Annotated in this window: 37 protein-coding genes (2 of these 37 cut by a window edge); 23 read left to right on the top strand and 14 right to left on the bottom strand. The window is 68.8% G+C overall.

Annotated elements, in window-relative coordinates; translation table 11 throughout:
• Both ACS5PM_RS18290 and ACS5PM_RS18285 read right to left on the bottom strand, forming a co-directional pair.
• Window positions 1-1,839, bottom strand: the beginning of a protein-coding gene (locus tag ACS5PM_RS18290) for an NACHT domain-containing protein (RefSeq protein ID WP_439389107.1). It extends 3,264 nt beyond the left edge of the window; the window shows 1,839 of its 5,103 coding nt (coding positions 1-1,839); its start codon is at window positions 1,837-1,839; the stop codon falls past the left edge of the window.
• A gap of 427 nt (window positions 1,840-2,266) precedes the next feature.
• Window positions 2,267-2,815, bottom strand: coding sequence for a site-specific integrase (locus ACS5PM_RS18285; RefSeq protein ID WP_439389106.1), 549 nt, complete (start codon window positions 2,813-2,815; stop codon window positions 2,267-2,269).
• Here ACS5PM_RS18285 and ACS5PM_RS18280 point away from each other — a divergent pair.
• From ACS5PM_RS18280 to ACS5PM_RS18230, 11 genes are all read left to right on the top strand, one after another.
• Window positions 2,814-3,368, top strand: coding sequence for a hypothetical protein (locus tag ACS5PM_RS18280; protein ID WP_439389105.1), 555 nt, complete (start codon window positions 2,814-2,816; stop codon window positions 3,366-3,368). The genes ACS5PM_RS18285 and ACS5PM_RS18280 overlap by 2 nt on opposite strands.
• 531 nt (window positions 3,369-3,899) lie before the next feature.
• Complete coding sequence (locus ACS5PM_RS18275) at window positions 3,900-5,675, top strand: phosphodiester glycosidase family protein (protein WP_439389104.1); 1,776 nt, start codon at window positions 3,900-3,902, stop codon at window positions 5,673-5,675.
• A gap of 423 nt (window positions 5,676-6,098) precedes the next feature.
• Window positions 6,099-6,932 carry an alpha/beta hydrolase gene (locus ACS5PM_RS18270; RefSeq protein WP_439389103.1) on the top strand — a complete coding sequence of 278 codons (834 nt, stop codon included), beginning with the start codon at window positions 6,099-6,101 and terminating at the stop codon, window positions 6,930-6,932.
• A 151-nt stretch (window positions 6,933-7,083) separates the two neighbouring features.
• Window positions 7,084-8,019 (top strand): RNA polymerase sigma factor, encoded by a 936-nt coding sequence (locus tag ACS5PM_RS18265; RefSeq protein WP_439389102.1) that lies wholly within the window; start codon window positions 7,084-7,086, stop codon window positions 8,017-8,019.
• 35 nt (window positions 8,020-8,054) lie between these two features.
• On the top strand, window positions 8,055-8,948 hold the full coding sequence (locus tag ACS5PM_RS18260) for a cupin domain-containing protein (protein WP_439389101.1): 894 nt from the start codon (window positions 8,055-8,057) through the stop codon (window positions 8,946-8,948).
• A 142-nt stretch (window positions 8,949-9,090) separates the two neighbouring features.
• Window positions 9,091-10,101: a zinc-binding alcohol dehydrogenase family protein gene (locus tag ACS5PM_RS18255; protein WP_439389100.1), complete on the top strand. Its 1,011-nt coding sequence runs from the start codon at window positions 9,091-9,093 to the stop codon at window positions 10,099-10,101.
• Between the two features lie 8 nt (window positions 10,102-10,109).
• A complete protein-coding gene (locus ACS5PM_RS18250) occupies window positions 10,110-11,243 on the top strand; it encodes a mannitol dehydrogenase family protein (protein WP_439389368.1) in 1,134 nt (377 codons plus the stop codon).
• A gap of 14 nt (window positions 11,244-11,257) precedes the next feature.
• A complete protein-coding gene (locus tag ACS5PM_RS18245; protein ID WP_439389099.1) occupies window positions 11,258-11,587 on the top strand; it encodes an L-rhamnose mutarotase in 330 nt (109 codons plus the stop codon).
• A complete protein-coding gene (locus tag ACS5PM_RS18240; RefSeq protein ID WP_439389098.1) occupies window positions 11,577-13,112 on the top strand; it encodes a UxaA family hydrolase in 1,536 nt (511 codons plus the stop codon). Before ACS5PM_RS18245 ends, ACS5PM_RS18240 begins: the two co-directional genes overlap by 11 nt.
• Window positions 13,112-14,062 carry a sugar kinase gene (locus ACS5PM_RS18235; RefSeq protein ID WP_439389097.1) on the top strand — a complete coding sequence of 317 codons (951 nt, stop codon included), beginning with the start codon at window positions 13,112-13,114 and terminating at the stop codon, window positions 14,060-14,062. The genes ACS5PM_RS18240 and ACS5PM_RS18235 overlap by 1 nt, the downstream gene beginning before the upstream one ends.
• 372 nt (window positions 14,063-14,434) lie before the next feature.
• Entirely contained in the window at window positions 14,435-16,018 is a 1,584-nt protein-coding gene (locus tag ACS5PM_RS18230) for an RICIN domain-containing protein (RefSeq protein WP_439389096.1), read from the top strand.
• Window positions 16,019-16,216: 198 nt separating this feature from the next.
• Here the strand turns inward: ACS5PM_RS18230 and ACS5PM_RS18225 are convergent, their stop codons facing one another.
• Together ACS5PM_RS18225 and ACS5PM_RS18220 are read right to left on the bottom strand one after the other, a co-directional pair.
• Window positions 16,217-16,711, bottom strand: coding sequence for a hypothetical protein (locus tag ACS5PM_RS18225; RefSeq protein ID WP_439389095.1), 495 nt, complete (start codon window positions 16,709-16,711; stop codon window positions 16,217-16,219).
• 88 nt (window positions 16,712-16,799) lie between these two features.
• A complete protein-coding gene (locus ACS5PM_RS18220; protein WP_439389094.1) occupies window positions 16,800-17,639 on the bottom strand; it encodes a hypothetical protein in 840 nt (279 codons plus the stop codon).
• Between the two features lie 201 nt (window positions 17,640-17,840).
• Here ACS5PM_RS18220 and ACS5PM_RS18215 point away from each other — a divergent pair, with 201 nt between their 5' ends.
• From ACS5PM_RS18215 to ACS5PM_RS18205, 3 genes are all read left to right on the top strand, one after another.
• Complete coding sequence (locus tag ACS5PM_RS18215) at window positions 17,841-20,045, top strand: winged helix-turn-helix domain-containing protein (RefSeq protein ID WP_439389093.1); 2,205 nt, start codon at window positions 17,841-17,843, stop codon at window positions 20,043-20,045.
• Between the two features lie 226 nt (window positions 20,046-20,271).
• Complete coding sequence (locus ACS5PM_RS18210) at window positions 20,272-22,416, top strand: winged helix-turn-helix domain-containing protein (RefSeq protein WP_439389092.1); 2,145 nt, start codon at window positions 20,272-20,274, stop codon at window positions 22,414-22,416.
• Window positions 22,417-22,424: 8 nt separating this feature from the next.
• Window positions 22,425-24,167, top strand: a complete 1,743-nt coding sequence (locus ACS5PM_RS18205; RefSeq protein WP_439389091.1) for a winged helix-turn-helix domain-containing protein — start codon at window positions 22,425-22,427, stop codon at window positions 24,165-24,167.
• A gap of 13 nt (window positions 24,168-24,180) precedes the next feature.
• Here the strand turns inward: ACS5PM_RS18205 and ACS5PM_RS18200 are convergent, their stop codons facing one another.
• Window positions 24,181-25,614, bottom strand: coding sequence for a putative bifunctional diguanylate cyclase/phosphodiesterase (locus ACS5PM_RS18200; RefSeq protein ID WP_439389090.1), 1,434 nt, complete (start codon window positions 25,612-25,614; stop codon window positions 24,181-24,183).
• A 211-nt stretch (window positions 25,615-25,825) separates the two neighbouring features.
• Here ACS5PM_RS18200 and ACS5PM_RS18195 point away from each other — a divergent pair, with 211 nt between their 5' ends.
• On the top strand, window positions 25,826-28,696 hold the full coding sequence (locus ACS5PM_RS18195) for a TonB-dependent receptor plug domain-containing protein (RefSeq protein WP_439389089.1): 2,871 nt from the start codon (window positions 25,826-25,828) through the stop codon (window positions 28,694-28,696).
• A gap of 53 nt (window positions 28,697-28,749) precedes the next feature.
• The gene (locus ACS5PM_RS18190; RefSeq protein WP_439389088.1) at window positions 28,750-29,478 is read left to right on the top strand and encodes an energy transducer TonB; all 729 of its coding nucleotides are present in this window, start codon (window positions 28,750-28,752) and stop codon (window positions 29,476-29,478) included.
• Between the two features lie 327 nt (window positions 29,479-29,805).
• Here ACS5PM_RS18190 and ACS5PM_RS18185 read toward each other — a convergent pair whose 3' ends face one another.
• The 4 genes from ACS5PM_RS18185 to ACS5PM_RS18170 all read right to left on the bottom strand — a co-directional run bounded on the left by ACS5PM_RS18185 (window position 29,806) and on the right by ACS5PM_RS18170 (window position 37,605).
• Entirely contained in the window at window positions 29,806-32,025 is a 2,220-nt protein-coding gene (locus tag ACS5PM_RS18185) for a LamG-like jellyroll fold domain-containing protein (RefSeq protein WP_439389087.1), read from the bottom strand.
• A gap of 257 nt (window positions 32,026-32,282) precedes the next feature.
• Window positions 32,283-34,658 carry a response regulator gene (locus ACS5PM_RS18180; RefSeq protein ID WP_439389086.1) on the bottom strand — a complete coding sequence of 792 codons (2,376 nt, stop codon included), beginning with the start codon at window positions 34,656-34,658 and terminating at the stop codon, window positions 32,283-32,285.
• Complete coding sequence (locus tag ACS5PM_RS18175) at window positions 34,655-35,194, bottom strand: YfiR family protein (RefSeq protein ID WP_439389085.1); 540 nt, start codon at window positions 35,192-35,194, stop codon at window positions 34,655-34,657. Before ACS5PM_RS18175 ends, ACS5PM_RS18180 begins: the two co-directional genes overlap by 4 nt.
• A 62-nt stretch (window positions 35,195-35,256) precedes the next feature.
• Window positions 35,257-37,605 (bottom strand): TonB-dependent siderophore receptor, encoded by a 2,349-nt coding sequence (locus ACS5PM_RS18170; RefSeq protein ID WP_439389084.1) that lies wholly within the window; start codon window positions 37,603-37,605, stop codon window positions 35,257-35,259.
• Between the two features lie 356 nt (window positions 37,606-37,961).
• On the opposite strand from ACS5PM_RS18170, the gene ACS5PM_RS18165 reads away from it, so the two are divergent.
• Window positions 37,962-40,943, top strand: coding sequence for a response regulator (locus ACS5PM_RS18165; RefSeq protein ID WP_439389083.1), 2,982 nt, complete (start codon window positions 37,962-37,964; stop codon window positions 40,941-40,943).
• Between the two features lie 93 nt (window positions 40,944-41,036).
• On the opposite strand, the gene ACS5PM_RS18160 is transcribed toward ACS5PM_RS18165, so the two are convergent.
• From ACS5PM_RS18160 to ACS5PM_RS18145, 4 genes are all read right to left on the bottom strand, one after another.
• A complete protein-coding gene (locus ACS5PM_RS18160) occupies window positions 41,037-42,959 on the bottom strand; it encodes a glycoside hydrolase family 97 protein (RefSeq protein WP_439389082.1) in 1,923 nt (640 codons plus the stop codon).
• 14 nt (window positions 42,960-42,973) lie between these two features.
• Window positions 42,974-44,536, bottom strand: coding sequence for an alpha-L-fucosidase (locus ACS5PM_RS18155; RefSeq protein ID WP_439389081.1), 1,563 nt, complete (start codon window positions 44,534-44,536; stop codon window positions 42,974-42,976).
• A 193-nt stretch (window positions 44,537-44,729) separates the two neighbouring features.
• Window positions 44,730-46,055 (bottom strand): GDSL-type esterase/lipase family protein, encoded by a 1,326-nt coding sequence (locus ACS5PM_RS18150; protein ID WP_439389080.1) that lies wholly within the window; start codon window positions 46,053-46,055, stop codon window positions 44,730-44,732.
• On the bottom strand, window positions 46,055-47,701 hold the full coding sequence (locus tag ACS5PM_RS18145) for a GH35 family beta-galactosidase (RefSeq protein ID WP_439389079.1): 1,647 nt from the start codon (window positions 47,699-47,701) through the stop codon (window positions 46,055-46,057). The genes ACS5PM_RS18150 and ACS5PM_RS18145 overlap by 1 nt, the downstream gene beginning before the upstream one ends.
• Before the next feature lie 389 nt (window positions 47,702-48,090).
• Here ACS5PM_RS18145 and galA (ACS5PM_RS18140) point away from each other — a divergent pair, with 389 nt between their 5' ends.
• The gene (gene galA / locus ACS5PM_RS18140) at window positions 48,091-50,913 is read left to right on the top strand and encodes a beta-galactosidase GalA (RefSeq protein WP_439389078.1); all 2,823 of its coding nucleotides are present in this window, start codon (window positions 48,091-48,093) and stop codon (window positions 50,911-50,913) included.
• Window positions 50,910-51,815: a hypothetical protein gene (locus ACS5PM_RS18135; RefSeq protein ID WP_439389077.1), complete on the top strand. Its 906-nt coding sequence runs from the start codon at window positions 50,910-50,912 to the stop codon at window positions 51,813-51,815. Before galA (ACS5PM_RS18140) ends, ACS5PM_RS18135 begins: the two co-directional genes overlap by 4 nt.
• A gap of 51 nt (window positions 51,816-51,866) precedes the next feature.
• Here ACS5PM_RS18135 and ACS5PM_RS18130 read toward each other — a convergent pair whose 3' ends face one another.
• The gene (locus ACS5PM_RS18130; protein ID WP_439389076.1) at window positions 51,867-53,300 is read right to left on the bottom strand and encodes an aldehyde dehydrogenase family protein; all 1,434 of its coding nucleotides are present in this window, start codon (window positions 53,298-53,300) and stop codon (window positions 51,867-51,869) included.
• A 113-nt stretch (window positions 53,301-53,413) separates the two neighbouring features.
• Here ACS5PM_RS18130 and ACS5PM_RS18125 point away from each other — a divergent pair, with 113 nt between their 5' ends.
• From ACS5PM_RS18125 to galA (ACS5PM_RS18110), 4 genes are all read left to right on the top strand, one after another.
• A complete protein-coding gene (locus ACS5PM_RS18125; RefSeq protein WP_439389075.1) occupies window positions 53,414-54,376 on the top strand; it encodes a LysR family transcriptional regulator in 963 nt (320 codons plus the stop codon).
• A gap of 192 nt (window positions 54,377-54,568) precedes the next feature.
• A complete protein-coding gene (locus ACS5PM_RS18120; protein WP_439389074.1) occupies window positions 54,569-55,471 on the top strand; it encodes an SMP-30/gluconolactonase/LRE family protein in 903 nt (300 codons plus the stop codon).
• Window positions 55,472-55,506: 35 nt separating this feature from the next.
• Entirely contained in the window at window positions 55,507-56,298 is a 792-nt protein-coding gene (locus ACS5PM_RS18115; RefSeq protein WP_439389073.1) for a ThuA domain-containing protein, read from the top strand.
• A 387-nt stretch (window positions 56,299-56,685) separates the two neighbouring features.
• Window positions 56,686-57,671 carry the 5' portion of a beta-galactosidase GalA gene (galA, locus tag ACS5PM_RS18110; protein WP_439389072.1) on the top strand. The gene runs 1,876 nt beyond the window's last position, so only the first 986 of its 2,862 coding nucleotides appear in the window; the start codon lies at window positions 56,686-56,688; its stop codon lies beyond the right edge, outside the window.

Here is a 57,671-nt window from a genome sequence, read left to right as displayed (position 1 = left end):
GAACAACGCTGACCAGTCGCGCTCCGCGGAGCGGACCTCGCGCTCTACCCTGAAGAACAGTGACCAGTCTTCCAGAACGTCGTGCGCCGGGGACACACGAGCAGCATCGTCTTGGGCAAGCACGCCTTCTTGCAGCAGCAACGCAACCGCTTCAGCGTCTGCAGGCGCCTCAACGAACTGCGCGAAGCGTTCGGTGCGCAGGTAGCAAACTTCGTCGAAGGCGGCTTTCCGCCTTGTGCGCATGGCGGCCGAAACGCCCTTGCTGGGTGCAATCCGCTCTGTCCACAGTATCCGCCTAAGGTCATTGCCCGAAGCACTTGGTAGTGCAGTTCCCGCGGAGGCGCACTTGAAAGCAAGCTGCAGGTAGTAGGGTGTTCGCAGAACCTCCTTGACTCCCGCGTCTTTGGCAACAACTTCCTCGAGCGCACTTCCAGCCACTGCCGCGGCGATCTCCACGTCCGTCAGGACCGGTACGTCAACCACTTGGCTGGGGAAACTGTAGAGGAAGTTTGTGTACAGGCCGTTGAGAGCATATGAGCGTGTCGTGATGCATAGCCTCGAAGACTTGTTCTTGCGAACGAGTGCGAGCAGCTCTTCGAGTGCACCCGGGTTCTGTGCCTCGAGAGCCTTCTCCAACGAGTCGATGATGACGGTGGGTACTCCTGTACTCAGCAGTGTCTCGAGGCCAAGTACCGGGTCTTGAAGCCCGTTGAGGGACTGAACTGCTGCCAGGGTCGGCACGTCAAGTTCATCGCCTCGGAAGAAGAACAGTGGGCCGGACTCACGCAGCAGAGGAGCAAGCTCTGAGACAACAGCCGACTTGCCCGCGCCAGGGCCGCCAGTGACGATGAGAAGCTGGCGTTCGTCGAGAGCCGCCAACACACGGCCGACACACTCCCCGCGGGGGATATGGGCGCCATTGGGTAGAGCGTTCGCGATAAGGGAGAGCTGAAGCAGAGCTCGCTGAGTGAAGCGCTCGGCGACGTTGCCAAGTCCGCGTGATGAGGACAGGCGGCTCACTGCCGCTTGCAACCCTTCCTTTGCCGTCTGAGCCCAGGTCGACGGAGTTACGGTACCCACGGCGATGCCCTGCTCCTGGACATAAGAGAACAGGCCATCCCACACCAGCTGCCCAGAGTCTCCCGGCTGTCCTGAATACAAAAGTGCTTGGACGAGACTTAGCTCCTGCGAGGAATCGGTGCCCAGGTCGTGAATGTCGACCCGAAGACGCCGGAGCAGATGGAAGACGAGCTCCTCCGTGTACTTGTCGGCCAAGGTCTCCTTCGAGACCGCCTTGAATGCTTCCCAGGTGTCCTTGTGCTTCTTGTTGAAGAGCTTGGAGTCAACCTTCTGCAGGTAGTCAGCAAGGTCTACCGATGCACGAGCAAGTTCGCACAGGCGCTTTGCCGCCTGGTTGGCGGCCGACGCCGAGGTGATGGTTGCAAGCACCAGCACATCACAGGCGCGGCCAAAGGGGCTGCCCTCGATACCAAGGAAGTCGCGCCAGGCACCCTGCAGACCGTCGATGAAGTCCGTGTTGCCCGCCGTGGCGTTCAAGCCCCGCTTGCACTGGATGAGTTGCAGCCAGGTGCCCTTCGCGTCCGTGAGTCGGCAGTAGACGTCATCGGTGTGGACGCTTTTGTAGCGCGCCTCGAAGCGCAGCTCTTCGACCCGAGCGCCGTGCAAGCAAAGGGCCGTCGGTAACCCTGTGAGCATATTTGCCAGGTAGAGGGCCCCAACCCGAGCCTGAAAGATGCCGCCACCGCCGCCCGTGGCAACAGTGCTCATCACTTGGGTGCCCTGGAGCGGGTCGCGTGGAGTGGCTTCGGTCTCGTTCATCTGCTTAGGATCTCGCCGCTGACCGGCGGCAGCTACAGACAAGCATAAAGGGTCGGCGGCCTGCTTCGCGGAATCTGGACCGATACAGGCCGCGCCGCGACGACGAGGACGATACTGGTCCAGCCAATCTGGTGAAGGCGATCAAGGGTGCCGGAATTAGCGCACCGTTTAGGCAAAACACCGGGCCGACCGCAACGCTATGCGGACGGTGCAACTCAAGTGAGCGCGCGAAGTACCGATTGGCTGACCGCATTCGGACGTCAAGTTTGCAGATCGCGACGACCGCTTTGGGTCGGAAGCGAACGTTCATCGCTGTTGAATGTCTCAGCCTTCTCTGCTGAGCTTGCCTGCGGCCTGCATGCGCGTGTCTCATACTTTCGCCGCGAAACCTTCGGCGTCGCTCCCCCTCGGCCAGCTGTCTCAGATTTCATTGGCCGGGAACAGCTACTTGACTGCGCCGACCCGCCGGGCGCTCGTGCGCCGCACGTAGTCCTGGGGTCTGCGCCTCCGTGGAGTGAGCGCCCATCGCGTTCGCCGCGCGGATGCCTTCACGGGCCTCTTTGTCCGTCAATGCCTTTGCGCGAATGTCCCGGAACATCGTGGGCGGGACCTTGTAGAGGGCCTCGGCGCGCTTGATGCCGCGCTGCCAAGCATTCGAAGCAGCCTCGTAGTTGAGGGGGGTGCCAGCCTGCTTCGTGAAGAGGTGATTGGTCTCCACGCGCTGGCTGGCTCGCTTACGCAAGGCGCGCTCCGCCTGGAGCGCAAGCAAGCGGCTCACTGCTGCACGAAGGCGGGGTGTCCACTCCACCATCACGGCGGCCCCGGTCGAATGCTTGACCTTGTCGCGTCGGAAGAAGATGCCTTCGTCGCACACGTGGGGCTCGTCCGGTTGCTCGGGGTCGACCTTCTTGAGGATGCGAACCAGCACGCCAATGTCCTGGCCGGTCAGGTACGCGATCTCGATGAGGCAAGCCATGGCTCATGCCCGAGCGCGTGCGCTGGGGCCGACCTCTCTTGGTTTTTGCTTCGCCGTACAGATGAGCAATCTTGATGCGCCGCAGCTGACTGTCGGTGATGTACCTGGTGCGCGGCACTTCGAGCTTCGTCTTGATGATCCCGTCGATTGGATTGGTTCCGGCCTTTCTCCGGCCCTTCTCGATGGCGAAGCGGAACAGCTCGCGCAGAAGCGAGCGATAGGCGTTGAACGATCGCGCTTTCGCCGACCAGGGCTTCAGGAACTCAACGCAATCGGGCGGCTCGACCTGGTCGGGCTCGAACTCGGCAAGCGCGTTGGCGATGCGTTCCAACCGGATGTGCTCGATCGCAAGGTGTTCGAGCTCCATTACCTCGCGCGGCCAAAGAACATCAAGGCCGCGGCGCCACTGGTCAGCGTGTCGCGCCGGCACTGGTATACGTTGGTGCGCGGCTGCAGGCGTCGAGCCTACGCAGCTTCGCGGGAGATCCTCGCTGAAAACATGACAGGGACCGCAAACTTGCCCGTCGCGATGGAGATGAAACAACCGGCATGATCCAGCGCGCTGCGCAAGTTGACCAACGCTTCCCGAGCCAGTCCGCTAAGTCGGTGTGGAGGCGGCGTAGCCGCGTGCACCGATCAACGAATCGGCGCGCCGCGTGGGATGCGACGAAGCAAGCTGGGCGAAGTGGGGAGACGGGTGCCGGGAGCCCGACAACACGAGTGAAGCAGCTCTGTGGAGAAATGTCGTCGCCTTCTTCCTGGGAGAGCAGCACAGTGGGACGCACCCAACGAATCACCGACTCCCGCCGCTGGCCGCCCTTCCGATCATCCGGCAGTCGAGCGGTTATAGTGAAAGTGACGCGCAGGTAGAAAGTTAGAAGGGTGGCACACCCGCAGCGCGTTGCTCAGCCGGGCCTCGAAGGGTGGCTCGGTTCGTCGTCACGGATACATGCGCACAACTGCAGCCGCCTCTACGGTTGTGTGGCGGTCCGTGCCAACGTTGTGGCCCACCCACCTCAGCATCCTTTCATCCTGGAGCCAGCCGGATGCTGGTTCCCCAATTACAACCTCAAGGAGAGTGTTCATGAAGCCATATATATGGGTGGCCGCGTTCGCGGGCCTGCTCGCTTCGACGGTGTTCGCCGGGCCTGCGTTTCCGCCTCAGCGCGTGGAACAGCTTGCAGCGGGTCAAGCCGTTCCTGCGGGAATGACACGTGTGCGGGTGAGCCTGGCCATCGAAGATGCCACGCCTGATAGTCAGGTGCAACTCGGCGACCTGACGGTCTGCTCGGACAAGGCTTGCTATCAATCGACTACGCCGCCCTTTGTCGGATTGGCCGACACAAGCAAAGGGACGAGCACGGTGATTGCCACCTTCTCGGTTCCCTACGGTCGGTTTCGAAGCGTACATCTGGCTCCTGTGGCCGGCCCGAAGACAGCAAGTGGCGAGATTTCTTTGACCACTCCGCTGAAGATCGCCGAAGGGTTTTACGGAGGCGATATCTTCGTGCTGCTGGAGAAGAAGATTGCGCAGGGCACAACCACCTATGTGCCCACTTCGGCTGCAACGGGTCTATATCACGACGAGGGCGTCTCCGTATATTACAACCCCAAGGTTGCGCTCCAAAAGAAGTTGAAGTTCGGGACGATACTGACGCTGCCCGCAGGCGCGACAGAGTTGCCGCAAGTATTCAATGTGGCGGCACATGACATCGGCGATGACTTCCCTTTGGTCGACATTTATCCAGCAATCCCCCTGCTGAAGCCAGGGTCGCTCCAAGTTTCGGCGATTTCACGCAAGGCGGCGCCCCTGTTGGCCGATGAACCGCCTAAGTCTCCGCGGCCGCAGAGTGCAAGTCCGCAAGGAGTGGCTGCCAGAGACGCGGCGGTCCAGTCGAGGACGCGAACGATAGAACTGCACAAGACTGGTCCAGTGCATTCGGCAACGGCACCGTCTTCTCTTGCGGAGCCGGATGCCGCAGTTGCATTGGTCACTCCAGCCGGCGTTCCTACGAATGCGCAGGGATGGACCGATTGTGCCGCCGCCCTGAATTACCCAGCCAATCAGACGATTATTGCGAATGGACTCCTGCCGACCGGCACGGAATACCTCGATTGGTGCACCACGATCCCGCCATATATTCACATCGGCATCTCAACGCTCGCGGACCCGCGCGAAGTCTTCTCAATTCGATACTCGCCTGAGCAGTTTGTCAACAACGCAACACGTCTGCCCCTGACCCGCATCACAGATTGGTCTCCAAACACTCAAATGATGGTCAATGGGTTTTATTGGGAGGGTGATTACGGTTTGGTATCCGGGCAATTCGGGCTCGCCAAGGGATACCTCACGGACAACAAGCATGTTCTTGGTGACAATCGCACGACCGGCGGCTCGGCCAGCAAGTTTCCTGGTTCCCCAAACGGAATCGCGGACAACCAGAAACGGGTGATCTTCCAAGGCCCTAGCATGGGTCGCGACTATTATATGGACACGTCCACGCCGGTGGGCCCCTACAACTACTGGGCAATCAGTTCTTCGACGTCAATCGTAAGGGACGGCGTGTGCTCCACGGACGGCTTTCTGAGTAGGTGGTCGGCGGTAGCTATCACAAGCTATATGCCGCCCAGGATCGTGTTCGTATCCTCAACGTCAGACGGCGCGACGACGGCAGCCGAACTTTGCCCGGTACTGAAAGCGCTGGGAGCCTATAACGCACTTCGACTGGATGGCGGACCAAGCGCGGCATTCACTATGGATGGGACTCTCAGGAATCCGCTGACGAACCTCGATTTTTTGAAGTTCGGCCGCGCGCGCTATATTGCCTACGGCTTGAAGATCTCCTATCCAGGATGGTGATTCAAGGCGTTCGAGCGAAAGGGACGATCTGGCCGCTGGCGGCCGAATGGTCCCCGAGGGGTCTCCCTCGTCAACGCTTGACTTTGCCAGCCCCTGCCATGCCTGCAACTTTCGACTACGCGTGAGAAAAGCCCTTCTCAGTCGAAGAGGTGAGGAAGTTGCGCCGCGGGGAGCCCGCTGACTGAGGGGTGCCGAAATTGGTAACGGGAGACCTGCCACCCCGGGAAGGCAAGTGCCGGATGGGGGGACCTACGTTACCAAAATCGGCCGCTGCCCCGCATGTATGCTAGATTCCTCCTGTGCTTTGGGAGCAGTGAGTCGGACGTTCGAATCGTCTCACCCCGACATCCACCATCCTCTCCATTCGCATCCGCCACCCGTCGTGGCGCGTATCGTGGGCATCCCGGCCCGACGATGATGCCGATGAACCCGCGAATCTCCAGAGTCATGCGCTGGCTGCTCTTCCTGGCCGCCGTCCCGTTGCTGCTGTACGTGATGGCCCTGGCGTGGCTCTGGTGGCGCCAGGAGCGGCTGCTGTTCCAGCCCGATCCGTGGCCCCCCGAAAAGCCGGCCGCCCTGGCCGAGCCCGACATCCATGAGGTCTGGGTCGACGTTCCCGGCGCGAGGCTGCACGCCATGCACCTGCAGCGGCCCGAGGCCCGGGGACTCGTCTTCTTCCTGCATGGCAACGGTGGCAACCTGGCGAGCTGGTTCGTCAACGCCGACTTCTACCGCCGTGCGGGCTTCGACCTGTTCATGCTGGACTATCGCGGCTATGGCCTCAGCAGCGGCAGCATCACCAGCGAGGCGCAGCTCATGGACGACGTCCGCGCGGCGTGGGCGGCGGTGGCGCCGCAGTACGCCGGCCGGCCGGTGGTGGTCTATGGGCGCTCGCTGGGCAGCAGCCTCGCGGCCCATCTCGCGGTGGAGGTGCGGCCGGCCCTGACCGTGCTCGTCTCCCCCTACCGCAGCATGGCGGCCCTGGCGGCCGAGCAGTACCCGTGGGTGCCGCTGGCGCTCCTGCGCTACCCGCTGCGCACGGACGCCATCATCCATCGCATCGAAGGGCCGGTGTGGCTCGTCCATGGCGAGTCGGACACGCTGATCGCCCCGGCCCACAGCGAGGCGCTGCGCCAGGCCGCCGGCGCGCGCGCCCGCCTGCTTCGCCTGCGCGACGTGGGCCACGGCGACGTGCAGGACTCTGCCGCCTACCTCCAGGCCTTGCGCGCGGAACTGGATCGCCTCCCCGCTCCTTGACCCTGCTGGCCTCGGGGCGGGCATCCGGCCGTCGCCCGCCGTCGTAATCCAGGGGACCAACAAGGAGCGAACCGCCGTGATCGCGACCGACCTGGCCCGTCCGCTGGCCGCCCTGCAGTGCCGTGCCCTGGCCGCCCTGGGCCCTGCGTGCGTGGGCCTGCGGCCGTTCGATGAGGGCGCATCGCATCCGCTGCGCGCCCAGTGGCGTAAACCCGCTTTTGCCTCCCGCGCCGCCATGGCGCAATGGAGAGGCTCGAATGCGAGGAGAAGCCATGCCGATGCCACGCCGCCGCCGCACGCCGCGTCGGAAACGGGCCCCGAGATCACTGAGCGGGGCCAGGCGATGAGGCCCGAAGACTCATCCATCGCCAGCGCCCCGGAAGGTGTTGCGCAAGTCGCCGTCGCGCATCTCTTGATGGAAGGCGATGCGCTGGCCGAGGACGGCGAGCCGCTCGCCGAGGAACCCGTAGCCGAAGAGGCGCAGCTCGCCTCCGGCACCCTCCATGTGCGGCTCGACGACGCCGCGCTCGGCGAGCTGATCGCCCTCATCGGCCAGCGTGACGACAAGGCGCTGGCGGCCCTGTACGACGCGACGGCGTCGCGCGTCTTCGGGCTCGTCAGCCGCGTGGTCCACGACCCCAGCCTGGCCGAGGAGGTGGTGGAGGACACCTTCTGGCAGGTCTGGCGCCAGTCCGAGCGCTTCGACGCCGGCCGGGGCCGTCCGCTGACGTGGTTGCTGGCGATGGCCCGGTCGCGGGCGATCGATGCGATTCGGCGCCGCGAACGCCAGTCGCATCTGCCGCTGGACGACGACGAGCAGGCGGCGCTGTGCGACGAGGACGGTGCCGGACCGGACGACCTGCTCGCGGCGACGCGCGGCCAGCACCTTCTGCACCGGGCACTCGCCTCGCTGGAGGCGCAACCGCGCCAGTTGATCGCCCTGGCGTTCTTCCGCGGCCTCACCCACGAGGAGATCGCCGCCCGCACCCGCTCGCCGCTGGGAACGGTGAAGTCGCAGATCCGCCGATCCTTGCAGGCCCTCAGGGAACATCTGGCGCAGGCCGGCTGCCAGGAGATGCCGCTGTGACGATTCGGGACGAAGACCAGGAAGGAAGGCTTGCCATGAGTGCCCCGAACGACCTCCAGGAGGCAGGCGGCGCGATCCGCCCGGCCCCGGACCCGTTGGCCGACGAAGCCGTGGCGCTGTTGCACGGCTCGCTGGCCGAAGCGTGGGAAGAAGGCGTGCCCGCTGTCGGCCTGCGCGAGCGCCTCGCAAGCCGCGCCGCCCGCAGCGCTGGCCTGAACCGCACGATGGTGAACGTCCGCCGTCGCGAGCGGGTCCTGCTGGAGCAGACGCCGCAGCGCGTGGTGCATGAGCTGTACCGCCAGGCGCCAGGCGAGGGGGCACAGCGGCCGGGCGAGCCGCTCAGGGTCCGCATGGTCCAGCTGTCGCCCGAGGGGGCGTGGCTGTTGCCGGCGGGCGATCCCGGCGTGGGCCGTGAGTGGCTGCTGGTTCGCGGCCGGGCCCTGCTGCAAACCGAGGCGGCCGTGCCCCTGTCTCTCGGGCCGCTGGACTACCACGTGCAGAGCGCGGCGGCGAGCCGCACCGGCGCCTGCATTTGCGCCGGCGCCGAAGGTGCGCTGGTGCTCCTGCGCGAACGGGTCCTGCGGCCCGGCGATCCGGCGCACGCCGGCGAATCGCGCACCGTGCGCGAATCGCCCGACCAGTGGGAGGACTACGCCCCGCTGATCAGGCGGCGCTTGCTGTGGCAGGACGGGCCGGTGGCCGCCATGCTGTGGCTGGCCGAGCCGGGCGCCAGCGTGCCGCACCATAGTCACGGCCATGACGAGGAATGCCTCATGCTGCAGGGCGACCTGTTCCAGGACGACTACCTGCTGTGCGAGGGTGACTACCAGCTCGCCCCCAGCGGCAGCGCCCACGAGAGCGTGTCGACCGACACCGGTGCGCTGATCTACGCGCACGGCGACCTGCAGATGCAGATCGTCGGTCTCTGACGGCTGCTGCGTTCCCCGGCAAAAGGAGTCGCCAGGACGTCTGAAGGGCGAGGGGCCACCCTCGCCGGCCCTTGAATTGGCTAGACCACAAAAGCTTGCGTGCTATAGTGGTCTGACCAATTTAGTGCCGCCCTCAGACGCCATGCTGACTGTCATCTGCGAATCCCCGAGAAACCTCCTGGCGCTTCGGCGGCCGCAGCCGGAGAGGGGACCCGGGGAGGTCCTGCTGCGGGTGAAGAGGGTGGGCGTGTGCGGGACCGACCTGCACATCTTCACCGGCAACCAGCCCTACCTCGAGTACCCGCGCGTGATGGGCCACGAGCTGTCGGGCGTGGTGGAAGAGGCCGATGCGGACAGCGGCCTGGTGCCCGGCGATCCGGTCTACGTCATGCCGTACCTGTCCTGCGGCCACTGCGCCGCCTGCCGCCAGGGCAAGCCCAACTGCTGCGTGCAGATCCAGGTGCTCGGCGTGCACCGCGACGGCGCCTTCTCCGAATACATCACCGTGCCCCAGCGCTACGTCGGCAAGGCCGACGGCATCTCGCTGGACCAGGCCGCGATGATCGAGTTCCTGGCGATCGGTGCGCATGCGGTGCGCCGCGGCCAGGTGACTGCGGGCCAGCGGGTGCTGGTCGTCGGCGCCGGGCCCATCGGCCTGGCGGCGATGATCTTCGCCAGGCTCCGCGGCGCGCTGGTGACCGCCCTGGACGGCCGCCAGGACCGGCTCGACGTCGCCCTGAAGCACGTGGGCGTGGCCGGCGCCGTGAAGCTCGGCGATGGCGACGAGGCCGAGCTGGAGCGGATTTCCAGCGGCGAGTTCTTCGACGTCGTGTTCGACGCCACCGGCAATGCGCAGGCGATGGAGCGGGGCTTCAAGTTCATCGCGCACGGCGGCAGCTACGTGCTGGTGTCCATCGTGCGGGGCGAGATCCGCTTCTCCGATCCGGAGTTCCACCGCCGGGAGACCACGCTGCTCAGCAGCCGCAACGCCACTGTCGAGGACTTCGAGACGGTGATGCAGGCCATGCGCGACGGCCTGGTGCCGGATGCGGCGCTGGCCACGCACAGGCTCGCGCTGGCCGAGGTGCCGGAGAGCTTCCATCGCCTGCTGGATCCGGCCGAAGGCGTGATCAAGGCCATCATCGAGTGCTGACCCGGGCGATGGGCACCGGGGAGCATCCCATCCTGCAGTTCGGCACCAGCCGCTTCCTGCAGGCGCACGTCGATCTGTTCGTCAGCGAGGCGGCGCAGAGCGGCGAGGCGCTCGGGGGGATCACGGTGGTGCAGACCACCGCCAGCGCCGCCAGCACGAAGCGAACCGAGGCGCTCGCGCGCGCCGAAGGCTTCGACGTGATCGTCCGCGGCCTGGCGGCCGGCAAGGCGGTGGAGATGCGGACCAACTGCCGCTCGGTACGCGAAGCCTTCCACGCCGCCAGCGACTGGCCCGCCGTGCGCGATCGAGTCCGCGGACCGGTGCAGGTGATCGTCTCCAACACCGGCGACAACGGCTGGGCACTGCTGCCGCAGGATGGCCCCCATCTGCTGGCCGACCCGGCAGAGGCGCCGGCCTCTTTCCCGGCCAAGCTGCTGGTGCTTCTGCATGACCGCTGGCAAGCACGGCCCGGGGCCTGGCTGACGCTGCTGCCGTGCGAGCTCGTGTCGCGCAACGGCTCGCGCTTGCGCGAGATCGTCGTACGTCTGGCGCGCGAGTGGCACTGCGCCGAGGGCTTCATCGACTGGCTTCAGGCGCAGCTCGTGTGGGCCAACTCGCTCGTGGACCGCATCGTCTCCGAGGCGCTGGAGCCGGTGGGTGCGGTGGCCGAGCCTTACGCGCTGTGGGCCATCGAATCCCAGCCGCGCCTGCAACTGCCTTGCCGACATCCGGCGATCGTCGTCACCGATGGGCTGGCCCGCTTCGAACGGCTCAAGCTCTTCCTGCTCAACCTGGGCCATACGGTGCTGGCCGACCTGTGGGCCAAGGGCCGATGCGCGAGCGACATGACGGTCCTGCAGGCCATGCAGGAGCCGGGCTTGCGCGAGCCGCTCGAGGCGATCTGGGAGCACGAGGTGCTGCCGGTGTTCGATGCGCTGGAGCAAGGCGAGGAGGCGCGGGCCTACCTGGTGGGGCTGCGCGAGCGGCTGCTCAATCCCTTCCTGGCGCATCGCCTGGCCGATATCGCGCAGAACCACGAGCAGAAGAAGGCGCGGCGCCTGCAGCCGCTGGTCGAACTGGCCCGGCTGCACACTCCGGGCCTGCAGCAGCCGCGCCTGCAAGCGGTGCTGGCCGGCGATTGAACAAGGAGCAAGCAATGCAACGCATGGGCATGGTGATCGGGATAGCACCTGAACACATCGCCGAATACAAGCGCCTGCACGCCGCCGTGTGGCCGGCCGTGCTGGCCCGCCTGGCGGCCTCCAACGTCCGCAACTACAGCATCTTCCTGCGCGAGCCGGAGAACCTGCTGTTCGGCTACTGGGAGTACCTCGGCAGCGACTTCGAGGCCGACATGGCCGCCATCGCCGCGGATCCCGAAACGCAGCGCTGGTGGACGTTCTGCAGCCCTTGCCAACGCCCGCTGCCCACCCGGGCCGCCGGCGAGCACTGGGCGTCGATGGAGTGCGTGTTCCATGTCGACTGAAGGCGTGCCGGCGCACGAGCTGATCGTGCTGCACGCCGCCGACAACGTCGCGGTGGCGCGCGTGGAGCTGGCCGCGAACACGGGCATAGCAGGGCCCGACGGATCGACGCTGGGCGTGCGCGCGGCCATCCCTGCGGGCCACAAGATCGCGCTGAGGTTCATTGCACAGGGCGAGGTGGTGCTGAAGTACGGCCAACCGATCGGCGTGGCCAGCGTGCCCATCGAGCCTGGCGAACACGTGCATGGGCACAACGTGGAGATGGGCCAGACGCAGCCGGGGCAGGGCGCGGGTGTCCGGCATGACGCCATCCTCTCCGCGCAAGAGTCCGCCACGTTCGAAGGTTATGTGCGGGCCGACGGCCGCGTCGGCACCCGGAACTACATCGGCGTGCTGTCCACGGTGAACTGCTCGGCCACCGCCTGCAAGGCGATCGCTCAGGCTTTCAGCGGGCCGGCGGCGCTGCCCGGGGTGGACGGCGTGGTGGCCATCACCCACGGCAGCGGCTGCGGCATGAGCGCCGAAGGGGAAGGCCTCGAGCTCCTGCGCCGCACGCTGCGCGGGTACGCGGCCCATCCGAACTTCGCTGCGGTGCTTCTCGTCGGGCTGGGTTGCGAGGTGAACCAGGTCGCGCCGCTGGTCGAAGGCCTGGACGCGCCCACGCGCGAGCGTATCCGCACGATGACCATCCAGGATGCCGGCGGCACCCGCGAGGCGATCGCGCACGGGCAGGCGCTGGTGCGGGAGCTGGCCGCGCAGGCCGCCGAGGCCAGGCGAAGCACGGTGCCCGTGTCCCGACTCGTGGTCGGGCTGCAGTGCGGCGGCTCCGACGGCTATTCCGGCATCAGTGCCAACCCCGCGCTCGGAGCCGCGGTGGACCTGCTGGTGCGCCATGGCGGCACGGCCATCCTGTCGGAGACGCCGGAGATCCACGGTGCCGAGCACCTGCTGACCGCGCGCGCCGCTTCGCCGCAGGTGGCCGAGGCGCTGCTGGCCCGTCTGCGCTGGTGGGAGGACTACGCCGCGCGCCACGGCGCGCAGCTCAACAACAACCCCTCGCCGGGCAACAAGGCCGGCGGCATCACGACCATCCTCGAGAAATCGCTCGGCGCTGTCGCCAAGGGCGGCGGCAGCACACTGATGGACGTGGTCGAGTACGCCGAGCCGGTGCACAGCCGCGGCCTCGTCTTCATGGACACGCCCGGCTACGACCCGGTGTCGGCCACCGGCCAGGTGGCCGGCGGCGCGAACCTGATCTGCTTCACCACCGGGCGCGGCTCGACCTACGGCTGCAAGCCCGTGCCTTCGCTGAAGCTCGCGACCAACACGGCGATGTTCCGGCGCATGAGCATGGACATGGACTTCAACGCCGGCGAGATCGTCGATGGCACGCTCAGCGTGGCGCAGGCCGGCGAGCGCATCTTCCGGCTGATGCTGGCCGCGGCCTCCGGCGAACCCACCCTCAGCGAACAGCACGGCCTGGGCGACGAGGAGTTCGTGCCCTGGCAGCTCGGCGCGGTGATGTGATGCAGTTCGACGTCCTGACGCTCGGCGAGGCGATGGTGCTCTTCGCCGCCGAGGAGCCCGGGCCGCTGGCGCACGCCGGTCGCTTTCGACGCTACGGCGCCGGCGCGGAGCTGAACGTGGCCATCGGCCTCGCCCGGCTGGGGCTGCGCGTGGGCTACCTCAGCCGCCTCGGCGCGGACAGCTTCGGGCAGTTCCTGCTGGACGCCATGACGGCCGAGGGCGTCTCGACGGCCCTGGTGCGCAGCTGCGGGGGCGAACGCACCGGCTTCATGCTCAAGGGACGCACGCTGGATGGCAGCGACCCCGAGATCGAGTACCACCGCCGGGGCTCGGCGGCCAGCGGCATGGGCCCCGAGGACCTGGTGCGGCTGGGCGCCGTTCGCACGCGCCACCTCCACCTGACGGGCATCTCGCCCGCGCTTTCGAGCGGCTGCCAGGAGCTGGTGTACCAGGCATTGGGCTGGGCCCGCAGCCAGGGCGCCTTCGTGTCCTTCGACCCCAACCTGCGGCCACGGCTGTGGCCCTCGGTGGCCGCGATGAAGGCCGCGGTGAACGAGCTCGCCGCGCTGTGCGACCTGCTGCTTCCCGGCATCGAGGAGGGTCGCCTCCTGACCGGCCTGGACGACGCCGAGGCCATCGCCGACCACTACCTCGGACTGGGCGCTTGTCAGGTGGCGCTGAAGCTCGGGCCGCGCGGCGCCTGGTGCGCCGGCCGGGACGGCAGCCGGCAGCTCGTGCCGGGCGTGCCCGTCCCGGGGGTGGTGGACACCGTCGGGGCCGGAGACGGCTTCGCCGCCGGCGTGATCAGCGGCCTGCTCGAAGGCCTGGCGCTGCCCGATGCGGCGCTGCGAGGCAACCGCATCGGCGCCCGCGTGGTTCAGTTCCCCGGCGACTGCGACGGCCTGCCAACACGGCGCGAGCTGGACGAAGCCTGGCCGCCCGTTGCCTGAACGCTGCGGCGCAGCGCAACGGCCGGGCCCGCCCCCTCCTTCCCATCCGGCAAGGGAATCCTTTGATCCGTTAACTTTATTGGTTAGGGCCGCGTGGCGGACCTTTCCATTCGTCGTCCTCGCCGTGACGATGTTCGCGTCGAACGTCGAGTGGTGCACGCCATCACGACCAGGAATGGGATCGTCATGGATCGCTCATGCCTCGCCGCGCGGTGCTGGATAGTGTCCAGGTCGTGATGCTTCGGCGGGCCCACGGGCTCGGCGGACGATGTCACGTTCGACAGACCACTCCAATTCGAGAGACCGAGAGACATGCCTGAATCAAGAGTTACCAGACGCCCGTCGAGAGGAGCCCTGGCCCGTTGCCTGGCCGTGTTCGCTGCCAGCATGGCGCTCACGGGCGTCGCACAAGCCGACAACTGCACCGACGCACCGGTCAGCGGCGGCCAGTACTACATCGTCAACGAAGGCAGCGGCCTGCAGCTCGACGTGCTGGGCTGGTCCGGCAAGGATGGGGCGAGCGTCGTCCAGTGGACGAACACCAGCGGCCAGAACCAGCAGTGGACCGTGACCAACCTGGGCAATGGCGCCTGGACGATCCGCCCTGTGCACAGCGGCAAGTCGCTGGACCTGAGCGGCTTCTCGACCACCGAGGGGGCCTCCATCGCGCAGTGGAGCTACACCGGGTACACGAACCAGCAGTGGTCCATCTCGGCCGCAGGTGCCGGGGCCTACAAGATCGGCTCCAACTACTCGTGGCAGCTGCTCACCGTCCCCGACACGAAGTCGGGCTCGGGCCTGCAGCAACGCTGGGACCAGACGTCCGCCTTCCAGAGGTGGTACTTCAATCCGGTCAATGGCAAGTGCTCGGTGTCGACCAGCGGCAGCCTGACGAGCTTCATGGGCTCCAAGAGGCTGCTCATCGGCGCGCAGATGGACGACTCGACGGCCGCGTCGGCACCCTTCGACGCACGCTACGTCTACATCGCCAGCAAGCCGATGCCCAGCGACTCGTGCACCCAGGGGTGCGCCAGCCTCTGCAGCACCGCAGGCTGGTGGGGCTGCTGGCAGGACACGTCGCTGTTGCCCGGTAGGTACGTCGCGGACCACATCAAGAAGAACGCCAGCGCGACCTGGCAGGGCGCATCGCGCCCGCGCCTGTCGGTGTTCACCTACTACGTGATGAAGTCCGCCGCCGGTGGCGAGGGCAGCGTCGAGCTGCAGGCGATGAACAATGCCGACATCCTCAAGCGCTACCTCTCCGACTGGCGCTTCCTGCTGAAGACCATCGGCAACGAGCGCGTGATGCTTCAGATCGAGCCCGACCTCTGGGGCTTCGTGCGGGGCGCCAACGCCGATCCGCATGCCGTGCCGGCCCAGGTGAGGGCGGCGAACCCCACCGATTGCGCCTGGTATGAGGACAGCGCTTCCGGCCTGGCGCGCTGCATGATCTCCATGGTTCGCACCTACGCCCCGAAGGCTTCGGTGGGCCTGCATGCATCGCCGTGGAACTACGCGGCCACCGGCAACGCCGAGGAGACGGGGCGCTACATGCTGGCCTTGGGGGCTGCGGACGGCGACTTCCTGACCACCGATCCCTCTGATCGCGATGCCGGCTGGTACGCCGCCACGTATGGCATTGACGCCTGGTGGAACGACCAGAAGTTCGCGACCTACCTGGCCTGGAGCAAGAAGCTCGCCGAAACCGTGGGCCGGCCCACCGTGATGTGGCAGCTTCCGCTCGGAAACCCGGCGCAGAACAACACCAAGAACCACTGGCAGGACAACAAGGTGGAGTACGTGTTCTCCAAGGTCTACGACGTGGCCGGCTCCCACGTGGCCGCGTTGCTGTTCGGTGCCGGGGAAGGTGACCAGACCGCTCCCGAAACCGATGGCGGCAACTTGATCGGCAAGACCAAGGACTACATCGGCAAGGGCGGCGCGGGCCTGCGCTGACCGCGGCGCGACCCGCTGCGCCGAGCCAGGCGCGGCGGGTCGCATTTCTCCCCTGCGCTTGGCAGGAGCGGCGAGCGAGCCTGACGGCAGGGTGCATGAAAGACGCGACCCACCGCATCGACGTCGTCGACGCCGTCGGGCGCTCGGCCCGTTCGTCATCGGCAGCCCGCCGGAGGGCCGGTTCGGTGGGCCGCGACCCTAGGAGTCCACTTCCATGAACATGGTGAGGCTGATGTCGCTGACCTCGACGTTGCGGCCGGGCTCGAATGCGCCGCTGTCGACCTCGTCCACCGGCGGCGAGCCGCTGAGCAGGCACAGACGCTGTCCCAGCATGCGCAGGACGTCGCCGTCTTCCGTCCGTCCCAGGCGCGCGATCTGTCTCGATGCTTCCTGCAGCAAGGCGGGGAGCAGCAGATCGAGGGCGTCCGGGCGACGGCTGCCCAGCGCACGCTCGACGGTGCCGAGCGCCTTGAAGACCGTGCGAGCCGAAGGCACCTGGTCGAGCAGCCTGGACAGTTCCTCGCGCATCTGTTGCCGCAGGGCCGGGTCCAGGGATGAAGGCACGGCGGCCGCGGTGGCCGGCTTCTCGCCGGCCATCGGCAACACCGACAGGCCCACGCTCGGGAAAGGCGCCGACCGGCCGAAGGACAGGCGCAGCGTCTGCACGGACAACAGCATCCGCTGCAGCGCCAACTTCAACTTGTGTGCGACAGGAGTTCTCCCGCCAGCGTTCGACGGGCGCGACCCGAGGGCGGCGCCGGTGGCGGGAAGGTCGCGCACCCTATGCCGCCCGAAGCCTGGCGAAATGGCCGCGCTGGATGAGGCCTTCGAGGGCGGGGCGGCTCAAGGAATGGGCTCGGTTGCCCAGTGGGCTCGAGAACATGTAGAAGCGGCCGTTGTGGCTGCACCAGGTCAGTTGTGCATCGGTCCATTGTTGATGGAGCACCATGCGGAACCACTGGCCGGGAAGAGCGCCGGCCAAAGGCGAGGGGCCGCCCGCTGCCGTGGGAGCCGGCACGGTTCTGTGAGGAGGCGGGGCGAAGCCTTGCGGCGGGCTTTCCAGCGCCAGGGCTGCGCCGCCCCTGAGCAGGCCGGTGCACAGGGCCACGTATTCCGGCACGACGATGGCGATGGCCAGTTCCATCAGCGCCAGGCGAAGCCCGTCGTCGTCGGTGGCGTGTTCGATGGTGTTGCGCACGGCCTGCGCGAACAGTCCCGGCGTTGGCGGCCAGGGCGTGCGAGCGGCCCCCTCCAAATGAGCCGCTTGCTCCAGGTCCCGCCAGTCGGCGCCCGCCTGGTCGAGCAGCGCGCGTGCCGCCTTGCTGGCGGCCAGGTGCAGTCCGAGGGTGGCGTGGTCCAGAAGGGTCAAGCGCGGGCTGCCCTCGCCAAGGTTGCAGTCGAGTTTGTGCAGGAGCGGCGGACGGCGCAGCAGCCGCCTCAATGCCCGGCGCCGTGGCCACAGGCCTTCGATTGCGCGCGTGCACGCTTGGCGCAAGGTCGGCTCCAGGCCGGCCCCGGCGCTGCCATGCAGGTGCACGAGGCTGCCTTGCAGCAGGCGCTTGATGAATGGGCCCAGTGGTGGCGCGGTGCCCAAGGCGGACGGACGAGCGGCTGGCGTCATGTCGACCAGTCTGGCGACGACCCGCCGGCAAGTCATCACCGAACCTTGATCACGGGCCGCGCACGGTGAGGGCGTGACGCTGTTCACACCCACCTGGCCGCGACACCGAGCAGACTCTCGCCGGCTATCGACCACTGCTGCGATGCCATCGGTTCAAGCAGCGGCGCCGTGCCATTGGCCATCAGAAGAATCAGAACAAGCGTGAGACAGAACCTCCTCGTCAGAGCCGGCCCCTACGAGATCGACCTCGGCGCGTGCGAGTTGCGCTTTGCCGGCCGGCAGTGCGCCGTCGAGCCGCGCGTGATTTCGTTGCTCGCCTACCTCGCGCAACGGCCGGACCGGGTGGTGACCCGGCAAGAGCTGCTGGAGGGCGTGTGGCCGGGGCAGCCAGTGTCCGACGCCGCACTGGCGCGCGCAGTGATGAAGGCACGCCAGGCGCTAGGCGATGCGAGTGGTTCGTCGCCTATCCGCACCGTGCAGCGGGTGGGCTACCGGTTCGTCGGAGAGCGTGCCGATCCACCGCCCGCTTTGACGTCGTCCTCGGGGCGCCGCGTGGCCATCCTCCCCTTCGACAACGCGACCGGCGATGCAACCCTGGATTGGGTGTGCCTGGGGCTGATGTCGCTGGTGGACGGTGCCATCGGTCGCGAGCAAGGGATCTCCACCGTGGCGGTCTCGGCGCTGCTGACGGCGCTGGACGGCGCCCGGATTGCCGGCGCGGATCCCGTGCCGTCGGTGCGGGCAGCCACCGGGGCCGAGTGGATCGTGCGGGGGCAGGTGACGCGACCGTCCGCCGAGTACCGACTCTCGCTGGAATGCCTGGGCCTCGGCACGGTGCAGGCCGAGGCCGCAACGCCGGCTGAGCTCGGGCCCCGTGGCGCCCGAGCACTCGTCAGTCTGTTGCAGCCGGGCACCGAAAGGTCGCCTGCGGTGTCCGAGGAGGCGAATCCGCTGGTCACCACGGCGTTCGCGCGCGCGTTGCAGGCCCAGGCTCAGCAAAGGCATGAGCAGGCGGCCAACCTGTTGCGCATGGCCGAGATGCTTTCTCCGGGCAGCACGCCGGTGCGGCTCGAGCTGCTGCGCGCACTCTGCGGCATGGCCGATCTCGCCGCCGCGCGGCCGATCGCGCGCGGCCTGCTCGCTCAAGCGCAGCGGCGCCATGACGGGCTCCTCACGGCCCGGGTGCATGCTGCGTTGGCACGAGCGCATCTGTTCGCCCAGGCGTTCGAACCTGCGATCGACCACATCGAGCAGAGTCTGTACTGGTTGGGCGAGAACGGTCCGCTGGAAGAAGTGGCCAGGGCGCAGCTCATGCGCGCCCAGGCTGCCTTTTTCACCGGAGATCACGCTGCCTGCGAGCAGGCCCTGGACAAGATGGGTGTCTCTTGCGAGCAAAGCGGCGACCGCCTGCTGCTCATCTCACGAGGCTTGATGCTCTCGTTCATCGTCTGCGAGCGTGGCGACCGGGATCAAGCGGTCGAGCTGATGCTGAAGGCGACCGAAAGCGCCCGCGAACTTCATTCGATACGTGAGCTGGTGACCGGAGGCTGCAACTTGTCCGCCCACCTGGTGCTGCTCGGCCGCTGGAGTGAAGCCGCAGCGCATGCGGAGCAGGCGTTTGCTGCTGCGGTCCAGGCCGGGGATCGCATCTCCATCTGCCAGGCGGTGTGCAGTGGCAGCTGGGCCTACACGGTCCTCGGCGTACCGGCAGCGGCACAGCGCCTGGTCGAGGCTTTGCCGGCCGATCAGGATCTGTCGCCACTGGAGAGGCTCTGGGCCGCCAGCTCGCGCGGCTATGAGGCGGCGAGCGCCGGCCGGAACGCGCAAGCCGTCGAGTTCTTCACCCAGGCGTTGCGGCTGATGCGCGCCAGCGGCAACCGGATGAACGAAGTTGACGTGCTGCCGGGGGTGCTGCGCTCGCTGGTGCATGGAGGAAGGCTGGCCGACGCCGAGGCTGAGCTGACGGCCGCGCGGCCTCTGGTGGGCGCCGCCGCGCACAGCCAACTGAATCACTGCCACGCCTTGCTCGCGCATGCGCGCGGCCAGCCGGAGGAGGCGCTGAAAGCCTTGCGCCAGGTGGTGTCCGATCCGCAGCTGGCCCCGCTGTGGCGGGCCTGGGCTGTGTGGGACGCGTCATGGTTGCTTGCCGAAGCCGATCGGGGCGGCGAGGCGCAGGCCATGCTGCGGCGCCTGCCCCCGCGGTTCGACAAGCTGCCGCTGGCCAGCGCCGTCGCGGCGCGGGTGCAACTCGCCCAGGGCGATCTCGAAGCGGCGCAGCGCTGCCACCAGCAGTACCTGCTGGCTGCCAGCCACGGCCTCGTGCCGCGATACCTCAAGGACTTGGGGGAGTGCTTCGCCGGTGCGCGGCCGGCCCCTCCCGTGCCTTGCCTTCCGAGCCGGCTATGACGGGCACGACGGACGGCACGATTCATCGCCGGTGCGAGGTGGATCCGAGCACCCGAGGTGGCCGTGACGCAGTTCACGGCCACTGCACGAGCCGGCCGGCACAATCGCCTGCGACAACATCCTTTCCATCAGCCCGGTCGCGCCGATCGCTCGATCCGAACCCGTCGTGACACCCAACCTACTCGTTAGAGCCGGCGCTTGCGAGATTGATTTCGGAGCGCGCGAAGTGCGCGTCGCCGGCAGCCGGCGCCCGATCGAGCCGCGCGTGTTCGAGCTGCTGGCCTATCTGGCGAAGCGGCCCGATCGGGTGGTGACCCGGCGTGAGCTGCTCGCTGGCGTGTGGCCAGGTCAACGGGTATCCGACGCTGCCCTGGCCCGGGCGGTGATGAAAGCCCGGCAGGCGATGGGCGATGGCGGTGAGTCATCTGCGATACGCACCGTGCCACGCATCGGGTACCGGTTCGTCGGCGCCCCTGGTGCCGCGCCGGCGACTGTTGGCGCCACTCCGCAGCGCCGGGTGGCCGTGCTGCCCTTCGACAACGCGACCGGTGATGCGAGCCTGGATTGGGTGTGCCTGGGCCTGATGTCGCTGGTGGCCGGGGCGATCGGTGGCGAGGCCGGGATCTCCACCGTGGCGGTCTCGGCGCTGCTGGCCGCGCTGGACGGGGCCGCGAGTACCGGCGCCGATCCCGTGGCTTCGGTGCGGGCAGCCACCGGGGCCGAGTGGATCGTGCGGGGGCAGGTGACGCGCCCATCTTCCGAGTACCGGCTCTCGCTGGAATGCCTGGGCCTCGGCACGGTGGAGGCCGAGGCCGCAACGCCGGGTGAGCTCGGGCCCCGTGGCGCCGGCGCACTCGCCTGCCTGTTGCAGCCGGGCACCGGGAAGCCGCCTGCGGTGTCGCATGAGCCGAATCCGCTGGTCAGCACGGCGTTCGCCCGCGCGCTGCAGGCCCAGGCGCAGCAAAGACATCAGCAGGCGGTCAACCTGTTGCGCATGGCGGAGATGCTCTCTCCGGGCAGCACGCCGGTGCGGCTCGAGTTGCTGCGCGCACTCTGCGGCATGGCCGATCTCGCCGCCGCGCGGCCGATAGCGCGCGGCCTGCTGGCCGAAGCCCAGCGACGCAGGGACGGTCTGCTCACCGCCCGCGTGAACATGGCGCTGGCGCGCGCGCACATGTATGCCCAGGCGTTCGAACCTGCGATCGACCACATCGAGCAGAGCCTGTACTGGCTGGGCGAGGATGGGCCGCCAGAAGAAGTGGCCAGGTCGCACCTTATCCGCGCCCAGGCCGCCTACTTCATGGGCGACCATGCCGCCTGCGAGCAGGCCCTGGACAGGATGGGTGCCCCCTGTGAGCAAAGCGGCAACCGCCTGCTGTCGCTCTCGCGCGGCACGATGCTCGCCTACATGGCCCGCGCCTTGGGCGACCGGGAAAGAGCGGCCGATCTGACGGTGCAGTTGGTCCACAGCGCCCGCGAACTTCATTCGATGCGCGAGCTGGTGACGGCGGGCAGCAACGCGTCCACGGACTTCGTGCTGCTCGGGCGCTGGAGCGAAGCGGCCGCCCATGCCGAGCAGGCGTTTGCGGCCGCTGTCCAGTCCAAGGATCGCATCTGCCTCTGCACGGCCGTGTGCAATGGCAGTTGGGGCTACATGATCCTCGGCGTGCCGGCGGCGGCCCAGCGCCTGGTCGAGGCGTTGCCGGCCGACGAGGGACTGTCGTCGCTGGAGCGGCTTTGGACCGCCAGCTCGCGCAGCCACGAGGCGGCGGTCGCCGGGCGACATGCACAAGCCGTCGAGTTCTTCACGCAGGCGTTGCGGCTGCTGCGCGCCAGCGGCAACCGGTTGAACGAAGGCGACGTGCTGCCGTGGTTGCTGCGCTCGCTGGTGCATTGCGGTCGGCTCGACGAGGCCGAGGCGGAGCTGACGGCCGCTCGGTCGCTCTTGGGCGCCAGCGCGCAGGGGCAGCTGAACCACTGCCACGCCCTGCTCGCGCATGCCCGCGGGCGGCCGGAACAGGCGCTGCAATCGCTGGGCCTGATGTTGGGCGATGCGCATCTTCCTCCGCTGTGGCGGGCCTGGGCGGTGTGGGACGCCTCATGGTTGCTTGCCGAAGCCGATAAGGGCGATGTAGCGCAGGCCATGCTGGAGCGCCTGCCCCCGGGCTTCGACAAGCTGCCGCTGGCCAGTGCCGTCGCGGCGCGGGTGCGACTCGCCCAGGACGATCTCGAAGCGGCGCGGCGCTGCCACCAGCAGTACCTGCTGGCTGCCAGCCATGGCCTCGTGCCGCGATACCTCAGGGACTTGGGGGAGTGCCTCGCCGGTGCGCGGCCGGCCCCTCCCGTGCCTTGCCTGCCGAGCCGGCTGTGACGGGCACGATGGACGGCACCATCTACCGCTTCGCCCAGTGCGAGGTCGACCCGCGCACGCGCGAGATCCGGACCGGTGGGCGGCTCCAGGCGCTGGAGCCGCGCCCTTTCGACTTGCTGACCTTCCTGCTGCGCCATCGCGACCGGACGGTGCGCACGGACGAACTGCTCGAGTGCCTGTGGCGCGAAGACGTCGTCGCCCCTGGGTCGGTGGCCAACGCGATCGCCAAGGTGCGGCGGGCGATAGACGACCGGGGCGAGCCGCCCCTGATCCGCACGGTCCACCGCGTCGGCTACCAGTTCGCGAGCGACGTGGTCGAGGTGCTGCCGCCCGACAGGCTGCAGCCGGCGCCATTGGGCGGGGCTGCGCTGCCCCAACGCGTCGCGCTGCTGCCGTTCGAGAACCTCACCGGCTCGCCGTCGCTGGACTGGGTCTCGCTCGGCCTGATGTCGCTGGTGTGCCAGGCCCTGTCGCAGGACAGCCGGCTGGCACCGGTGCCGGTGCCGATGGTCGTGGCCGCGCTGCAGCGCGTCGACCCCCGGGCCGACGCCGCCGCACGCGCGCTCGCCGTGCAGCGATCCACCGGGGCGCAGCACGTGGCGTTGACCCGGGTCCGGCGCAGCGCGCAGGCCTATGTGCTGGACTGCCGGCTGCTGTTCCCGGGGGGTGAGGCCGAAGGCGTGCTGCATGCCCCCGATGCCACGGCGCTGGGTCGCGCGCTGGCGCGCTGGCTGCAGGAGAGGATCGATCCCAGCGAGGTGGCGCTGGCCGACCGGCGCACCGGCGACGCCTGGGCCGCCGAAGTCCTCGCGCATGCACTCGAAGCCTGTGCCCGCCGCGAATGGGAGCGGGCGCAGACCATGCTCACGGTGGTGCTCGACATCGAGCCCGCGCATGTGATGGCCAGGCTCGAATGGCTCAGGGCGCGGGCCAGGCTGTGCGAGGCGCAGGGCCGCTTCGGCGCTGCGCTCGACCTGTGGCGCGAGGCAGCCGAACGTGCCAGGGCGGCTCAGCTGCACGGCGTGGCGGTCCGCTCGAATGGCCAGGCGGCGCTGGCGGCAGCCATGTGCGGGCTGGCCGAGGAGGCGCTGGCGCGGGCGGAGGACGGCGTGGCGCACGCGCAGGCCCGCGGCGACCGCGGCGATCTCTGGCGCAGCTCCATGCTCGCGTGCCAGGTCCGCGCCATGGTGGGCCTGCCCGTCCATCCCCCGGTGCCGGACAGCGCGGAGGATGCGGCGGACCTGCCCGAGGAAGTTCGCGCCGCCTGGTGGGCCGCGCAGGCCTACTCGCGTGTGCAGCGGGGTGACAGCGACGGTGCCGACGCCGCCTTCGCGGAGGCCGTCGGCTTGTACCAGGCCATAGGCGCGGCCGGGCGCGAGGGCTGGATGCTGATGTGGTGGCTGCACGTCCTGCTCGAATCGGGCCGGCTTCCGCAGGCCGAGCGGCAGTTGCAGCTCGCCGAGTCCTGCGGCCGCGGCCAGGGCCTGATCCTGCGTGGCTTGCCGTGGCTGCGGGCGCGGCTGCTGGACGCCAAGGGCGACCGCGCCGGCGCCATGGCCTGCCTGAAGCCCGTCATGGAAGGGGCGGCGCAGGACCTCGGCCATGCCGCCGCGACGGCGCTCGCGGCGCGCTGGGCGGCCCAGGAAGGCCGCCAGGCGGAGGCGGCTGCCATGCTGGCGCGCATCGGACCCGGCTTCTCCGGGCATCCGCTGGTGCGCTCCGCGGCCGGGGCGATCGTCGACGCGCCCTGACCGCGGGAAGGCCTCAAGGCCCGGCGATGCGCGTAGCGGCGTCGGCAGGTCCGGGCAGCGGATCACCAAAGAGCGAGGGCTTGAACGAAGGGGCCGCGGTGAAGCGGTGGTCGCAGGCCCAGACCGTGATGGCCTTGGCGTTCATCGGGCGGGCGAAGAGGTAACCCTGCAGCTCATCGCAACCGGCCGACACCAGCAGGTCGCGCTGGCAGCTGGTTTCAATGCCCTCGGCGACCACGCGCAAGCCCAGGTTGTGCGCCATCTCGACCACTGCCTTCACGAGCACCAGCGCCTCGGGGCTCTCGACCACCTCCTTGACGAAGGAGCGGTCGAGCTTGAGCTCGCGCACCGGCAGATGGCGCAGCGCCGCCAGGCTGGAGTGCCCGGTGCCGAAATCGTCCACCGAGACGTGCACGCCCACCCGCTTCAGCCGGGCGAATGCGCGACGTGCCAGCGCCGTGTCCTCGCCGGCAGCCGACTCGGTGATCTCGCAAGTGAAGCGTGACGGTGGCAGGGCCAGGCGCGACAACCCGGCTTCGAGCCGCGCCGCGAACGCTTCGCTGCACATCTGGCGGGCCGAGACGTTGATCGCCACGCGCATGTGCAGCCCGTCCCCACGCCACTGCACGGCCTGCTCCAGCGCCTGCTCCATCACCCAGTCGCCGATGGCATGGATCAGATCGAAACGCTCGGCCAGCGGGATGAACTCCGCCGGGCTCACCCAACCCAGGGTGGGGTGCTCCCAGCGCAACAGCGCCTCGACCGCGGTGACCTGGAGCGAGTGCGCGTCGACCTTGGGCTGGTACACCATCCGCAGTTGATCCCTGGCGATGGCGTGGCGCAGTTCGCGCGCCATGGCGATCTCGGCCTGGTGCCGCAACTGCGCCTCGCGGTCGTACAGCACCAGGGCGGTCCCGCCCTGGTGCTTGGCGCTTCGCATGGCCATGGCCGCGCATCGCATGAGGGGCGGGCCCACACCGTCGCGCGGCGATGCCGCCAGTCCGACCGACACCCCGATGGGCTGGGGCAGGCCCGCCGCGTCCCCGCCGAGCAGGTCGTCGACGATCGCGGCGGCGGCCCTTTCGGCTTCGGCCAGGGGCAAGTCGAGGCAAAGGGCGTACTCGTCGCCGGCGACTCGGCAAAGCGCCGCGAGGCCCTGGACGGCGCACAGCCGTTGCAAGGTGGCTTCCAGCGCCGCGTCGCCCGCGTCGTAGCCGTGGGTGGCGTTGAGCTCGCCCAGGGCGTCGACGCCGACGTGCAGCACGCAGTGCGGCGAGCCCATTGCATCGCGCCGGTTCAGCATGTCCTCGAACCGCCGACGGGAGACGATCCGGTCGCGCGCGGCGCGGACGGCGGCAAGGCGTGCATAACTCGAGCCGCGGGCGCGCGACGCAGGCCGCGGCGCGGCGGCGACGGCAAGACGGGAGAGCAGGCGTTCTTTGACCATGCCGCAAGGTACCGGGCCAGGCCGTCCCGTGTCATCACGGAAGGATGACGACGTGAAGCACGGTCGACATGCGTGAAACACGCCCGGCAATCGCGCATGGTCATGAATCGGCGATCACTTCGGGCGGCGGTGACGGCACATTCGCGCGCCAGTCGGCACCGCCCTCGTGGCGGCCGCAACGACTTTCAGCCAACGGTCTTCTGGAGCCACGATGGGACACGCCCAAAAACAAACACGCCTTGCCGCCGCCATCGCAGCGGCGTTCTCCTTCGCCATGCCCCTGGGCGCGCAAGCCCAGGCCGAGCCACCTGGCGAGACCAATCCGGTCCAGCGGGTGGTGATCACCGGCTCCAACATCAAGCGCATCGAGTCCGAGACCTCCGATCCGGTGGTCGTCCTGCGCCGGGTCGACATCGAGCGATCGGGCGTCTCGACCCTCGCCGAGATGCTCGAGAGCCTGCCGTGGACCACCCGTTCGCTGACCGACATCGGAGAGGGCACGAACTTCGCCCCCGGCGCTTCGTCGGTTTCCATGCGGAACATGGGCCACGAGGCCACGCTGGTGCTGCTGAACGGCCGTCGCATCGCGCCCTACGGGCTGGCCGACTTCCAGGACATCTTCACCAACATCGACAACCTGCCCCTGGACGCGATCGAGCGCATCGAGATCCTGAAGAACGGCGCATCGGCCGTCTACGGTTCGGATGCGGTGGCCGGCGTCATCAACATCATCACCCGCAGCGACTACCGCGGGCTGGAGATGGGCGTGGATATCGGCGCGACCTTGCCCGGCGGCACCTTCGGCTCGCAGGCCGCGCACCTGGCCGCCGGCACCGGCGACCTCAAGACCGATGGCTACAACGTGCTCGCGAACTTCGAGCTCTTCCACCGCGACAACGTCGTCTGGCGCGATGTGCTGGACCGGGCCAGCGCCCGCTCGCGGCGCTATATCCCTGCCGGCCAGGACCAGCTGTCCATCTACAGCCGGCCCGGCAACCTCTACGACGTCGGCCAGGACACCGTCGCCCCGCTGCCCGGCTGCGAAGCGGGCATGCTGCAGGGGGGGCTGTGCCTTTACGACAGGTACCAGCGCTTCCAGGCCCAACCGGCGGCCGACCGGGCCAGCCTGCTGGTGAGCGCCAAGGCAAAGCTGACGCCGGAGGTGGAGGGCTTCTCGGATGTGCTGTGGTCGCACACCCGCACAACCTACATCTCGGCGAACCCGACCTACAGCAGCTCCGATCCGGCCACGTTCTGGGGGAACCCGAAGACCGGCGAGACGCTTGCCTTCTACTCCCCAGCCCTGCCAGCCTCCCATCCGCTCAACACCACCGGCTCCCCGGCCGGCCTGGTGTACCGCTTCACCGATGCGGATTCGAAGATCGTCGGCGAGGGTGACAACTACCGGCTCGTCGCCGGCGCGCGCGGCGGCTCGGGCGTCTACGAGTGGCAGTCAGCCTTGTCGCTGCTGGGTTCGAGCAGCAGCGCCACCTACAGCGGCATCTCGTTCAGCCGGAGCGGATTCAGCCGGATGATCGGCGGGCGGACCGACATGGGCCGGCCCGACTCGGAAGTCGATCCCGACTTCTTCAACATCCCCGGAGGCTACCGGCTGAACCAGCCGAACAGCAAGGAGGTGCTGAGCACGCTGTTCCCGGAGTACGGCACGAACGGCCGCTTCACCCAGGTGGCCTGGGACGCCATGCTCACCGGCGAGCTGGGCGAGCTCGATGCCGGTGCCGTCGGCTTCGCCATCGGGGTCGACCTGCGTCACGAACGCTTCGTCATGAAACCCACCGACAACGTGATGTCCGGCGACATCGTGGGCTCGGGCAACGCGCAGACCGATGGCCAACGCCAGCATGGGGCGGTGTTCGCGGAGCTGGACCTTCCTGTCAGCGAGCAGTTCGAGGTTCAGGTGGCCGGGCGGGTGGACAAGTTCCCCGGCTTCGAGGCGCACCTGTCGCCCAAGCTGGGACTGCGTTTCCAGCCCAGCCGCGAACTGCTGCTGCGGGCCACCGCCGAGACGGGCTTTCGCGCCCCCAACCTGACCGAGGCCGCCTCGTCGTCGCGCGCGGGCTTCGCCAGCGTCAGCGACCCCCGGCGTTGCGCGCCGGCCAATGCCTATGCGGCCGACCTGCGCGCCCAGGCCGATGCCTTGCCCGAGGACGACCCGCGCAGGGGCGCGTTGACGGCCCAGGCCCAGCAGGTGCAGGAGAACGAATGCCAGGCCGGTGTGCTCAACGTGGTCAACAACAATCCGGGCCTGAAGCCCGAGGTTTCGCGCAGCTTCACGGTCGGCATGATGCTCGAGCCGGCGGCCGACACCAGCGTGTCGCTCGACTACTGGAACATCAGCCGCAAGGACGAGATCGGCTTGCGTGGCACGGACGCCATCCTCGACCAGGAGGCGGCCCTGCCGCCGGACAGCCGCATCGAGCGCTCGCCGTTGCGCGACGACCGGACCTTCACCACGCCCGAGCTGCAGCAGCGCTATGGCGTCACCAGCGGCCCCCTGTCGAGGGTGATGACCCGGTTCGAGAACATCAGCCGGACCTCGACCGATGGCGTGGATGTCGCCGCCAGGACGCGCTTCGCGACGCCCCTGGGCGGCGTGGAGCTGGGCCTGCTGGGCACCTACCTGATCAGCTACCGCCCGTCCTACGGCGATGGTTCGTTCTCGCCCAACCTGGCCGGCTACTACGGGAATTCGCGCTGGAAAGCTAACCTCACGACTTCCCTGACCAGCGGTGAGGTTGTCAACGGCATCCGGCTGAACTACCGCAGCGGCACATCCCTCCAGGCCTACCCCGATGACACGGCCTGGAACGCCGCGGGCTGCGTGGCGAACTTCGGATTGGACGCGAGGGACTGCCGCGTCCGCGCTTCCGTGACCACCGACTACTTCGTCACCTACTCGGGCATCCGCAATGTCACCGCCAGTGCGTACGTGGGCAACCTGTTCAACCAGCGCCCCGCCTTCGACCGGCGAGCGGTCTACGACAACAGCGACGTCCTGCCGGCACTCGACGACGTGATGGGCCGCAGCCTGCGCCTTGCGCTGAACTACAAGTTCCAGTGAGCACGGCGCGCGCGAGGGCAGGGGTCGTGCGGCCAAGACCACGGTGGCTGGTGATGCTCGGCGCGTGCTGGGCGTCGCTCGCTGCGGCGCAGGCGGATTCGGACCAGCCCAAGGTCGACCCGAAGTTCGAGTCGCATGCCGAGCAGGCGCAGCGGGAGGCCGACAAGGTCTTCAAGTGGATCCGCATCCACTCGGATTCGCCCAAGCGGCCTGCGGCCCCCGCGGCCGCGGGGACCCCGGCGGCGCCGGCGCTGGCGTCCAAGGCGCCGGCGGCGCAGGCCGGTCCCGAGCGATCGAAGGCCCCGGTCCCGGTCGCGCCGGCGCCGCCTGTGCGTGAACCGGCACGCGTACCGGCGGCTGTCATGATCGCCGCGTCGGCCCCGTCGGCGGGCACCGTCACGGTCGTGCCGCAGCCCGAGCGGGCCTCGCCCGCCGCCTTGGCATCGTCCGTGGAGGCGGGCCAGCCCGCTGCCCATCCGGCGCCAGGCGGCGCGAGCGACCAGAGCACGGCGGCTGAGCAAGAGCCGCCGCCCCTGGAGGTGGCCGCCAGCGTGGAACCCGAGTTCCCCGCCATCCTCATGCGTCGCCTGCGAAAGGGATGGGTGCATGTGCGCCTGGCGGTGAATCCGGACGGCACCGTGGGCCACGCAGAGGTCGTCGGCAGCAGCCACCCGAGGCTGCATGAGCCGGCCATTGCCGCCGTGAAGCGCTGGCTTTTCCGGCCGCCTGGCCAGGCGCGGCAAGCCACGGCCGAGATCGAGTTCGACCTGGACGGCCAATGAAGTGGATCGGCGCAGGGATGCATGGGGCGGCTTCATGCGGCGCCATGGGCCGCCATGCCAGGCGCCCGGCTCGCATGCCTTCGGGGCAGGCGACGGGCTTGCTGATCAGGCCCGGCCTGACCATCGGCCAGCCCCGACTCAGGCACACCCGCGGATCCGGCGCCGCCGGATCCGCCATCACATCATTTCGCCAGTGCTGCGACCGCCTCGGCGCTCAGCGCCACGGCCGCGACACGGAACCTCTGGACGCGGCCGTCGAACGACGCATGCGCCCCGCGGCGCCACGCAAGCGCCCCGCGGCGCCACGCATGCGCCGCCGTGCCGTCCTCACTTGGCCAGTGCCGCCACCTCGGAAGCGCTCAGCGCCCCCGCGTAGACGCGGAAGTCCTGGATGCGGCCGTTGAACGACGGGTGGCCCCAGTTGCGCCCCAGGAAGGCCAACTGGTCGCCCACCTGGCGCGGCGACAGGAAGATGCTGTCGGAGCTCCCTGCCTCCATGCCGTCGACATAGAGCCGCCCGGTGGTGCCGCGCAAGGTGAACGCCACGTGGACCCAGCGCCGGGTGGGCATGGCGCTGGAGGTTTCCACGGACTGGCAGTCGTCGCCCCCCGCGCCGAAGATCGCGAAGCGCATCCCCCCCCTGCCGGCCTGCGGCGAGATCGCCATGCCGGAGAAGCCGTCGTGACCGGCGTAGAAAAGGGCGCTGTCCCAGCGCAGCGCGTTCGCGTAGGCCCACAGCGACACGGTGAAGTCGTCCAGCTCGCTGAAGATCCCCGCCGGCAGTTTCACCCCCGCCGTGTTGCCCTCGGCTGAGGCCAGGCCGTCGAACGCGATGGCCTTGTCGTTCATCAGGCGTCCTTCGCCCCAGGTCGCGCCGTTCAGCAGCCTGCCGGCGCCGACGCTCCACTCGCCCGAGGGGCTGCGCTGAGCGGCATAGATGTCCGTGTTGTTGCGGCCGTTCAGCGGCATCGAGAAGCGTGGTTCGCCCGGCACGGCGGCCCGAGCCACGTTGGAGCCGGCTCTCACACCGGCGCCGCTCACGGCCGTGACTTGGTAGAACCAGACGCCGTTCGGTGGGGTGTCGGTGAAGGTCAGCAGTTCGCTGGCCGAGACCGTCGCCAGCGGACTGAAGGGGCCGTTGGCGCCGCCACCCCGGCTGACCACGTAAGAGCCGGCCCCGACGCTTCCCCACCAGGACAGCACGGCCTTGCCATCGCGCACGTTGGCGGTGAGCCCGGACGCCGGCTTCATCGGGCCGGAATAGCTGGGGCGGCGATGGATCAGCGTCGGCCACCAGACGTCGTCGGTGCTGCCCCCGAACTTCGGCTCGCACAACGGCACCATGCGCGCGACGTTCGGCGCCGCCAGCCCCATGCGGTTCACATAGTGGTTGTAGATCGGCTCCCAGGCGTTGCGCCCGTGCTGGAACGACTGGTTCACCTGGGTCCAGATGTTCGCGTGGGGCCGCGATGCATCATCCTGCGGCGAGAAGGGCAGCGCATAGGTTTTGCCGTTCTCGTCCAGCAGGTTGGAGCGCGCCACGTACTCCGCCGCCGCGAGGAAGCGGTTGTTGTACAGGCCGTAGAGGTCGTCGCCCTGGTTCCACGCGATCTCCAGGAAATCACCCCCGAGCGACATGCCCAGTGTCGAGTGGCCCTGGTCGCGGCCGCTCTCCTGCCACTGCCCGAGGTGTCCCGGGTGCATGAAATAGACGCCATGCACGATGGAGCCGTTGCCGAACATCTTGCGCTCGCCGCGGTTGTTCGCCGCGTAGTAGTCGCAGGCCTGCCGGTACAGGTCGTGCCTGTCGCAGAACACGCCGATGGCCATGGTGCCGACCATCGAGGCCAGGTGCCAGTTGGCGTGGGACCACAGGCCCCAGCCCTTGTCCGTCATGTCGGTGAGCCAGCCTGACGAGATCTTCGCGAAGACGTTCAGCAGCATCGCCTTGAATTGCGTCTGGCTCTCCTGCGACCAACCCGGGTAGGAGCGCATGATCTCGCCGATCTGCGCCAACTGGTGGCCCTGTATGCCGGCCAGGAGGATGTAGGTGTGGTCATCATGGGAGGTCGATCCGGGAGGAACCGTTCCGACCTCCTTCAGGGTGCGGCCCCAGGCGTCCAGGGTCGCCACCGCATCGTCGGCATAGCGGCTGTCCTGCGGGTCGGACAGCTTCCAGCACAGTGCCAGCGACCAGGCGCGCCAGATGTCGCCGTACAACCGGTCCGCGCCGTGGTCGGCCCGGTAGGCGCCCTCCCGCGGGGAGGGCTGGACGCCCAAGCGGGCAGAGGGATCAGCGCGCAGCTTGTTCCACCAGTCCGTCCAGGGTTGCTGGCCAGCCTTGATGTGCGCGCGGATACGGGCGGCATCGTTGTCGGTGAGCAGCAGCCCCGAGTGGCGGAAGACGCCGGTCGTCAGGGCCCCTGGGCCCGTGGGCCCCTGTGGCGCAGGAGTGCCGGCCAGCAGAGGCATGGCCGGCAGCAGGCCGAGGCTGGCGGCGAGGGCCCGCCGTGTGAGGTTGGGCTGCGGATCGTGTTGGGCTGTCATCGAGCAGGTTATCCAGTTCACCGTTGGTCGTGCACGGGTCCCGTACGCCGTGCTCGACTTTTATAGGCAGCCAGGCGCTTCCAATCATCACGAAACATTGATGCACCCACTGTCTTGCGACTTGTTGCACTCGATTCATCCCCCGGGCCAAGGAGCGGGCGCCTTGGGTCACCCCTGAACACTTGACACCAATACAAGACGCGTCGAATGCGCCGGTGCGGCCGCATCCCCACGCGATCCTGACGGTCGCCGCAGCCCTATGTGCTGGAAGCCGCCGTCGGGCGAACCCAGCGCGCCAGGGTGGCGAACATGTGGTTCACGTCGATCGGCTTGGCGATGTGGTCGTTCATGCCGGCGGCCAGCGCCTTTTCGCGGTCCCCGACCATCGCATTGGCGGTCATGGCGATCACCGGCAGGTCCTTCCAGGCGGGGTTCTCGCGCACCCGCCGCGTCGCCTCGAAACCGTCCATGGACGGCATCTGGCAATCCATCAGCACGCCGTCGAAGGATTCGCGCTCCAGGGTCTGCAGGGCCTCTCGGCCGTCGCGTGCGATCGTCACCACGATGCCCGCCTGCCCGAGCAGCTCCTGTGCCACTTCGCAGTTGACCTCGTTGTCCTCGACCAGGAGGACACGCGCGCCCTTGAGCCGGGCCTGGTTCTCGACCATCGCGCCGTGGCGCCGTGAAGCCCTGGATCTCGAGATGGTGGTCGCTCCCAGGGCGACATTGCAGGCGTCGTGAAGCGTGGAGGGGGTCACCGGTTTGGTCAACACGCTGGCCACAGCCAGGCGATGCTCCTCCAGCCGTCGCACGGCCTCGTCGCGGTCGAAGGCGGTGAGCATCAGGACGGTCGGCGCCTGTGCGCCCGGGGGCGTGCGGCCTGCCAGCGCCTGCAGGCATTCCAGGCCGTCCATGCCGGGCATACGCCAGTCGAGGATCAGCAGGCCGTAGGGATTGCCGGCCGCCTCGGCGAGGGAGACCTTGGCGAGCGCCTCGGAGCCGCCGGCGGCCGCGTCCGGCTGCGTGTCCATGCGCTGCAGCATCTCGACCAGCAGCCCGCGCGCCTCGTCGTTGTCGTCCACCACCAGCGTGCGAAGCCCGCGTGCCCGCGAGGATGGCGTGCCCTTGGCGGGAACGGCGTCGAGCTGCCGGCGGCCGAAGGTGATCGAGAAGTGGAAGCGGCTGCCGTGGCCCGGTGTGCTCTCCAGCTCCAGCGTGCCCCCCATCATGCGGATCAGCGCGTGGCTGATGGCCAGGCCCAGGCCGGTGCCGCCGTAGCGCCGGCTCGTGGACGAGTCGGCCTGCTCGAACGGGCGGAACAGGCGCGACTGCTGCTCGGGCGTGATGCCGATGCCGGTGTCGCGTACTTCGAAGCGCAGGCGCACGCTGTCGGCATCGGAGCTTTCCACCGCCACCGACACGACGACCTCCCCGCGCTCGGTGAACTTGACCGCGTTGTTGCACAGGTTGAGCAGCACCTGGCCGAGGCGGGCCGGGTCCCCCACCAGGTGGACGGGCAGGTCCTCCGGCTGGGCGTAGAGCAGCTCCAGGCCTTTTTCCTGGGCCTTCAGCGCCATCACGTCGGCCAGGCCGGACAGCGCGTCGCGCAGGTCGAACTCCACCGACTCGATGTCGAGCTTGCCGGCCTCGATCTTCGAGAAGTCGAGGATGTCGTTGATGATGGCCAGCAGCGAGTGGGCGGCGCCCTGGACCTTCTGCACGTAGTCGCGTTCGCGCGGCTGCAGCGGGCCACGCAGGGCCAGGCTGGACAGGCCGATGATGGCGTTCATCGGGGTGCGGATCTCGTGGCTCATGTTGGCCAGGAACTGGCTCTTGGCCTCGTTGGCCGCCTCCGCGGAATCCCGCGCCGCCTGGAGTTCGCCGGTGCGCTGTTGCACCGTCTTCTCCAGTTTCTCCTGGTGCCGCCTCAGCTCCTGCTCGCGGGCGCGGATCGTGTCCATCATCGCGTTGTAGGCCCGGCCGAGGCGGGCCACCTCGTCGGCGCCCGTCACGGGGACCCGTTGCGCATAGTCGGCGCCTTCGCGCACGCGATCGACCACCCCCGCGAGCGCCGAGATCGGCTTCACGATCGCCTGCTGCAAGGCAACCATCACGCCGGCGGTGACCACGATGCCCGCGGCCACCAGGCACAGGGCAAACACCACCAGCGCGTCGCGCGTCTGGCGCTGCTGCTCCGCCAGGCTCATGGCCATGTCCAGCCGGCCGCCATCATTGAGCTGAAGGCCGAAATAGGCCCGCTGGCCGTCGGGGGCGAAGCTCAGGCCCTGCTCCAGGGTGGCCGGCATGGGCGCCGAGACAGCGCCGCTCGCGGCGTAGCGGGCGAGCACGCGACCGTTGCCCAGCACGATGCGAGCCTGCTGGATCTGCTGGTTGGCGTGCAGCGGGTCCAGGATCTCCTGCGCACGCACCGGATCCTCGAAGGCCACGGCCGATTCGGCTCCCACGGCGATCAACTGGGCGTGAGCCTGCATCAGCGTGCGAACACGCTGCTCCAGCGTGGAATGCTGCACCAGCAGGAATCCGCCGCTGGCGGCCATCAGCGACAGCAAGGCGCCCGCCACCAGCACCGTCACCATCCGGGCGCGGATGCCGTTGGGCCAGAGCCACCTCACCGCAACCTCCTCAGCACGCCGTTCTCCACCACGTCGCGCGAGACCTCGAGCAGCTTGGTGGGAATGCCCAGGGAGGCGCTGCGGGCCTGGTCGAGGTTGACGCTCATCTCCATGCGCTCGCCCGGCTGCAGCCGGATCACGCCGCCTTCGGCCAGGAATTCCGACGCGTTGCCGACCGTGAGCACCGGCATGTCCTTCACCCGGCGCAGAACCGAGCGCCGCTGTGCCGCGTTGGCGATGGAGACGAACAGGATGTGGCAGGCGGGCAAGGACTCCAGCGCATCGGCGCGGCGGATCTCGAAGGGCCTGCCTTGCTCGACGCGGCCGCGCAGCACCTCGGGCAGCGCATCCCCGAACGGGTCTTCGCCCAGGACGCAGACCGTCCACGGCGAACGATCGCCCTCGAAGGCCTGGGGCGGCCAGGACACATAGCGGGCGAAATTGCGCAGGAAAGCGGCCTCCACCTTGCTGCGGGCCTCTTGCACCGGGGCCTGCGCCGCCGCCAGTCGTGGCAGGTGCCACTCGACCAGCAGCAAGGCCCCTGCCAGCCAGAGTGCTCTCCCACCGACCCCACCGGAGCTGCGTCGCCCCGGCCTGGTCACAGCGAGACCTTCAGCGTGGCCAGCACCTCGCGCGGCCGAGACCGCGTGCTTTGCGAGGGCCTGTAGTGCTCGTCGCCCAGGTTCTTGCCCATCAGCTCGGCGCTGAACCGCCGGCCCCCGCTCGTCCACGAATAGCCGGCCAGCGCATTCCACAGCGTGTAGGTCTGGCGCAGGGACGGCGGGCTGTCGGGCAGCAGGGTCTGGTCCCTCACGAAATTGAAGCCGCCGCCCAGGTACAGGCCGTCGCCCAGGTCGTGCCGGAACCACAGGTTGGCGATGTGGGGCGCGCTCATCTGCAGCCTGGCGCCGTGCAGCAGGTAGGCGTTCTTGTAGTTCGCCAGCCCGGCCGCATCCAGCGTGGCCGGATCCTGGGCCAGGATTTCGGCGTCGCGGCCGCTGAACTCGACGATGCGCGCGTCCATGTAGCTGTACGACAGGTAGACCTGCCAGTCTGGGGTGGGCTGCAGCGTGGCGTCCAGCTCCAGGCCGCGCGAACGCTGCTCGCCGCTTTGCACGCTGCGGATGGACACCGAGCCGTCGACATTGGTCGTCGAGAGGTCGTTGACGATCTTGCTGTTGCGCAGGTTGAACAAGGTCAGCGTGCCGGAGACCTTTCCGTCCAGCAGATCCGCCTTCAGGCCGAAGTCGTAGCCATGGCCCTGGGTCGGCTGCGCCGGTGCCAAGGTGTCGTCGGGCCGCCGCAGGATCTGCTGGCCTGGCACGAAGGACTCGGCGTAGGACGCGAAGGCCGAAATCCCGGGCGCCAGCTTGTACAGGATGCCGTACTGCGGCGTGGTCTTGCGCGATGAGAACGGCTGGGTCGATCCGGCCAGCCGGTCGATGAATTCGGTGCGGGTGGAGGTGCTGCGTAGCCCGGCCAGCACGAGCAGCCGGTCGTCGAAGAAGCCGAAGGTGCTGCCGGCATAGAAGGAGCGGTCGGCATTGCGGGTGCTGACATCGAATCGCGAAGCGGTCAGCGCGGACAGGGGAATGTCCACCTGACGGTTCCAGGTGGACGGGTCGCGCAGGTCCCACAGCGGCAGCGGCGAGGCGACCGGGTCGCTGCCCAGCGCCGGATCGTTGGGGGCCTGGCCGGCGCGACGGTCGAAGCGGCGCGTCACCTGCTGCGCACCGAGCAGCAGGCGAAGGCTCGCGCCGGCGAACTGGTACTTGCCGACCGCGTCGACCGACCAGGTGCGATCGCGGTTCTCGTAGTACTGCTGCCGCAGGCGGCGGCCCTGCAGGAAGGTCGTGTTATTCGCCATCCCGAGGTTGCCGGAGAACAGCATGTCGATCACGTACTGCTGCTGCGAGTAGCGGGTACGCAGGTTCCAGTGCTCGTCCAGCTGCAGGTCGGCCCATGCCGTGGCGCCCTGGGCGTCGCTGCTGCGATAGTCGACGTCGGCCATGCTGTTCCAGTCGTCCGGCAGGCCGGGGACGTCCTCGCCGGCGCGATTCGGATCTCCCGGTGTCGGCACGGCCCCACTCTGCCGCCCGTAGCCCGGCTTCTGCATGACCTGCGGGGACTCCAGCTTGTGGAAGTTCTCGTATTTCAGCGACAGGCTGAAGCGGTCGTCCGGCCTCCACTGCAACGAAGGGGCGACGGTGCTGGAGTGGGCATCGTAGGGTTTCCAGTAGTGCATGTCCTCGTCGTACGAGGCGGCCACGCGGAACAGCAGCGTGCTCGTCAGCGGACCGGTGACATCCGCCTGGGCCCGGTACTGGCCATAGGAGCCGTAGCCGAGCTCGCCCATGCCGGAGAAGCGCGCTTGCGGGCTCTTGGTGATGACGTTCACGATGCCGCCCGGGGCGACCTGGCCGTAGAGGAACGAGGACGGTCCTTTCACCACCTCGACCCGCGAGACGTTGGTGAAATCGAAGATCGACGGCCCGTTGTGGCCATCGCGCAGCACCTGCGGAGCGCCGGCCAGCTGGCTCACCGCAAAGCCGCGGATCGCCAGGTTGGCGTTGCCTTCGTTGAAGTCGTTGCTGCGGTAGGTGACGCCGGGCGAGTAGCGTGCCACGTCGAACAGGTTCACCGGCTTCTGGTCGACGATGAAGGCCTCGCTGAAGGCCTGGATGGCGAAGGGCAGTTCGCGGATGGGGGCGTCGAAGCGCGAGCCGGAGACGGCGTTGGAGGCCCTGTAGCCGCGGTCCAGGTTGGACGCGACGTCGAAGGGCGAGAGCCGGACATTGACCAGCTCGGTGATGTCCATGTCGCCGACGTCCTGGCCGGCGTGCGCGACGCTGCAGCAGACCGCGACGCCCATCCCCGCGCAGGCCATCGCGCTGGCCCCCGCTTCGCGCCATCGCTGCGCCTTCGCCCGTGGGAAGAGGGAACGCACCCGTTGCTCCAGCCGACCAAGGCTTGACAGTCTAGGGTGTGCAGGCAGCGCCGGAAAGAGCGGGGAGTTCCCCACTTGCGAGCCGTCAAACCGCCGTCGGGCCGCGCCTGCCAGTCCCGGCGAAGGGTCCCGTCAAGCGTTAGGGCATCTCTCTATGCGCAGCGCCCGGACGCCGGATCAAGATCTCCTCATGAGGCGACCCGTCGCGACCTCGAAAGCTCGGCAGTGCGCAAAGTCCGCGGACTTGGGCGGGGCGGCGACCGCCAGATCGGCTTCGGTGTGAGTCTGCGCATGTGACGCTCGCAAGCGTTCGATGGAGGCTGGTCTGGGTATGGCCGCTGCTGATGGCGGCCGCCATGGCAGCACCCATGGACGACTGGCGGCAGCGCGCGACGGCGGTGCGCAAGCTCGCCGACAACGACGCCGCCGGCGCGTATGCCCAGGCCCTGCGCCTGCACGAGGAGTTGCCGCCCGACGCGCCCGCCGTCGACCGGGTGCGCTCGCTGAACCTGCTGGCGCGCATCGAGGTCCATCTCGGGCATACGGACGAAGCCATCGCGCGCGCCGAGCAGGCCCTGCGGGAGGCCACGGCCGCGGGCGACCGTGCCGGCACGGCGCAGGCCGACATGAACCTCGGCCTGAGCGCGGTGAACCAGAACCGCGTCGAGCGCCTCGTCGAGTTCACTTCCCACAGCATCGCGGTGCTGGAGGGCGTCGACCGGCCGGACCTGCTCGGCGAAGCACTGTTCCGCGGCGCGCTCGTGTACCGGCGCGCCGGCCGGCTCGAGGAATCGGTCACGATGGCCCTGCAAGCCATGGACGCGGCCCAGCGCTCGGGCGAGCCGCTCGTGATGGCGTACGCGCACCACGGGCTGGCGGTCTCGTACCTGCAGAGCGAGCGCTATGCCGAGGCGGTGCAACAGTTCCAGCAGATGCGCCAGCAGGCGGTGGCGGCCGGCTCGAAGCTTCAGGAAGCTTTCGCCCTGCTGGGGCTGTCGAACGAAGCCCACAGGCGCGGCGACCACGAAGAGGGCGAGCGTCTCATCGGCCAGACCCTGGCGATCTTCACGCAGGTGGGCACGCCGGTGAATCTTTCGGTCGCCGTGGGCAACCATGCCGAGCAGTTGCTGAAGCAGGGGCGGCTGGAGGAGGCGCTGGCCGAGAACCACCGCGCGCGGGCCATCGGTGCGGCCACCCAGCTGCGCGCCAGCGCCTTCCACATGGCGCAGCAGCGCAGCCGCATCGAGCAGGCGCTGCAACACCCGGCGGCTGCGCTGTCCGCGGCGGAAGAGGCCTACGCTGAGTCGCTCACGCTCGGCGAGCCGCTGTTCCAGGCGATGGCCGCACGCCGGCTGGCCGAGCTGACGGCATTGGCCGGCAACCGCGAGCGAGCCTACCGGTTGGCGATAGAGGCGGCCGACATGCAAGCCAAGGCAAGCACCGAGCGCAGCGCCGAGCGCCTGCTCGAGGCGGCCCAGCGCAGGCGGGACGAGGCACGCCGGCGCGAGCTGGCGGAGCTGCAGCGCCGCAGCGAGCTGCAAGCCACCGAGTTGCGCCAGCGCGAGCTGCAGCAGTGGTGGCTGGGTTCCGTGCTGGCGGGCAGCATCGCTGCGCTGGGCGGCACGCTGTACCTGCTCCTGCGGCTGCGGCGCTCGCGAGCCGAGGTCCGGGAGCTCGCGGACACGCTGGAGCGGCGCGTGAGCGAACGCACCGAGCAACTGGAAAGGGCCCAGCACGCCGCCGAGGTGGCCACCCGTGCCAAGAGCGAATTCCTGGCCAACATGAGCCACGAGATCCGCACCCCGATGAACGCCATCCTGGGCATGTCCTACCTCGCGCTGCAGGGCGGACTGGACGCACGCCAGCGCAACTACGTCGAAAAGGTCCACGGCGCCGCCGAGTCGCTGCTGGGCGTCATCAACGACATCCTGGATTTCTCGAAGATCGAGGCCGGCAAGCTGGAGATCGAGACCGTCGCGTTCCAGCTGGGCGACGTGCTGGACCAGCTCGCCAACCTGGTGGGCATGCGCGTCGAGGAGAAGGGGCTGGAGCTGCTGTTCGCGCTGCCGCCCGACCTGCCCGGCGACCTGATGGGCGACCCGTCCCGCCTGGGCCAGATCCTGCTGAATCTCGTCAACAACGCGGTCAAGTTCACCGAACGCGGCGAGGTGATGGTGGCCGTGCGGCCGGTCGAGCGCACGGCCGAGCGCGTGACGCTGCGCTTCGAGGTGCGCGACAGCGGCATCGGCATGACGGCCGAGTCGCGCGAGCGCCTGTTCCAGCCTTTCACCCAGGCCGACGCTTCGACCAGCCGGCGCTACGGCGGCACCGGGCTGGGGCTCGCGATCTGCCGGCACCTCGTCCAGAGCATGGGCGGCGAGATCGGGGTGGAAAGCGAGCCCGGCCGTGGCAGCTGCTTCCACTTCACCTTGCCCTTCCGCCTGCAGGCCGGAACGCATCCGGTGCCCGAGGCCGGCGAGCTGCGGGGCACGCGCCTGCTCGTCGTCGACGACCACCCGCCGACCCGCGAGCTGCTGTGCGCCCTGGCCGAATCGCTCGGCTTCGAGGCTGAATCGGCGGGTGACGGACAGGCCGCGCTGGCGGCGGTGGCCCGCGCCGATGCCGCTGCCCGACCGTTCAGGCTGGTCCTGCTGGACTGGCGCATGCCGGGCATGGACGGCATCGAGTGCCTGGCGCGGCTGGCGCAAACCGGTGGCCACCATGGCCAGCCGACGGTGTTGATGATCACCGCCTTCAGTCGAGATCTGGCCGAGCGCGAGCTGCACGGCCGCCACCTGCAGGTGGCCGCATTGCTGACCAAGCCGGTCACGCCATCAGCGTTGCTGGACGCCTGCCTCGGCGCCCTTGGCCGGCCGGCCGCGTATGCCGGCCGCAGCGAGCAGCGGCAGGAGCTGTTGCAGACACGCCAGGCGAGCCTGGCCGGGGCGCGCATCCTGCTCGTCGAGGACAACACCATCAACCAGGAGCTGGCGTGCGACCTGCTGGACGGCGCCGGCATCGTCGTCACCGTGGCTGCGGACGGCCGCGAGGCGCTCGGCGCGCTGGAGCGCGAGAGCTTCGATGCCGTCCTGATGGATTGCCAGATGCCGGTGATGGACGGCTACGAGGCCACGCGGGCCCTGCGCCAGCGCCCTGGCCTGAAGGACCTTCCCGTGATCGCGATGACCGCCAACGCGATGGCGGGCGACCGCGAGAAGGTCATCGCGGCCGGCATGAACGACCACGTCGCCAAGCCCATCCATGTGGACGAGCTTTTCGAAACCCTGGTGCGCTGGGTGCGCCCGCGGTTGTCGCAGCCGGCCGGCGTCCATCATTGACTGTCGTCGTCGAGCCGGCGAGCGCGCGGTGCCCGGGGCTCGGTGCCTGCTCTGTTCTTCGACGGGCCGACCGGGTCAAGCCCGGTCGTGCGGTCAGAGGGCCGGCTCCAGGATCACGGCGGCGCCGCCTGCCGCGGCCTGCTTCAGGACCAGCACATCGCTGCGCGTCACCGTGCGCTCGCTGCGCACCAGGGTGCGCGGCGTGTCGCCGTCCTGCCAGACGGTGGCGCGGTACTTCCCGGCAGGCAGGAAGCGAAGGGGTACACGCCCGGTGCGCGGTTCGTCGGCCGTCATGGCGCCGAGATACCAGGTGCGTCCCTGGCGCCTGGCCAGCACGATGTCGCGCCCGGGCTCGCCGGAGAGGAAGCGCGTCTCGTCCCAGGACGTGGGCACGCGGCGGATGAAATCGAAGCCGGCCTCGTCACGGTAGGCGGTCGGATCGTCGGAGACCATCTGCAGCGGGCTGTCGTAGACCACGTACATCGCCAGGGCCTGCCCGCGCGTGGTCTGCGTCACCGGCATCTGCGCGCGGATCTCGAAAGAGGCGGGCGTGCCGTTGCGGAAGCCGCCCGGGGTGTAGTCCATCGGACCGGCCAGCATGCGCGTGTACGGCAGCATGAGGTTGTGCTGCGGCGTGATGCGCTTGTCCATCTTGTTCCACTCCGCCCCCATCACGCCTTCCTGGGTGATGAAGTTGGGGTAGCTGCGCTGCAGCCCGGCCGGCACGTAGGCGCCGTGCAGGTCGAGCAGCAGATGGCGCTTGGCAGTGGCCGCCGCCAGGCGCTCGTAGAAGCCGACCATCTCCTGGTCGTCGCGGTCCATGAAATCGACCTTGACGCCCTTGATGCCCCAGCGGGCGTAGGTGTCCAGCACTTCGTCCATGCGGGGGGCGATGTGCTGCCAATGGACCCACAGCAGCAGGCCGACGCCCTTGTCGGCGGCATAGCGCACCAGGGCGGGCATGTCGATGCCCTCGGCGGCTCGCGTCACGTCGGTCTCCGGCCGGGCATCGCAGCAGGGGCCGGCGCCCCAGGACCAGCCGGCGTCGATCATGTAGTACCGCAGGCCGCTGGCGGCAGCGAAGTCGACGAATCGGCGATAGGCCGCGGTGTCGGGCCTGACACCTTCGAGCGGGCCGGACCACCAGTCCCAGGCCGCCTTGCCCGGCACGACCCAGCTGAAGTCGCCCTCGGGCGGCGGGTTGAGGTTGCCTACGAGGTTCGAGGCGATCATGTCGCCCGCCCGCTCGCCGAGCATCACCACGCGCCAGGCGGTGCGCAGGCCGCCGCTGGAGACGTAAGCCGGTCCGGGCCGGTTCGGCACCGGGGACAGTCGCATCCGCAGCGCCTGGCCTTCGCGGCTCAGCGAAGCGCCGGCGTAGCCCTGCAGGTGGGCCTGGGTGATCGCGAAGGACACCCGGCCGGACGCCGCCGTGCAGACCAGTGGCACGTCGTAGGCGGTGTCGGCGGCCAGTTGCGAGACGCGCAGGCTCTCGAACGGCATTTCGTGCGAACCATTGACGCGGCTCGGCAGGCACTGAGGGTCGCCGGGCAGCACGAAGGCGGTCCGCTCGCCTTTCAGGCTGACCGGTGCTGCGCCGTCGATGCGATAGCGGAACGCGACGCCGTCGTCGTAGGCCCGCACGTCGATGATGAGCTTTCGCGAGGGATCGCTGGTCTCGCGGAAGGTCAGCGTCGCGCCGCGGTAATGGTCGCGTGCGCTGGCCGCCTTGGTCGCGATCAGCGGGATCGCGCGGTCGACCGCCACGTCCTCGCGGCTTTCGAGGGCCAGGCTGCCGAAGGCCGGCGCGCCGTCGAGTTCCAGGCCGAGCGGAGAGGCCGCAATGACGGCGTTGGAGCGCCATTGGACCGAGAACCGGCTGGCATCGTCGTCGATGCGGATGACGGCATCACCGTGCGGCGATGCGACGGACTGAGTGCCGGCGAAGGCTGATCCGTTGGCGGTGGCGCAGGCCAGGACGGCGATCGCCGCGAGTGTCTTGTGGGGCGTGTTCATGGGGATGTTCAAGTTCAGACCAGGCCCTGGCCACGGATCTTCAGGACGACCGCGATGGGGTGGGCGAGGCCTTCGGGCAGGCGCACTTCGAGGCCCTTGCGCAGGCGCGTGAAGGGCAGGCTGTCGGTGGATCCGAGCGCCTCGACGCGCTCGATGGCACCCGGCGCGAGGGCCGAATCCTGGGCCAGCGAGGCGATGCGAAGCAGGCCGTCGGACGGCCGGCCGAGCGCTATCGCGTAGAGTGCGCCGCCCTTGGTGGTGAAGCGGAAGTCCTGGGCGGTGAAGGCCTGCGACGCGTTCTCGTTGAACATCCCGCCGGCCACGCGGGTCGGCCCTTCGCCAAACACTCGCCAGGGTCGCGTGCCGTGGATGGCCTCGCCGTTGCGGCCCATCCATTCGGCGAGGTCGGCCAGGATCTTTCGCTCGTCGGCATCGATGCTGCCGTCGCCGCGCACCGGGATCGACAGCAGCAGGTTGCCGTTCTTGGAGACGATGTCGGACAGCCGGTGGATCACGCTGGCGGCTGACTTGTAGGAGTGGCTGTCGAAGACGCCGCGGTTGTAGTGCCAGTCGCCTATGCAGGTGTCGGTCTGCCAGGGCAGGGGCTCGATGCCATCGCGGCCGCCGCGTTCCACGTCTTCCACCAGCCCGGCCCGGCGCTCCGGCGGCACCAGCTTGCCGTTGAGCACGGCTTCGAGCTTGCCGCCGTGCCAGGCCATGCTGGCGTTGTAGAAGTGGGCGGCGATGTCCAGGCCCGCCTGGCCGAGCGGCAGGCCGGTGTTGTCGAAGTACAGGAGATCGGGCCTGTAGCTGTCGATCAGGTCACGGCAGCGCAGGAACCATTGGCGCGTGAACGCCGGGTTCTGCGGCGGCGCCTTCTCGTCCCAGACGCGGTCGTTCTGCTCGTGCCATTCGTTCGCCGTGCGAACGGTGGTGATGCCGTCGGGCATCACCATGTTGCGGCCGGTGTAGAGGTCCTGCGGGTCCAGGCCCTCCCACCAGGTGCCTTTGCCGTCGGCCTTGGTCAGGCGGAACGCGTCGTAGCGCTGGCCGGCCAGCGGGCCTTCGGGGTCGTAGCCATAGGCGGTCTGGAACCAGTGCCAGGCGTGCGCCGAATGGTTGCTGACGCCGAAGCGCAGGCCCTTGGCGCGGGCCACCTTGGCCCAGGTGCCGACGATGTCGCGCTTGGGGCCGATGCGAACCGAGTTCCAGGCGTGGTACTTGGAGTCGTAGGCATCGAAGTTGTCGTGGTGGTTGGCCAGCGCCACGAAGTACTTCGCGCCGGCCTTCACGTACAGGTCCATCAGGGCCTCGGGCTCCCAGGCCTCGGCCTTCCAGCGGTTCTGCATCTCCATGAAGCCGACCTTCGTGGGGTGGCCGTAGGTCTTGAGGTGATGCTCGTACTGCCAGTTGCCCTGCAGGTACATGTTGCGCGCGTACCAGTCGCCCATCTCGGGTACGCACTGCGCCGTCCAGTGCGCCCAGATGCCGAACTTGGCATCGCGGAACCACTCCGGCGCGCGGTAGCCGTCGATCAGCGAGTCCCACGTCGGAGAGAACGCAGCTGCGGCGGCCATGGCCGGGCTCGCTGCGGCTGCGGTAGCGCAGGCAGAGGCTTGAAGAAAGGAGCGCCGAGACCAGGGGCCGGCATTTCTGTCGTTGATGGGCATATCTCGGGTGTCACCTGGGGCCGGTGCCGGCCCTTGTTGAAGGGAAGGTCGCGGTCATCGGCTCATGTCGGACCGCGGCGCTGGCGCATGCGCGCTTCGGTCACTCGTTCAGGAGCTTCTGCAAGGTCGGCTCCATGGCGCGCTGCCAGATCGCATAGCCCGCCGCGTTGGGATGCAGGAGGTCGGGCATCACCTCCTTGCTGAGCGTGCCGTCGGCGTTGAGCAGCGCGGCATTGATGTCGAGGAAGCGGACGCTGCGGCCATCGGCCAGGCGGGCGATGAGCTTGTTCACCCGCTCGTTCTGGCGGCGCAGGAAGTCGTCCGGCTGTTCGCCGCGGGGGAAGACGGCCAGCAACAGCACCTTGGTCCTGGGCAGCCGCTGCCGGATCTCCTGCAGCAGGCGCCTGATGCCGGCGGCCGTGGTCTCGGGGTTCTCGGCGCGGTGGCCCGTGTTGTTGGTGCCGATCATCAGCACCGTGACCTTGGGCGCGATGCCGTCGATCTCGCCATGCTGCAAGCGCCACAGCACGTTCTCGGTGCGGTCGCCGCCGAAGCCCAGCGCCAGCGCGTGGCGCGCGGCGTAGTGCTGCTGCCAGACCTCCAACCCTTCCTTCTCCCAGCCCTGGGTGATGGAATCGCCGATGAAGACGATCTCGGGCGGCGTGCCGGCCGCGACGAGCCGGCGCTTTTCCTCCAGCTTCTGCTCGTGGCGCGGCAACCACCAGTCGATGGCGAAAGACTCGTTGAGCATCGCCGGCGTGATCGACTCGGTGCGGTAGTCGGGGCATGACAGGCCGGGCCTGACCTTGCGGGTGATGTGCACGTTGGCCACGCTGACACGGCCGCTGCCCATGCCCTCCAGGGCGAAGGGCAGGCTGACCTTGGAGAAGTCCGCGTTCTCGCGCACGAAGCAGGTCATCGCCAGCGAGACGTGCTGCCACCCCTTGCCGGCCCAGTCGCGGCCGGGCTCGATGAGGCTCACAGGTCGCTCGCAACCTTCGCCGCAGCTCACCTTCGCGCGGATCCCGCCCTTGGCGAGTTCGCCCACGTCGAGGTCGAATTCCAGCGTGCCGCCGAGGTAGGGGCGCAGGTCCATCGGCTCGCGGGATTCGAAGCGCAGGCTGGACTGCCACAGGTCCTTCCATTCGAAGAGCACCGCCTCCCGCTGGCCGGCCGTGCCACGCACGCTGGCGCCGAGGTGGCTGGCGCGGGCGTATTCGGCAGTGGGCGGCGGCACGACCACGCTGTCGCCCGTCAGCTCGGACTGGCCCTCCCAGTGGCCGACGACGATGCGCCAGGCGGCCGCGGGCGCCGGCAGGACGACGACGTCCGCTGCGGCCTGCGCCCAGGCAGGCGCGGCCGGAGCGAAGAAGGCGCCGAGGAAGGCGCTTCTCAGCGCCCGGCTGAAGCTTTGGCGGTCTGGCATCACTTGTAGCGTCCCATCTTCACTTTGAGCACGCGCGGGCTGCCTGTGAAGTTCAGGCCCCAGTCGACCTGGTCTCCGTTCCAGCGCCGCTCCATCACCCACTGGCCGTTGGCATCAAACCGGCCTTCCTCGGCGCTGTCTATCAGGGCCCGCCCGCTGCCTTGCGCCTCCTCGAGGCGCACGCGCGCGTACTGGCCGACGAGCACGAACTCGTCTTCGGCGATCTGGGCGATGGACACCCCACCCACGGGCTGGGCCGCGTGGGACGGCGACTCCTTCTGGTTGCCCGGCCACTCCCGCTCGCCGAACTGCCACTGGCCGAAGGTGACGTTGGCCTTCCAGCCCTTCATCTCGAGCGTCTGGTCGTGGTGGTCCTCGGCTTCCGCGACGCCGTAGGTGCGGCCTTCGAAGGCCCAGCGTGCCCAATGCTTCTGCATCGGGGCGAAAGCGGCAAAGACCTGGGCGAAGGGCGCCACCATGGCCGCGTCGCCGCGCTTGGATCCGAGCGGGAAGTTGGCGTAGTCGAAGTAGTCGATGCCGAAGGGCGCCACGCCTATCGAACCGCGGCCCAGGATGAGGTAGAGGTAGCGTGCATAGGCCTCGGCGTTGCCGAGCTCTGGGACCCACAGCGCGTTGTCCGAGCGCTGGAACTGCCCGAGGTGGGCCTGCACCTTGATCCATTCCGGGTGGTAGATGTCCGGCGCGACGATGTCGACGTGCGGCGCCGCGGCCTTGTAGATGTCGATCACGTCGTGGGTCGGGCCGCCGCTGGCGAAGTTGCTCTTCCAGGGCTGCGGCGGCTGCTCCAGTGGATCGCGCAGCGCGTTGTTCACGTACAGGGGCAGGTCGTAGACGGCGCGGCCGGCCTTGGCGACATCCTCGATGTAGCGGGCGATCGCCCAGGCGTGGAAGTACTCCTCGGCGTAGTCGCCGTAGACGGCGTGCCACGATCCCTTCGCGGCCCCGGGCTTCGGCGCCTTCTTGCGAGCCAGCACGGCGGCCGGCACGTCACGCTCGAAGGCGGCCTGCGCCTTGACCCCGAAGTCGCGCACCAGGCCGAAGGTGCCGACCTCGTTCTCCACCTGCACCATCAGCACGGTGCGGTCCTTCTCGTCCAGCTTCTTCAGATGCGTCATGAGGGCGACGAAGGCGCGCTTGTCGGCTTCCAGCGTCTGCTCGCCGAAGGGAGACAGGCAGTAGCTGTCCTTGCCGGCCTTGTCGACCATGCGCGGGAAGCGCTTGTTGTCGAACTTCACCCAGGCTGGCGTGTACTGCGGGCTGGTGTTCTTCCAGGTGCCGAACCACAGCAGCACGACGCGCAGCTGGCGCTCCCGGGCCTGGGCGATCAGCGTGTCGACGAAGCTGAAGTCGAACCGGCCCTCGACCGGCTCGATCTGTTCCCATGCGATGGGCACCTCGACGGTGTTGGCGTGGATGTCGGCGATCGCCGGCCAGACCTTCTTCAAGGCCTCGGGATAGTTGCTGGAGTTGTGCACCTGGGCGCCGAGGACGAGAAACGGGGCGCCATCCACGATCAGCGCGTGGCGGCCCTCCCGTTGCGCGATGCGCGGCGCCTCGGCCGCCGCGGCGACGGAGACGACGAAGGGCAGGGCGGCGACCAGCGCCTTGCACAGTCTGTTGGGCATGGGTTTCGGCATGTTGATCAGATCGCCGCGCCTGGTCGTCAGGCACAGGCCATCACGGCTTGAAGAATCGGCAGTGGGGCACCTTGGGCAGGTGCAGATCAGGCTGGACCGGCCCCGCCCCATCGCTGGGGCGACGCCGCGGGACAGTCCGTGAACCCGGGATCCGTGGCCTGACCAATCTGGTCATGCCAGTGTCGCCATTGGCGTCAATCGGTCTTACCAGTACAAACCCGAGTTCACGGATTTCCCTACAGAAAGCAGCACCGGTCCAGGCGTTTGCCCATGTATCCTTCGGCGCCTTGCGGTCTTACCAATCAACGCGACGCCTGCGCTGCCATGCGCCGGGTGCCTGTCGTTGGCCGCCGAAGATCGGTAACCACTTCCAGACCATGAACCCTGTCATCCGCCTGATGGGCGCCTTGCTTGCGCTGCTGATGTTTGCCATGCCTGCGCTGGCCAGCCGGGATCGCCTGTCCCTGGACCAGGGTTGGCTCTTCCACCTCGGTGAGGTGTCTGCGCCGCCCGTCAAGGGCCACGGCATGAGCTACTTCAATGGCAAGGCCAATGGCGCCGGGGGCGCGGCCGCTGCCGACTACGACGACTCCGGCTGGAGGCGCCTCGACCTGCCCCACGACTGGGCCGTCGAAGGGCCTTTCGACCCCAAGGAAAACGCCTCGCAAGGCTACCGCCCGCGCGGCATCGGCTGGTACCGCCGCTACCTGCAGCTGCCGGAGTCCGACCGCGGCCGGCACCTGGAACTGCAGTTCGACGCCATCGCCACCCACAGCACCGTGTGGGTCAACGGGGTCGTCGTCAACCGAAACTGGTCGGGCTACAACGGTCGCTCCATCGACATCACGCCGTACGTGCGCTACGGCGCCGACGTCAACACCATCGCCGTGCGGGTCGACGCCGAAGCGATGGAAGGCTGGTGGTACGAAGGCGCGGGCATCTACCGCCACACCTGGCTGGTCAAGCGGGATGCGGTGCACATCGCCACCGACGGTTTGCACGCCAACCCGGTCAAGAGCCAGGGGCGCTGGACGATACCGGTCGAGGTGACGCTGGAGAGCAGCGCGAAGGTCGCGCGCGAAGCGGTGGTCGACGTGACGCTGCTCGACCCGGCCGGCGCCCAGGTGGCCAAGGGCAGCGCGCGCGCTCGCGTCGGTGCGCTGGACGCCGCGGTTGCGCGCACCACGCTCGAGGTTCGCGATCCGAAGCTCTGGTCGCTGCAGCAGCCGCAGCTGTACCGCGTTCGCGCGGTGCTGCGCGACGGATCCAAGGAGCTGGACCGCACGGAAGTGCAGACCGGCTTTCGCACCCTCCGGTTCGACGCCGACAAGGGCTTCTTCCTCAACGGCGAATCGCTCAAGTTGTACGGCGTGTGCATCCACCAGGACCACGCCGGCGTCGGCGTCGCCATCCCGGAGTCGATCTGGGAATACAGGCTGCGCCGCCTGAAGGAGATGGGGGTCAACGCCATCCGGTTCGCGCACAACGCGCCGGCGGCCGAGGTGCTCGACATGGCCGACCGGATGGGCCTGCTGGTCATGGACGAGAACCGCAACTTCAACCCCTCGCCCGACTACCTCCAGCAGCTGACCTGGCTCGTGCGGCGCGACCGCAACCATCCCAGCGTGATCCTGTGGTCCCTCTTCAACGAGGAGCCGCTGCAGAGCACCGAAGCCGGCTACGAGATGGCGAGGCGCATGGTCGCGGCGATCAGGAAGCTCGATGCCACGCGGCCGGTGACGGGGGCGATGCACGGCGGCCTGTTCAACAGCGTCAACGCGGGCGATGTGCTCGACGTCGTCGGCGTGAACTACCAGATCTGGGCCTACGACGAGTACCACCGCAAGCACCCGAAGCGGCCCATGACCAGCAGCGAGGACACCTCGGCCTACATGACCCGCGGCGAATTCGTCAGCGACCGCCCTGCGCAGGTGCTCGCCGGCTACGACGAGGAGCCGTCATCGTGGGGCAACACGCATCGGGATGCCTGGCGCGCCATTGCCACCCGCCCCTTCATCGCCGGCAGCTTCATCTGGACCGGCATCGACTACCGCGGCGAGCCGACCCCGTTCGAGTGGCCCAGCGCCAGCTCCTTCTTCGGCGCGATGGACCTGGCCGCCTTTCCCAAGACCGCCTTCTGGATCCACCAGGCCCAGTGGGTGAAGCTGAAGGATCGGCTGGTCGTGAAGCTGGTGCCGCACTGGAACTGGCCCGGCCGCGAGGGCCAGCCCATCCACGTGATGGTCGCCAGCAACGCGCCGCGCGTGCGGCTGCTGCTCAACGGCGCGGTCATCGGCGAGCAGGACGTCGATCCCTTCGAGATGGCGCATTTCAAGGTGCCCTATGCACCTGGGCGGATCGAGGCCGTCGCGTTGGCCGGCGGCAAGGAACTCGGGCGGGACACGGTCGAGACGAGCGGGGCGCCGGCGCGGCTGGTGCTGACGCCTGACCGCAACGCCATCGCGGGCGACGGCCTCGATGCGGTGCCCATCACCGTGAGCGTGGTCGATGCGCAGGGCCGCGAGGTGCCCACGGCCAACCTGCACGTGAAGTTCGAGATCGAAGGCGAAGGCGCGCTCATCGGCGTCGGCAATGGCGACCCGAACTCGCACGAGCCCGACAAGGCCAGCGAGCGCAGCCTGTTCAACGGCCTGGCGCAGGTCATCGTCCAAGGTCGCCGCAACGGCCAGGGCGAGCTGAAGCTGCGGGCTTCCGCCGCGGGTGTGCAAGGCGCGCAGAGCGTGATCGCCCTGCAGGCGGTCAACGCGCCGACCAGCGTGCCGACGGCCGAGCCGACGACGCCGCTGCTCAGCTGGCGCGTCTCGCCGGCCTTTGCCACGCGACCCGATCCCAACATCGTGCTGGCCGAGTCGGACATGAACTCCTGGGGCTGGGACGAGCCGCCGATGCGCCGCGGCCCGGAAGCCGAACCCTTCCGCCTGTACAGGTCCGGCATGCCCGTGCGCGCCGACCGCAATGACGGCCGGGCTCGGCTGGTCTTTGGCAGCATCGCAGGCCAGGCCGAGGTCTGGGTGGATGGCGTCAAGCTGGGCGAGAAGACCGGCTACGGCGCTGCGCCGTTCGAGGTGCTGCTGCCCAAGGGCGCGGCGCGACGTGAAGTCACCGTGCTCATCCAGGCGCCGCCGGGCCAGCCGGGCGGGATCCTGGGCCGCGTGGTCCTCGAAGCAGGGGCGCGATGAACGGGCGCCACGCGATCGCCGCGGCCGCGGTGCTGGCCATCGCAGGCACGGTGTGGTGGCAATGGCCCGTCGAAGAGCCGGCGGCTGCACCGACGCGCGCAGCGCCGCCGATGGTCGCCGAGACCGTGGCGACGGTGGCGGCCGTCCCGCCGCCAGCAGTGGCGTCATCGGCCTCGTCGGCGGCTCCGGTGACCAAGGATCCCTTCGACAGTGAATCGGCGGCGGACCTGCAGCGCAAGGTCCAGCTGGGATTCGGAGGCCGCCCGGACGAGGCCCTCGCGGCGGCCCACGCGCTGCAGGCCTGCGCCCACGCCGTCGGGGCGACCGAGGCGATGTTCACCACGCGGGACAACCTGTCCATCCTGCCGGCGGCCGTCAGGAAGCTCCTGGCCTCGTTCGGCGGCGTCACGAACGACCAGATCGCTCGTGCCCAGCGCCAGGAGAGCCGCTGCCAGGTCTTCGACAGCGCCACGCTGGCGCGCCGGGGCGAGCTGTTCCAGAAAGCCTACGAGGGCGGTGCGCCGGGCGCGGCCATGGCCTACCTCACCTGGCTTACTTACGACGGCAAGGAGGGCGCCGATCCGGCGGTGGTCCAAGGCCTGCAGGCCGACGTGCGCAAGTCGGCGCAGGGAGGGGACTTCGGCACCCTGGCTTCCTTTGCGTTCCTGACCGATGCGAAGCCCTTCGGAGCCAACCCGGCCGAAGGCGAGGCCTATCGGCAGGCGTGGTTGCGCATCGTGGACGAAGCCAACCCCGGCAGTGCCGCCTCGAGCCGGGAGGTGATCGCCAAGCTGCAGCAGATCTCTCCCACTTCGCCCTTGACCGAGGCGCAGCAGCTGGAGGTGAAGGCCCTGGCGCAGCAGGTGTACGAAGCCTATCGCCGGCGCCAGAACGGCGGATGACGACTCGGCCCGTCTGCGCGCGGATGCAGCAGACGCGGCCGTGCTTCGTCTTCAGGCGTTGATGTAGGCCGTCTTCACCGTCGTGTAGAACTCGGCGGCGTAGCGCCCCTGTTCGCGCGGGCCGTAGCTCGAGCCCTTGCGACCGCCGAAAGGCACGTGGAAGTCCACGCCGGCGGTGGGCAGGTTGACCATCACCATGCCGGCCCGCAGGTGGCGCTTGAAGTGCGCCGCATGCTTCAGGCTGGTCGTGCAGACCCCCGCACACAGGCCGAAGGGCGTGTCGTTGGCGAGCGACAGCGCATGCTCGGAATCGCGGGCGCGGATGACGCAGGCCACCGGGCCGAAGATCTCCTCGCGCGCGATCCTGTGCTCGGGCTCGGCGATGAACAGCGCCGGGCTCATGAAGTAGCCCTCGGTATCGCGCTTGACGCGCTGGCCGCCGACCAGCAGCTCGGCGCCTTCGTGCCGGCCGCTTTCCACGTACGCCAGGTTCTGTTCCAGCTGGGCCTGGCTCACCACCGGGCCGATCTCGGTGCCGCGCTTCAACGCGTTGTCCACCACCAGGGCCTGGGTGCGCTCGCGCAGGGCGCCGACGAAACGGTCGAAGATGCCCGGCGTCACGATGATCCGGCTGGAGGCGGTGCAGCGCTGGCCGGTGGAGAAGAAGGCACCCTGGATCGCGCAATCGACGGCCTGGGCGATGTCCGCGTCGTGCAGCACCACCAGCGGGTTCTTGCCGCCCATCTCGAGCTGCACGCGCGCCTGGCGCGCGGTGGCGGCCTTCAGGATGCCCTGTCCCACGCCTACCGATCCGGTGAAGCTGATCGCATCGACCAGCGGGCTGTCGACCAGGGCCTGGCCGACCTGGCGGCCGCTGCCCATCACGAGGTTGAAGACGCCTGCCGGCAGGCCCGAGCGGCTGATGATGTCGGCCAGGGCGCTGGCGCAGGCGGGCACCAGCTCGGCCGGCTTGAAGACCACCGCATTGCCGTAGGCCAGGGCCGGAGCGATCTTCCAGGCGGGGATGGCCAGCGGGAAGTTCCAGGGCGCGATCAGCCCGACGACGCCGACCGGCTCGCGGGTGACTTCGACCTCCACCCCCGGCCGGACCGAGGCCAGTTTCTCGCCCGGGATGCGCAGCGCCTCGCCGGCGAAGAACTTGAAGATCTGGCCGGCGCGAGCGGTCTCGCCTATGCCTTCGACCAGCGTCTTGCCCTCCTCGCGGGCCAGCAGCCGGCCCAGCTCTTCCTTGCGGGCGAGGATCTCGCTGCCGATCGCATCCAGGACATCGAAGCGCCTCTGCGGCGTGCTCAGGGCCCACTCGTCGCGCGCATCGGCGGCGGCGCGGATCGCGCTTTCGGTCTGGGCGGTGTCGGCGCGGGCGAACTCCGCCACCGTGTCCGACAGGTCCGACGGGTTCTCCCGTGTGCCCAGGGTGACGCCGGTCTCCCAGCGGCCGTTGATGTAGTGCTTGAGCGTGGCCATGTTCACTGCGGCTTGATGTGGGGCGGGATGGTACGAACGCGACTGATAGCTGGCCAATTGAGTTTCACGCAGTTGACATATACGATCTTGCATACCTTCAGTGCGCTGTTCCCATGTCCGCTCCCTACACCCACTGGTTCATCCGCGCCCGCCTGAAGACACGCCAGCTGCTGCTGCTGGTCGCGATGGCAGAGGAGGGCAACATCCACCGGGCGGCCCAGGTCCTGAACATGACGCAGCCCGCCGCGTCCAAGCTGCTGAAAGATCTGGAGGACGCGCTGGGCGCCCAGCTGTTCGAGCGTCTGCCGAGGGGCGTGAGGCCCACCTGGTACGGCGAGACGATGGTCCGCCATGCCCGCATGGCGCTGGCCAGCCTGTCCCAGGCCCACGACGAGATCGAGGCGCTGAAGGCCGGCCGGTTCGGCCAGGTGAGCGTGGGGGCGATCACCACGCCCGGCATGACGCTGATGCCGGCCGCCGTCGCTCTGGTGAAGCAGGAGCATCCCAACCTGCGCGTGGCCCTGCAGATCGAGACCAGCGACGTGCTGATGGAGCGGCTCCAGCAGGGCAAGCTGGACATGATGGTCGGCCGCCTGTTCGAGAGCCACGACAAGACCGCGCTGCGCTACCAGCCGCTGGTCGAGGAGCCGGTGTCCGCGGTGGCGCGGCCGGGCCACCCGCTGCTGTCCATGCCTTCGCTCAGCCTGCGCGACCTCGTCGGCGCGGGCTGGATCGTGCCGCCCGCCGGCAGCGTGTTGCGCCACCGCTTCGAGCTGACCTTCCAGGAAGAGGGTCTGGAGGCGCCGGTCAACCTGATCGAGACGGCGGCCCTGCTGTTCGCCACGCGCATGCTGCAGCAGAGCGACATGCTGGCGGTGCTCGCGGCCGACGTCGCGCGCTACTACGCCGAGCACGGCATGCTGACCGTGCTGCCGATCCAGCTGGCGTGCAAGATGGACGCGTACGGCCTGATTACGCGCACGGACCGGTTGCTCTCGCCTGCCGGCCGCGCGATGCTGGAGGCCATCCGCAAGGCGGCGCTCAGCGTCAATGGCGTGGCGCTGGACGTGACCTGAGCCGTGTTCATACGCATTTTGGCATGACACCTCTTTGAAACTCTATTTTTCAGATATCGCAATGCGGCGATAAGCTGCCGGCCGTCAAGCGCCAGGAGTCAACATGGATTGCATCGGGCCCACGCGTCGCACCCAGGGCTGGTCCGGCCGCGGGGGCCGCGACGGCGCCGTGGCGCGGCAGGAGACGGATTGATGCCCGCCGCACCGAATCTCGTCTCGGACGTCCGCTGCGTGTGGCGCGCGGGCGCCACCCTGGGCGAAGGCGTTTGCTGGTCGAGCCGAGAGCAGGCGCTGTACTGGGTCGACATCCTCGATTGCACGCTCAATCGCTGCGATGCCCAGGGCCGCGGCCGCGCCAGCTGGCGATTCGAGGACACCATCTCGGCGGTGGCCGAGCGCCGCGACCGCCCGGGGCTGGCGGTGACGTTGCGTCGCGGCCTGGCGTTGTTCGACCCGGAGTCGGGCTCCCTGCAGCGGCTGCACGAGCCGGAGCCGGAGCGCTCCGGCAACCGGTTCAATGACGGCAAGTGCGACGCGCAGGGCCGCTTCTGGGGCGGCTCCATGGATTTCGACTGCGAGGCCCCCACCGGGGCCTGGTACCGCTTCGATCCGCAGGGCCAGGGCACCCGCGCGGCCGACGTGCTGTGGGCGGTCACCAACGGGCCCACCTGGTCGCTCGATGGCCGCACGATGTACACCAACGACACCCTTCGGCGCGAAGTGGTCGCCTGGGACTTCGACCCTGACTCCGGCGCCATCGCCCAGCCCCGGGTGTGGCTGCGCTTCGACCCGCACGACGGGTATCCGGACGGCATGACGACGGACGCCCAGGGTCGGCTGTGGATTGCCCACTGGGGCGCGGCCTGCGTGAGCTGCCACGATCCCGGGACGGGCGCGGAGCTGCTGCGAGTGCAGCTGCCCACCAGCCACATCACCAACGTGAGCTTCGGAGGCGCCGGGATGAGCACGCTTTTCATCACCAGCGCGCGCTTCGGCTTGCGCACCGCCCAGCTGGCGGTCGAGCCCCTGGCCGGCGCGCTGTTCGCCGTCGAAACCGACGCACGCGGCCTGCCGGCGAACACTTTCGCGGGTTGAACAACCGCGCCCGGTCCCACTCCACCCATCCGCCGATGCAACGCCTGGTTCTGCTTGTCTGCGCGGCCACGCTGATCGGCTGGCCCCTGCACTCGATGTCCGCCTCGCCGAAGAAGCGGATCCTGGTGGTCACGACCACGATGGGCTACCGCCACAGCTCCATCGAGACCGCAGAGAAGGTGATCGCATCGCTGGGAGCGACGTCCGGCGCCTACGAGGTCGAATTCGCCACCGTTCCGCCGAGCAATCCCCCGGACTCGCCGGCTTATCGTGAGCAGGTCCGCGCCACGCTGGAACTCAAGCTCAAGCCTGCCGCCCTGAAGCAGTACCAGGGCATCATCTTCGCCAGCACGACCGGCGAGCTGCCGCTGCCCGATGGGCCGGCCCTCGTCCAGTGGGTCAGGGAGGGCGGGGCCTTCATCGGGATCCACAGCGCCAGCGACACCCTGCATGGATTTCGCCCGTACATCGAGATGCTGGGCGGCGAGTTCGATTACCACCGCGAGCAGGTGACCATCGAGGCCATCAACGAGGACGCCTCGCATCCTGCCAACCGCCAGCTGCCGGCCCAGTGGAACCTGGACGGCCAGCTCGAGGAGATCTACGTCCTCAAGAATTTCCAGCCCGACGCGGTGCACGAGCTGGTCGCGCTGGACCGGCATCCGAACACCCGCGCGCCGGGCCACTTTCCCATCTCCTGGTGCCGCGATTTCGGCCAGGGCCGGGTCTTCTACACGGCCCTGGGCCATAACGAGCACGTGTGGCAGATGCCTGCGTTCCAGCAGCACGTGCTGGGCGGCATCGAATGGGCGTTGCGGCTCAGGTGAAGGCCGGCGCGGCGACGTGAAGTCCTGAGCCAAATTGGTTTGACCAAAGGTCGGAAATCGGTATACTGGTCGGACCAATTCAGACTGGCATCGCAGGGATCCCGGTTCCTTCGCTGAACAGCCCGAAAGGTCGCCACCGCCGTGGTGCCCGGGCTCGCCAGGCTGTTGCCCATGCGACAAGGCCGCGCCCCGGTCCCTTTTGGCGTGACTTTCCGGACATCGAGTCGGGATGGCACCCAGGGGAGCAAAGCCCACGCCGGGCGAGGTGAAGGTGGCGCCGTCCCGGCCCGCCGGGCGAGGTTGCAAGATCCGCTGTTGACGCGCGGTGGCCGGTGGGGTGGCCTGATGGCCACTGCGCGTCTTTTTTTCAGGGTTGCACGCAAAGCAATGAGCAGAGTCTCTTTCCTCGCCTCGATCTTCCTGGTGATGCTCGGCATGATCGCCGGCCCGGCGGCCGCAGAGTCCGCGCGCCAGCGCATCCGGATCGACGATGGCTGGCGCTTCGCGCTCGGTCACGCGAGCGACCCGGCGCAGGACTTCAACCACGGCACGCGTGCGTTCTTCTTCGCCAAGGCCGGCTATGGCGACGGCCCCGCGGCGGCCGAGTTCGACGACCGGCCGTGGCGCCGGGTCGACCTGCCGCACGACTGGGCGGTCGAGCTGCCGTTCGATGAACGGGTCAGCTCGCAGCACGGCTCGAAGGCGATCGGCCGGGCGTTCCCGCAGAACAGCGTCGGCTGGTACCGGCGCGAGCTGTCCATCCCGGCTTCCGCCCAGGGCAAGCGCATGACGCTGGAGTTCGACGGCGTGTTCCGCGACAGCGTGGTCTGGGTCAACGGCCACTACCTGCGGCACGAGGCGAGCGGTTACTCGAGCTTCCGTGTCGACATCACCGACTACCTCCACTACGGCGGCCATAACGTCGTCGCCGTGCGCGTCGATGCCACCACCCAGGAGGGGTGGTGGTACGAAGGGGCGGGCATCTATCGCCACGTCTGGCTGACGCAGACCGAATCTCTGCACGTCGACTACTCGGGCACTTTCGTTCGCGCCACGGTGAACGGCAATCGCGCCGAGGTGGCCGTGGACACGACGGTGCGCAATGACGGCCAGGCGGCCGAGTCGTTCACCCTCGAGCACGAGCTGCTCGATCCCGAGGGCCGCAGCGTCGCCCGCGCCACCGTGCCCGCTCGCCACGTGGCCGCGGACGCAACAGCCGATGTGTCGGCCACCCTGCGCGTGAACTCCCCGCGGCTGTGGTCGCTGCAGACGCCGCAGCTGTACCGGCTCGCGACGCTGGTGCGGCGCGGCGGGCAGGTGGTCGACCGCTACGAGACGCCCTTCGGCATCCGCACCCTCCGATTCGACCCCGA

Origin of the sequence: Ideonella flava, assembly GCF_051857595.1 — a bacterium.
Taxonomy (GTDB): Bacteria; Pseudomonadota; Gammaproteobacteria; order Burkholderiales; family Burkholderiaceae_C; genus Ideonella.
Note: the sequence above shows the minus strand (reverse complement) of the source record. Positions and strands in the feature narration are given on the sequence as shown.

Coding starts and splice junctions, on each gene's coding strand:
- ACS5PM_RS18275 (WP_439389104.1), top strand. CDS start 3,900: ATGAAGCCATATATATGGGTGGCCGCGTTCGCGGGCCTGCTCGCTTCG.
- ACS5PM_RS18150 (WP_439389080.1), bottom strand. CDS start 46,055: ATGCCAGACCGCCAAAGCTTCAGCCGGGCGCTGAGAAGCGCCTTCCTC.
- galA (WP_439389078.1), top strand. CDS start 48,091: ATGAACCCTGTCATCCGCCTGATGGGCGCCTTGCTTGCGCTGCTGATG.
- ACS5PM_RS18165 (WP_439389083.1), top strand. CDS start 37,962: ATGGCAGCACCCATGGACGACTGGCGGCAGCGCGCGACGGCGGTGCGC.
- ACS5PM_RS18205 (WP_439389091.1), top strand. CDS start 22,425: ATGGACGGCACCATCTACCGCTTCGCCCAGTGCGAGGTCGACCCGCGC.
- ACS5PM_RS18245 (WP_439389099.1), top strand. CDS start 11,258: ATGCAACGCATGGGCATGGTGATCGGGATAGCACCTGAACACATCGCC.
- ACS5PM_RS18120 (WP_439389074.1), top strand. CDS start 54,569: ATGCCCGCCGCACCGAATCTCGTCTCGGACGTCCGCTGCGTGTGGCGC.
- ACS5PM_RS18115 (WP_439389073.1), top strand. CDS start 55,507: ATGCAACGCCTGGTTCTGCTTGTCTGCGCGGCCACGCTGATCGGCTGG.
- ACS5PM_RS18185 (WP_439389087.1), bottom strand. CDS start 32,025: ATGACAGCCCAACACGATCCGCAGCCCAACCTCACACGGCGGGCCCTC.
- ACS5PM_RS18155 (WP_439389081.1), bottom strand. CDS start 44,536: ATGGCCGCCGCAGCTGCGTTCTCTCCGACGTGGGACTCGCTGATCGAC.
- ACS5PM_RS18220 (WP_439389094.1), bottom strand. CDS start 17,639: ATGACGCCAGCCGCTCGTCCGTCCGCCTTGGGCACCGCGCCACCACTG.
- ACS5PM_RS18270 (WP_439389103.1), top strand. CDS start 6,099: ATGAACCCGCGAATCTCCAGAGTCATGCGCTGGCTGCTCTTCCTGGCC.
- ACS5PM_RS18235 (WP_439389097.1), top strand. CDS start 13,112: ATGCAGTTCGACGTCCTGACGCTCGGCGAGGCGATGGTGCTCTTCGCC.
- ACS5PM_RS18280 (WP_439389105.1), top strand. CDS start 2,814: ATGGCTCATGCCCGAGCGCGTGCGCTGGGGCCGACCTCTCTTGGTTTT.
- ACS5PM_RS18195 (WP_439389089.1), top strand. CDS start 25,826: ATGGGACACGCCCAAAAACAAACACGCCTTGCCGCCGCCATCGCAGCG.
- ACS5PM_RS18190 (WP_439389088.1), top strand. CDS start 28,750: ATGCTCGGCGCGTGCTGGGCGTCGCTCGCTGCGGCGCAGGCGGATTCG.
- ACS5PM_RS18145 (WP_439389079.1), bottom strand. CDS start 47,701: ATGCCCAACAGACTGTGCAAGGCGCTGGTCGCCGCCCTGCCCTTCGTC.
- ACS5PM_RS18125 (WP_439389075.1), top strand. CDS start 53,414: ATGTCCGCTCCCTACACCCACTGGTTCATCCGCGCCCGCCTGAAGACA.
- ACS5PM_RS18260 (WP_439389101.1), top strand. CDS start 8,055: ATGAGTGCCCCGAACGACCTCCAGGAGGCAGGCGGCGCGATCCGCCCG.
- ACS5PM_RS18255 (WP_439389100.1), top strand. CDS start 9,091: ATGCTGACTGTCATCTGCGAATCCCCGAGAAACCTCCTGGCGCTTCGG.
- ACS5PM_RS18160 (WP_439389082.1), bottom strand. CDS start 42,959: ATGAACACGCCCCACAAGACACTCGCGGCGATCGCCGTCCTGGCCTGC.
- ACS5PM_RS18285 (WP_439389106.1), bottom strand. CDS start 2,815: ATGGCTTGCCTCATCGAGATCGCGTACCTGACCGGCCAGGACATTGGC.
- ACS5PM_RS18240 (WP_439389098.1), top strand. CDS start 11,577: ATGTCGACTGAAGGCGTGCCGGCGCACGAGCTGATCGTGCTGCACGCC.
- ACS5PM_RS18250 (WP_439389368.1), top strand. CDS start 10,110: ATGGGCACCGGGGAGCATCCCATCCTGCAGTTCGGCACCAGCCGCTTC.
- ACS5PM_RS18200 (WP_439389090.1), bottom strand. CDS start 25,614: ATGGTCAAAGAACGCCTGCTCTCCCGTCTTGCCGTCGCCGCCGCGCCG.
- ACS5PM_RS18130 (WP_439389076.1), bottom strand. CDS start 53,300: ATGGCCACGCTCAAGCACTACATCAACGGCCGCTGGGAGACCGGCGTC.
- ACS5PM_RS18135 (WP_439389077.1), top strand. CDS start 50,910: ATGAACGGGCGCCACGCGATCGCCGCGGCCGCGGTGCTGGCCATCGCA.